This window comes from Bradyrhizobium genosp. A, from assembly GCF_049949275.1.
Taxonomy (GTDB): Bacteria; Pseudomonadota; Alphaproteobacteria; order Rhizobiales; family Xanthobacteraceae; genus Bradyrhizobium.
This window is the reverse complement of the sequence record NZ_CP188196.1, coordinates 1,021,754-1,079,424: the sequence shown is the minus strand read 5'-3', so window position 1 is coordinate 1,079,424 and position 57,671 is coordinate 1,021,754. Positions and strand designations below refer to the sequence as shown.

45 protein-coding genes (1 of these 45 cut by a window edge) are annotated in these 57,671 nt (G+C 61.6%); 21 read left to right on the top strand and 24 right to left on the bottom strand.

All coding sequences use genetic code 11. The annotated features are described in order from the left end of the window. A protein-coding gene (locus ACP2YP_RS04880; protein WP_426422658.1) for a YkgJ family cysteine cluster protein crosses the window boundary here: on the top strand, positions 1-122 show its end. The gene continues 193 nt to the left of window position 1, outside the view; only the last 122 of its 315 coding nucleotides appear in the window; its start codon lies beyond the left edge, outside the window; the stop codon is at positions 120-122. Here ACP2YP_RS04880 and ACP2YP_RS04875 read toward each other — a convergent pair. Continuing rightward, complete coding sequence (locus tag ACP2YP_RS04875) at positions 119-517, bottom strand: hypothetical protein (protein WP_426422657.1); 399 nt, start codon at positions 515-517, stop codon at positions 119-121. The two genes, ACP2YP_RS04880 and ACP2YP_RS04875, sit on opposite strands and share 4 nt — an antisense overlap. Positions 518-674: 157 nt before the next feature. After that, positions 675-1,022 carry a DUF3307 domain-containing protein gene (locus ACP2YP_RS04870; protein WP_426426468.1) on the bottom strand — a complete coding sequence of 116 codons (348 nt, stop codon included), beginning with the start codon at positions 1,020-1,022 and terminating at the stop codon, positions 675-677. Positions 1,023-1,426: 404 nt separating this feature from the next. On the opposite strand from ACP2YP_RS04870, the gene ACP2YP_RS04865 reads away from it, so the two are divergent. Both ACP2YP_RS04865 and ACP2YP_RS04860 read left to right on the top strand, forming a co-directional pair. Next, a complete protein-coding gene (locus ACP2YP_RS04865) occupies positions 1,427-2,875 on the top strand; it encodes a TAXI family TRAP transporter solute-binding subunit (RefSeq protein WP_426422655.1) in 1,449 nt (482 codons plus the stop codon). Between the two features lie 121 nt (positions 2,876-2,996). Next, positions 2,997-3,215, top strand: coding sequence for a hypothetical protein (locus ACP2YP_RS04860; protein ID WP_426422653.1), 219 nt, complete (start codon positions 2,997-2,999; stop codon positions 3,213-3,215). Here ACP2YP_RS04860 and ACP2YP_RS04855 read toward each other — a convergent pair whose 3' ends face one another. After that, positions 3,216-3,359, bottom strand: coding sequence for a hypothetical protein (locus tag ACP2YP_RS04855; RefSeq protein WP_426422651.1), 144 nt, complete (start codon positions 3,357-3,359; stop codon positions 3,216-3,218). It abuts the gene before it with no gap. On the opposite strand from ACP2YP_RS04855, the gene ACP2YP_RS04850 reads away from it, so the two are divergent. After that, complete coding sequence (locus ACP2YP_RS04850) at positions 3,352-4,461, top strand: cyclic nucleotide-gated ion channel (RefSeq protein WP_426422650.1); 1,110 nt, start codon at positions 3,352-3,354, stop codon at positions 4,459-4,461. The genes ACP2YP_RS04855 and ACP2YP_RS04850 overlap by 8 nt on opposite strands. 12 nt (positions 4,462-4,473) lie before the next feature. Further along, a complete protein-coding gene (locus ACP2YP_RS04845) occupies positions 4,474-5,259 on the top strand; it encodes an enoyl-CoA hydratase/isomerase family protein (protein ID WP_426422648.1) in 786 nt (261 codons plus the stop codon). A 3-nt stretch (positions 5,260-5,262) separates the two neighbouring features. Here the strand turns inward: ACP2YP_RS04845 and ACP2YP_RS04840 are convergent, their stop codons facing one another. Further along, a complete protein-coding gene (locus ACP2YP_RS04840) occupies positions 5,263-5,697 on the bottom strand; it encodes a DUF6157 family protein (protein WP_426422647.1) in 435 nt (144 codons plus the stop codon). 16 nt (positions 5,698-5,713) lie between these two features. Beyond that, complete coding sequence (locus tag ACP2YP_RS04835) at positions 5,714-6,358, bottom strand: glutathione S-transferase family protein (RefSeq protein ID WP_426422646.1); 645 nt, start codon at positions 6,356-6,358, stop codon at positions 5,714-5,716. A gap of 87 nt (positions 6,359-6,445) precedes the next feature. Between ACP2YP_RS04835 and ACP2YP_RS04830 the strand changes: the two genes are divergently transcribed. Beyond that, entirely contained in the window at positions 6,446-7,426 is a 981-nt protein-coding gene (locus tag ACP2YP_RS04830) for a helix-turn-helix transcriptional regulator (protein WP_426422644.1), read from the top strand. 137 nt (positions 7,427-7,563) lie between these two features. Further along, positions 7,564-7,800, top strand: coding sequence for a hypothetical protein (locus ACP2YP_RS04825; protein ID WP_426422643.1), 237 nt, complete (start codon positions 7,564-7,566; stop codon positions 7,798-7,800). A 55-nt stretch (positions 7,801-7,855) separates the two neighbouring features. Here the strand turns inward: ACP2YP_RS04825 and ACP2YP_RS04820 are convergent, their stop codons facing one another. From ACP2YP_RS04820 to ACP2YP_RS04810, 3 genes are all read right to left on the bottom strand, one after another. Continuing rightward, the gene (locus ACP2YP_RS04820; RefSeq protein ID WP_426422641.1) at positions 7,856-8,803 is read right to left on the bottom strand and encodes a fatty acid desaturase; all 948 of its coding nucleotides are present in this window, start codon (positions 8,801-8,803) and stop codon (positions 7,856-7,858) included. 15 nt (positions 8,804-8,818) lie between these two features. After that, positions 8,819-9,838 carry an alpha/beta fold hydrolase gene (locus ACP2YP_RS04815; RefSeq protein WP_426422639.1) on the bottom strand — a complete coding sequence of 340 codons (1,020 nt, stop codon included), beginning with the start codon at positions 9,836-9,838 and terminating at the stop codon, positions 8,819-8,821. A gap of 151 nt (positions 9,839-9,989) precedes the next feature. Then, positions 9,990-10,793: an MBL fold metallo-hydrolase gene (locus ACP2YP_RS04810; RefSeq protein WP_426422638.1), complete on the bottom strand. Its 804-nt coding sequence runs from the start codon at positions 10,791-10,793 to the stop codon at positions 9,990-9,992. Positions 10,794-10,976: 183 nt separating this feature from the next. Between ACP2YP_RS04810 and ACP2YP_RS04805 the strand changes: the two genes are divergently transcribed. Further along, positions 10,977-11,318 (top strand): hypothetical protein, encoded by a 342-nt coding sequence (locus ACP2YP_RS04805; protein ID WP_426422637.1) that lies wholly within the window; start codon positions 10,977-10,979, stop codon positions 11,316-11,318. Between the two features lie 56 nt (positions 11,319-11,374). Here ACP2YP_RS04805 and ACP2YP_RS04800 read toward each other — a convergent pair whose 3' ends face one another. Together ACP2YP_RS04800 and ACP2YP_RS04795 are read right to left on the bottom strand one after the other, a co-directional pair. Then, entirely contained in the window at positions 11,375-12,988 is a 1,614-nt protein-coding gene (locus ACP2YP_RS04800; protein WP_426422635.1) for an acyl-CoA synthetase, read from the bottom strand. Between the two features lie 62 nt (positions 12,989-13,050). Further along, positions 13,051-13,818 carry a FadR/GntR family transcriptional regulator gene (locus tag ACP2YP_RS04795; RefSeq protein WP_426422634.1) on the bottom strand — a complete coding sequence of 256 codons (768 nt, stop codon included), beginning with the start codon at positions 13,816-13,818 and terminating at the stop codon, positions 13,051-13,053. 165 nt (positions 13,819-13,983) lie between these two features. Here ACP2YP_RS04795 and ACP2YP_RS04790 point away from each other — a divergent pair, with 165 nt between their 5' ends. From ACP2YP_RS04790 to ACP2YP_RS04760, 7 genes are all read left to right on the top strand, one after another. Continuing rightward, a complete protein-coding gene (locus tag ACP2YP_RS04790) occupies positions 13,984-15,189 on the top strand; it encodes an ABC transporter substrate-binding protein (protein ID WP_426422633.1) in 1,206 nt (401 codons plus the stop codon). A 206-nt stretch (positions 15,190-15,395) separates the two neighbouring features. Next, complete coding sequence (locus ACP2YP_RS04785; protein WP_426422632.1) at positions 15,396-15,626, top strand: hypothetical protein; 231 nt, start codon at positions 15,396-15,398, stop codon at positions 15,624-15,626. 175 nt (positions 15,627-15,801) lie between these two features. After that, the gene (locus tag ACP2YP_RS04780; protein ID WP_426422631.1) at positions 15,802-16,773 is read left to right on the top strand and encodes an ABC transporter permease; all 972 of its coding nucleotides are present in this window, start codon (positions 15,802-15,804) and stop codon (positions 16,771-16,773) included. A 40-nt stretch (positions 16,774-16,813) separates the two neighbouring features. Then, the gene (locus ACP2YP_RS04775; RefSeq protein ID WP_426422630.1) at positions 16,814-17,830 is read left to right on the top strand and encodes a sugar ABC transporter substrate-binding protein; all 1,017 of its coding nucleotides are present in this window, start codon (positions 16,814-16,816) and stop codon (positions 17,828-17,830) included. A 79-nt stretch (positions 17,831-17,909) separates the two neighbouring features. After that, positions 17,910-20,033, top strand: a complete 2,124-nt coding sequence (locus ACP2YP_RS04770) for an ABC transporter permease (protein WP_426422629.1) — start codon at positions 17,910-17,912, stop codon at positions 20,031-20,033. Then, complete coding sequence (locus ACP2YP_RS04765) at positions 20,030-21,127, top strand: hypothetical protein (RefSeq protein ID WP_426422628.1); 1,098 nt, start codon at positions 20,030-20,032, stop codon at positions 21,125-21,127. Before ACP2YP_RS04770 ends, ACP2YP_RS04765 begins: the two co-directional genes overlap by 4 nt. Next, complete coding sequence (locus ACP2YP_RS04760) at positions 21,124-22,620, top strand: sugar ABC transporter ATP-binding protein (RefSeq protein ID WP_426422626.1); 1,497 nt, start codon at positions 21,124-21,126, stop codon at positions 22,618-22,620. Before ACP2YP_RS04765 ends, ACP2YP_RS04760 begins: the two co-directional genes overlap by 4 nt. A gap of 6 nt (positions 22,621-22,626) precedes the next feature. On the opposite strand, the gene ACP2YP_RS04755 is transcribed toward ACP2YP_RS04760, so the two are convergent. The 3 genes from ACP2YP_RS04755 to ACP2YP_RS04745 form a co-directional block, all read right to left on the bottom strand. Beyond that, the gene (locus ACP2YP_RS04755) at positions 22,627-23,115 is read right to left on the bottom strand and encodes a DUF2059 domain-containing protein (protein ID WP_426422625.1); all 489 of its coding nucleotides are present in this window, start codon (positions 23,113-23,115) and stop codon (positions 22,627-22,629) included. A gap of 12 nt (positions 23,116-23,127) precedes the next feature. Then, the gene (locus ACP2YP_RS04750; protein ID WP_426422624.1) at positions 23,128-24,330 is read right to left on the bottom strand and encodes an OpgC domain-containing protein; all 1,203 of its coding nucleotides are present in this window, start codon (positions 24,328-24,330) and stop codon (positions 23,128-23,130) included. Positions 24,331-24,601: 271 nt separating this feature from the next. After that, positions 24,602-27,658 carry an ATP-binding protein gene (locus tag ACP2YP_RS04745; protein WP_426422623.1) on the bottom strand — a complete coding sequence of 1,019 codons (3,057 nt, stop codon included), beginning with the start codon at positions 27,656-27,658 and terminating at the stop codon, positions 24,602-24,604. Between the two features lie 239 nt (positions 27,659-27,897). Here ACP2YP_RS04745 and ACP2YP_RS04740 point away from each other — a divergent pair, with 239 nt between their 5' ends. Next, entirely contained in the window at positions 27,898-28,440 is a 543-nt protein-coding gene (locus ACP2YP_RS04740; RefSeq protein WP_426422622.1) for a hypothetical protein, read from the top strand. Between the two features lie 225 nt (positions 28,441-28,665). Beyond that, a complete protein-coding gene (locus ACP2YP_RS04735; protein WP_426422621.1) occupies positions 28,666-28,809 on the top strand; it encodes a hypothetical protein in 144 nt (47 codons plus the stop codon). Between the two features lie 33 nt (positions 28,810-28,842). Here the strand turns inward: ACP2YP_RS04735 and ACP2YP_RS04730 are convergent, their stop codons facing one another. Continuing rightward, a complete protein-coding gene (locus ACP2YP_RS04730; RefSeq protein WP_426422620.1) occupies positions 28,843-29,802 on the bottom strand; it encodes a GlxA family transcriptional regulator in 960 nt (319 codons plus the stop codon). Positions 29,803-30,021: 219 nt separating this feature from the next. On the opposite strand from ACP2YP_RS04730, the gene ACP2YP_RS04725 reads away from it, so the two are divergent. From ACP2YP_RS04725 to ACP2YP_RS04710, 4 genes are all read left to right on the top strand, one after another. Beyond that, entirely contained in the window at positions 30,022-30,327 is a 306-nt protein-coding gene (locus ACP2YP_RS04725; RefSeq protein ID WP_426422619.1) for a putative quinol monooxygenase, read from the top strand. Positions 30,328-30,421: 94 nt separating this feature from the next. Next, positions 30,422-31,258, top strand: a complete 837-nt coding sequence (locus ACP2YP_RS04720; protein WP_426422618.1) for an alpha/beta fold hydrolase — start codon at positions 30,422-30,424, stop codon at positions 31,256-31,258. A 320-nt stretch (positions 31,259-31,578) separates the two neighbouring features. Beyond that, on the top strand, positions 31,579-32,223 hold the full coding sequence (locus ACP2YP_RS04715) for an adenylate/guanylate cyclase domain-containing protein (protein WP_426422617.1): 645 nt from the start codon (positions 31,579-31,581) through the stop codon (positions 32,221-32,223). A gap of 1,090 nt (positions 32,224-33,313) precedes the next feature. Further along, positions 33,314-34,846: a caspase family protein gene (locus tag ACP2YP_RS04710; protein WP_426422616.1), complete on the top strand. Its 1,533-nt coding sequence runs from the start codon at positions 33,314-33,316 to the stop codon at positions 34,844-34,846. Positions 34,847-34,920: 74 nt separating this feature from the next. Here the strand turns inward: ACP2YP_RS04710 and ACP2YP_RS04705 are convergent, their stop codons facing one another. The 10 genes from ACP2YP_RS04705 to ACP2YP_RS04660 all read right to left on the bottom strand — a co-directional run bounded on the left by ACP2YP_RS04705 (position 34,921) and on the right by ACP2YP_RS04660 (position 57,629). Continuing rightward, entirely contained in the window at positions 34,921-35,718 is a 798-nt protein-coding gene (locus ACP2YP_RS04705) for an FkbM family methyltransferase (RefSeq protein ID WP_426422615.1), read from the bottom strand. A gap of 33 nt (positions 35,719-35,751) precedes the next feature. After that, the gene (locus ACP2YP_RS04700) at positions 35,752-37,050 is read right to left on the bottom strand and encodes an autotransporter strand-loop-strand O-heptosyltransferase (RefSeq protein WP_426422613.1); all 1,299 of its coding nucleotides are present in this window, start codon (positions 37,048-37,050) and stop codon (positions 35,752-35,754) included. 69 nt (positions 37,051-37,119) lie between these two features. After that, entirely contained in the window at positions 37,120-48,690 is an 11,571-nt protein-coding gene (locus ACP2YP_RS04695; RefSeq protein WP_426422611.1) for an AIDA repeat-containing protein, read from the bottom strand. After that, positions 48,687-50,144, bottom strand: coding sequence for a hypothetical protein (locus ACP2YP_RS04690; RefSeq protein ID WP_426422610.1), 1,458 nt, complete (start codon positions 50,142-50,144; stop codon positions 48,687-48,689). The genes ACP2YP_RS04695 and ACP2YP_RS04690 overlap by 4 nt, the downstream gene beginning before the upstream one ends. A gap of 844 nt (positions 50,145-50,988) precedes the next feature. Further along, positions 50,989-52,437, bottom strand: a complete 1,449-nt coding sequence (locus ACP2YP_RS04685; protein WP_426422609.1) for an HlyD family type I secretion periplasmic adaptor subunit — start codon at positions 52,435-52,437, stop codon at positions 50,989-50,991. After that, positions 52,421-54,556, bottom strand: coding sequence for a type I secretion system permease/ATPase (locus ACP2YP_RS04680; protein WP_426422607.1), 2,136 nt, complete (start codon positions 54,554-54,556; stop codon positions 52,421-52,423). Before ACP2YP_RS04680 ends, ACP2YP_RS04685 begins: the two co-directional genes overlap by 17 nt. A 201-nt stretch (positions 54,557-54,757) precedes the next feature. Further along, positions 54,758-55,057, bottom strand: a complete 300-nt coding sequence (locus tag ACP2YP_RS04675; protein ID WP_426422605.1) for a hypothetical protein — start codon at positions 55,055-55,057, stop codon at positions 54,758-54,760. A gap of 270 nt (positions 55,058-55,327) precedes the next feature. Continuing rightward, positions 55,328-55,843: a hypothetical protein gene (locus ACP2YP_RS04670; RefSeq protein ID WP_426422604.1), complete on the bottom strand. Its 516-nt coding sequence runs from the start codon at positions 55,841-55,843 to the stop codon at positions 55,328-55,330. A gap of 29 nt (positions 55,844-55,872) precedes the next feature. After that, positions 55,873-56,787 carry a nucleotidyl transferase AbiEii/AbiGii toxin family protein gene (locus ACP2YP_RS04665; RefSeq protein ID WP_426422603.1) on the bottom strand — a complete coding sequence of 305 codons (915 nt, stop codon included), beginning with the start codon at positions 56,785-56,787 and terminating at the stop codon, positions 55,873-55,875. After that, positions 56,787-57,629: a type IV toxin-antitoxin system AbiEi family antitoxin domain-containing protein gene (locus tag ACP2YP_RS04660; protein ID WP_426422602.1), complete on the bottom strand. Its 843-nt coding sequence runs from the start codon at positions 57,627-57,629 to the stop codon at positions 56,787-56,789. The genes ACP2YP_RS04665 and ACP2YP_RS04660 overlap by 1 nt, the downstream gene beginning before the upstream one ends. Positions 57,630-57,671 lie beyond the last annotated feature (42 nt).

Sequence of the window (57,671 nt, the reverse complement as noted above, 5' to 3'; positions counted from 1 at the left end):
AGGCGACTGCGTGCGGCATCTACGCGATGCGGCCGGAGGTGTGCCGCACCTGCATGCCGGGCGACGCCGAATGCGCGATGGCGCGGCGGAAGTACGGGCTTCCGATTATCGAAACCGCTTAAGCAGGAACGGCTTCGCCGATCTCGTCGTCGATCTCGTCGTCCAGCGGTACGAGCACCGAGAGCGGCTTGGTCGATAGCGTGATCGGCTTGCGCCCCCCCGACAGCGACGGTGACGATTTGGCCGACCCCTCGCGCGACAGCGCATAGAGCGTCGAGCCGACACGGCCGCCGTTCTCGATCAAGTCGCGTTCGCTGCAGCTGGCTGCAATCGCGACCGCCAGCGAGTGAAGATGGCTGCGGCGATAGCAAAACAGCGCCAGCCTGGCGCGCGCGTCAGGGGAAACACTCTCAACCAGCCTCGGCAGGCCACTCTCGCTGGCGCGATACATTTCGCCAAGGAGTTCGTCGCGAACCGGGCAGAAATCGCTTTCAAAAGCGTCACGGCTTGAAAACATTGCAGTTCTCCCTCGTGTGGGGAAGATGCAGCGCAATTCTCTAATGAAAGGTTAACCACCCCGGGCGGTAGTCAACCGGGGTCGTTGCGCCCTGGCCGCGAACCAGCCGGCCCAGACGGGCCGAGGACCGGAGACAGAGGACCGGAAACAGCCGGCCTCAGTTCGCCGCCATGTAGATGGAGAGGCCGAAGCCGGTCAGATGATGCAGCGCCTGGTCGACGCCGATCAGGGTCCAGAACCAGGGGTGCTCCTGGTTGACGCCGAAATTGGCCGAGACCAGTCCCTTGGCGCGGTCGATCGTGATGTGAATGACGAAGTCGATCAGCGCCACGAACCAGAATTTCGGCGCGACGATCAGGATCAGCGGCAACGCAACCGCAAGGTGAATCAGGCAATGCACCAGAAGCGGCAAAGCCCAACCGTGCTTCTGGTCCTTGCCGTGCGCCATCCAGGCGGTCTGCAGCACGAAATCGGCGATGATGTGCTTGAAGGTGAGCAGCAACATCCAGCCAATGAGCGCTTCGACCGGAACCGCCGATGACAGAGGTGGAAACGACAAAGCTGACGCCCTCGTTGACTCGAAAGGAAAAAATGGAGCGTTCAGCGCAACTTCTTCTTGGACCCGTCAGAACATCGGGGACCGCTGATTTATGACATCTCCCGCGACGGAATGCAGCCCGGGGGAACTGGAAAATCGCCAACTGTGGCTAAACGGTGATAGCATGACCCAACGACGCGGATCGGTCGGGTAGGGTTACCTTCGGCGCGGAATTTGCATTCTCGTGCTGGAGCGCTATCATCCTCCGGTAGCATTATCGTTCTTTTTTCAGACGCTTACTAAATTTTTCGAGCGTGCCGCCGGCGATGGCCGTGCCGCCCGCCATCCAGAAATAAGGCCAGAGTGCTGCCATGAGTGCTGAAGGCCCGACCTCATCGACCGAGCTCCCGCCGCCACGGCGTCCCAAGGTGATCAAGACCAATCAGCAGCAGGTCCTGCTGTATGTCGTGCTGACCCTGCTGCTGTCGCTTGCCACCGTCTGGGCCGGGCGCGCCTGGTTGCACAATTCGGAGACGCTGACCTTTGCCGTCGGCGCTCCCAACAGCGATGACGCACTGTTCGCGACCAAGCTCGCCACACTGCTGAAGAACAACGCCTCGCGTTTCCGGATCAAGATCGTCAACAACGCCGACAACGCCAAGGCGCTCGCGCAGTTCGATCGCAGGCAGGCCGATCTTGCAGTCCTGCGCACCGACGCCAAGGTGCCGCTGCGGGCGCGCACGCTCGCGATCCTGGAGCACGATCTCGTGCTGCTGCTCGGCCCCGGCAACAAGAAGATCAAATCGCTCGCCGAACTCAAGAAGAAGAAGGTCGCCATTCTCGCCGAGAATGATTCGTCGCTCGCCTTCGTCCGCAGCATCCTCGACATTCCCGCCGACAGCCCCGACGCCGCGAAAATCCAGATGGCGCCGCAGGGTGCGACGCTGGACAAGCTGTTCGCGCCAGCCAACGGCTTCAGCGCGGTGATTGCCGTCGCCCACGCCTCCAAGGCCGTGCGCGACAAGGCCTATGAGCAGGTCGCCAAGCGCGGCGGCTTCACGCTCAATGCAATCGACGAAGCCAAGGCACTGGCGCGCAAATTCCCCGGCATTTCCGACGAGACGCTGACAGCCGGCACGCTGTCCGCGTCACCCGAGATTCCCGACGACGATCTCGACACGATCGGCCTCGAATGGCTGCTGGTCGCGCAGTCCAGGATGTCGGCGACCACCGCAGGCGACATCGCGCGCATCGTCTACGAGAACAAGTCCGCGCTCGGGCTCGACAACGGCTTTGCCACCCATATCGAGCCGGCCTCCGTCGAGAAGGACGCTTACGTGATGGCGCATCAGGGCGCCGCCGATTACATCAACGACGACACCAAGTCGTTCATGGATAAGTACAGCGACATGATGTATCTGGGCGCCGCAGCGCTCAGCGTCATCGGCTCGATCTTCGCGGCGATCTACGCCAAGATCACGCGGATCGCGCCGGAGAAGGCTGGCGAGCTTTCGACCGCTGTCCTCGACGTCGGCGAGCGCATCGAGCACGCCCATTCGCTGGACCAGATTGAATGTCTCCAGGACGAGCTGGAAGGCATCTTGCGCGGCGCCGTCATAGGTCTCAGGGATGGCACGATCAGTACCGACGGACTCGATACCTTCAAGCTCGGCTACGAATTCGTCCGCGACGAGATCGGCATGCGCCGCGACTACCTCAAGCGCCACTGCGGCGAACTCGAAAAGGCAACCTCCCCTGCAGCCCTCCCCCCGCCCGACGAAAGCAACGTTGTGGTGGTCAAGACAGCTCAGAGTGCCTGACCTATCGATTCGAGGCCTGCCGCGACACTCTGCCTATTTTTCCCGCGAATCGGCGCGCCGAATTCTGGAACCGTCCTAAAGCCACAACCGTTTGTTCCCGGATACAACCGGAGAACGCACCATGCGTCTACTCCTTCTCATCATCTTGCTGGGAATGCTGGTTGCGGTTGGTTACTTCGCCTACTCCGCGATGGCGGTCGGAGGCGAACCGATCCCGACGGGAGGTTACGTGGCACTGGCGCTAGGAGCGGGGTTCTCCGTGGTCGTGGGCATCGGCCTGATGATGCTGGTGTTCCTGAGCAGCCGCCGCGGCTACGACGAGCCACCACACTTCAAGTAGTCACTCAGCCTGGTCCTGCGTCAGATGCCGTCCTGAACGCCCCGCCCCGTCGTTGACGGCCTCGGTGCGGGCAGGCACTTTGGCGCCGAAGTCCCAGCCCGGGGCCGCCAGCACCAAGATCGAGCCGCCATTCCGCATGTCCAAGCCGATGTTTCCCGCTCTGGCCCAGCTCGTGGCCGCGACCGCCGGCCGCAACATGACCAAGGCGGCCTACGTGGCCGTGACCGTCGGCGTGGTCAGCATGGTGCTGCTGACGCTCGATCCGGCCTATGAGACGGCCCATCGCTGGGTCGATTTCCTGCTGTGGGCCTGTCTCGTCTATTTCGTGTTCGAATGGCTGGTCCGGCTGCGCCACATGGCGCAGCAGGGGCGGCTCGCCCTCTACATGTCCTCCTCCGCCGGGCTGGTCGACGCCTTGGGGGCGCTGGCCGTGCCGGTCGCCCTGATCCTCGGCGCCGAGCCCAAGACGGCCTGGTTGCTGAGCGTGCTCTGGGTGCTGAAGGTGGTGCCGGGCATTCCCGGCCTGCGCCAGCTCCGCCGCGTGCTGGTGCTGGAATCGGGGCCGCTGGTCAGCGTGCTCGTGATCTTCCTGATGGTGGTCTTCCTGGCCTCCGTCGCCGAATATTTCCTGGAGCGGGACGTGCAGCCGCAGACGTTTGGCAGCGTCCCTGCCGCGCTGTGGTGGGCGGTCGTCACGCTGACCACGACAGGCTATGGCGATGTTGTGCCGGTCACGCCGCTCGGCCGCATAGTGGCGGCGCTGGTGATGATCTCCGGCCTTGGCGTGTTCGGCCTCTGGACCGGTATTCTGGCGACCGGGTTCGCGGCCGAAACGCGGCGTGACAACTTCCTCAAGACCTGGGAATCCGTCAGCAAGGTGCCGTTCTTCGCGGCGCTGGGCCCGGCGGCCATCGCCGACGTCACCCACATGCTGCGCACCATGGAGCTGCCGGCGCGCACCATGATCATCCGCAAGGGCGCGCAGGGCGACTGCATGTATTTCATCGCAGCCGGCGCGGTCGAGGTCGACCTCCCCGGCAAGAAGGTCCAGCTCGGCGAGGGCGCCTTCTTCGGCGAAATGGCGCTGCTCGGCAACAACATGCGCGGCGCCAACGTCTCGACCACGAAAGTGTCGCGGCTTCTCGTGCTCGACCTCGTCGACTTCCGCGTCCTGATGGCACGGCACCCAGACCTCGCCGAGACGATCGACGCCGAAGCGAAGCGCCGCACGCTCGAAAACAAGTAAATGGAGACAAGAATGCCGGATGCAGCCGACGCGGCAAGTCCCCCCGTGTTCGAAATCAGCGGTGCACGCGCCACCATCCGCTTGAACCGGCCAAAACATCTCAATCGGCTCCAGGCGGAAGATCTCGGCGAACTTATAAGACTGTTCGACCGGGTCGAGGCCGATCCTGATATCCGCGTGCTGGTCCTGACCGGCACGGGACGCGCCTTCTCCGCGGGCTACGATCTCAATTCGGTCGCCGAGCGGGCAGCGAGCGCCAACGAACAACAGAGCGCGGGCTCGGCCTTCGAAGTCGTCGTCAACCGGCTGGAGGATCTCGGCGTACCGACGATCTGTCGGCTCAATGGCGGCGTCTATGGCGGCTCGACCGACCTCGCGCTCGCCTGCGATTTCCGCATCGGCGTCGACACCGCGGAAATGTTCATGCCGGCGGCGCGGCTCGGGCTGCATTATTACAGGAGCGGCATCAAACGCTACGTGACGCGGCTCGGCGTCGACAACGCCAAGAAGCTGTTTCTCACTGCACAGAAGATCAGTGCGCCGGAGATGCTGCGGATCGGCTATCTCACCGCCATGGTGCCGGTGGAGACACTCGACGAGGAAGTCGACAAGCTCGCCGACATCCTCGCCGGCAATGCCCCGAACGCGATGCGCGGCATGAAACGCGCAATCAATGAATTCGCCCGCGGCGAACTGGATGAGCGAGCTGCCGACCAGCGCCACCGCGACAGCATGCGCGGCGACGAGATCAAGGAAGGCATCAAGGCGTTCGCGGAGAAGCGAGCGCCGAGGTTTTGAGGATTAGCCCCGCTTCGACCGCATCGCGCGTACATGCGTGAGCTTTGGATCGCGCGCCAGCGCCTGATAGCGCTTGCTGTCGACGGCGTAGATCGCGATGCGGCCTTCGCTGTTGGCATGCACGCCCCACCCGAAGCGTTTGCCGAGGCTTGAGGCACGCATGCAGGCCTGCCCACGCGAGAAGAACGCTGCGCGGACGGCGCCCTTCTCCGCCTTGGTCGCATTGGCATCGAGTTCGCGCCCCGATGCTGAGGTCGCGAAGATCACGTCGTCGGATGTGTATTTGTAAGGTGCCTTCACGATCATCGCGTATTGCAGGCCGGCCACCGTCAGCTGTCCTGCGCGCGGCGGCGGCTCCTTGCCGGAGCGCACCGGACAGTCTTCAGCAACCTGGATGAATGTGTCGAAACAGTTGGTTGTATGGATCAGCTTGTTCATATGAGATTCGGCCTCTTCATCCTCCTGCGGCCGCAGCATGCTGCGCGGCCATCTCGCCATCCGCCGCATTGATCCGCTGGAACGCAGGCCGCGAGGTGATGCGCTCGGAATAGCGGACGAAGACGTCCTTCTTCGGCACGATGCCGAACATAATTGTCCAACTGAACGCCACGCCCCACAAGATATCCGCAGCCGTCATGCGCTCGCCGAGCAGATACGGCCCTTTCGACAACTGCGCCTCGAGCGCACCCAGCATGGTGTCGTAATCGGCGTAGGGTGACTGCGTGATCGGCGCAGGCTCGCGCTGCATGAACTTGTCGATCAGCGCGGGCTCGAAGGAGGAGCCGTAATAGGCGGTCCAGCGCAAATAGGGACCGCGCAGCGGATCGTTGAGCGCGGGCGTCAGGCCGGCCTGCGGAAACAGATCTGCAAGATAGATGTAGATGGCGACCTGCTCGGTCACGAGCGCCTCGCCGTGCCGGATCGCCGGTACCTTGCCGAGCGGATTGATGGCGAGATAAGGAGGCCTCCGCTGCTCGCCGGCCTTCATGTTGAGGACGTGAAGGTCGTAGGGCGCGCCGAGCTCCTCCAGCAACACCCGCGTGCCGGTGGCGCGACTCTGCGGCGAATAATACAGCGTGATGCGGTTCGGATCGGTCATGGCGAATCTCCCTTGGGCCGGCTTGCGATGGGCGCATCTGTAGCCGACCATACCTGACATCCTTTGTCAGGTATGGTTTAAGGGATCATGCGCGCGAGCCGGATGTTGTCGATCCTCACCACCCTCCAGGCCAAGGGGCAGGTCACTGCGCCCGAGCTTGCAGAGGCCTGCGAGGTCTCGGTGCGCACGATCTATCGCGACATCGACGCGCTCGCGGCATCCGGCGTCCCCGTCTATGCCGACCGCGGTGCGGAGGGTGGCTACCGCCTGCTCGACGGCTATCGCGTGCGCCTCAACGGGCTGTCGCAGAGCGAAGCGGGCGCGCTGTTCCTGGTGGGATTGCCGGGTCCGGCGGCGGCGTTGGGGCTGGATGCCGCGATGATCGCCGCCCAGAACAAGCTGATGGCGGCGCTGCCCGCAAACTTGCGCGAAGACGCCGGCCGGATGCAGGAGCGTTTTCATCTGGACGCGCCGGGCTGGTTCGGCGAGGCAGAAGAGCCAAAGCATCTGCGCGCGATTGCCGGCGCGGCTCTACGCGGGACACTCATCAAAATCCGCTATCAGAGCTGGCGCGCCGAGAAGCAGCGCCGTGTCGCCCCGCTCGGCCTCGTGCTGAAGGGCGGCAGCTGGTATCTCGCAGGCCAAGTCGACGGCAGTGTGCGCACCTATCGCATCGCGCGCGTGCTTGACTGCACGACGCTCGACGACCGTTTCGATCGTCCTGCCGATTTCGATCTCGCCGCCTACTGGCAGGATGCGACGCTGCGGCTCGAGGCCGAGATGCACCCGAACGTCGCGATCGTGCGGCTGTCGCCAATCGGCGTGAAGCTGCTTGATGCGCTGAGCCAGCCTTACGTCAGGGCGCGCACGCAGATCGAAGAGACGACTGATGCCGACGGCTGGCGCATCGCAAGGGTGCCGACCGGCAAGACCTCATGGCATGCCGCAGCCGAATTGCTGCGGCTCGGGTCCGAGGCCGAGGTGTTGGAGCCCGCCGATCTCCGCGAGAAGATGGCCGAGATGACGCAGGCGATGGCCGCGCGCTATCGCGTGGCGCGGAAAGCCTGACGGCGGCGCATCTCGCAGCAACCGACAAAATAATCCTGGAACACAATTCTCGCCTCATCGCGTGAACGCATTCACGCGTCGCCTCGACCGAGATGCAGGGACACAACAACGGCTTCGCGCCACACTGGAGAATGAAAATGTTTCGTAAGCTTGCTCTTGGTCTGATCGCCGCCGGTTCGCTCGGCGCTGCCGCCCTCGCGCCCACCGCCGCGTCGGCCCACGGCTTCCACCACTGGGGTCCCGGCTGGGGCTTTGGTTATGGCGGTCTCTACGTCAACACCGGCGTGAGCAGCTGCTACCAGGAGCGCGTCGTCCAGACCCGCCACGGCATGCGCGTGCGCGTCGTGAATGTCTGCGCCTACGGCATCTACTGATATCGTGCCGGCACGACAAAGCTCCGGTCGCGCTGCGGCCGGAGTTTTGCGTTGGCTAAACACTGTTCCGCTGCCGGCGAAACCAGGCCCAGGTTTCGCGCGTCGTTCTGATATAGCCGCGGCCGCGATAGACGATTTCACCATCGACGATGCCGTTCAGCTTCGGCAGTGCATGAAACGGGATCGAGGGATAGGCGTGGTGCTCGACGTGGTAGGGCATGTTCCACGCAATCCATTTGACGATGGTGCCGGTATAGGTGGTGCGGGTGTTCTGGAACGCGCTGCGGGTACGGTCGCAACCGGTGTGCTCGGCATAGAGATAGGGTCGCAGAAAGAATTGCCCGATGATCAGCGGCACGATCCAGACCCACAGAAGCAGCGCGGACGAGAACCACAGCGACAATGCGAGCAGCAACGCGTAGAACGCAACGTAGGCCCGCGCTTCGGCCACGATAGTGCCGCGCTTGCTCTCGGGGATCCAGGGCACGACCACTTTGCCGGTGATGGCATGGCCGAGCATCAGCCGGAGGCGGCCGGCAACCTGGAGCAATCCGCTATAGGCGATCGCGAGTTGCGTATCGGATGTGGGCTTCACGCCGACGATCAGCTCCGGATCCTTGTCTGGATCCTGGGTGTAGCGGTGATGATCCCAGTGAAACAGGCAGTAATATTCGTATGGCAAGCCGATGACAAAGGCCGAGAGATAGCCGACCGCGAGGTTGAGGTCACGGCTCCTGAACGCGGTCTTGTGTGCGGTCTCGTGCACCGCCATGAACAGGAAGGCGACGAGATAGCCCTGCGCCATCATCAGCGGCAGCGCCCAGAGCATGCCATAGCGCGACGACATCATCCAGATCAGCGCGCCAACCAGCACGATCAGGCCGTAATGACCGAAGCTTTGCGCGGCGCCCCTGAGGTTCGAGCGCACCGACAATTCGCGCAGCATGGCCGGGCTCAACGGCTTCAGGCGATGGCTGGGCTCTGAAACAATCGCGTCAGTCATGATCGGAGGCCTGCATTACTTGCTGAGAAGCGCTGCGACCTCGGCCTTGAGGAAGGCCTGATCGCGCGCATTGTTGACGGGGTTGCCGGCGCGATGGCCGTGCAGCGACGGGATCGGATGCAGCACCGCCGATTTTGCATTGACCAGCCTGCCGAGCTCATCCTCGTTGTCGCGGACGTCGAAATAGCGATCGGTCGCGCCCGGCATCAGCAGCATGTGCGCCTTGATCGCCGCGAGCGCCCGATCGACATCGCCGTCGAATGCCGCGCAGCGGCTGATATCGCCGCGCTGCCAGATGGCGACTTGCGCCAGTAGATCATTGGCGTCGCGCCGCGCAAACGCCGCATCCCAGGCGCGGACGAGATAGTCCTCCAGCGAGATGAAACCCGCTTCCCGCCAGAGTTCATCGCGATAGAACCCGTGCGACATCGCCCAGCCGGCATAGACGCGTCCCATGGCGCGATAGCCGGCAACCGGCTTCTCGACGAAGCGGTCGTCGCGGAAGGCGGGATCGCCGGTGAGCGCGGCCTTCACGGCTTCTAGAAACACATGATTGTAGGGCGCGCAGCGTGCGCTACCGCAGACGATTGCCGTACGCTCAACCATGTCAGGGTGCAGCGCCGCCCAGTGATAGGCCTGCATGCCGCCCATCGACCAGCCATAGACCAGCGCGAGTCTTGTGATGCCGAAGCGCTCGGTCAGCAGCCGATGCTGGGCCGCAATCGCGTCGTGATAGGTGAGTTGCGGGAACGGCCCGTGGCTAGAGTTCGATGGCGACGACGACAGGCCGTTGCCGAACAAGTTCGGAATGATGATGAAATAGCGGGTGGGATCGAGCACGCCGTCGGGCCCGATCAACCACTCGGTGTCGAAATGCTGCGCGCTGAACGAGGTCGGATAGAGGATGACATTGTCTTTGGTCGAATTCAGTGTGCCATAGGTCTTGTAGGCGAGCTTCAGCGATGGAAAGACGGCACCGGATTGAAGCGTGACATCGCCGGTCTCAAAAATATCGTAGTCGCGCTGCCCGGTCATGGGTCCAACTCCCGCTCACGAGGCCACAGAACGCGCCCGCCGCAACAACGATGCATCGATCGTGCCGGACCAGCAAACGCCTCGTTGCGTCGCCGCTTAATAACTGTACCAATAGTACATATATTTGATGAAGGCAATGGGATTCCGACCGTCAGGCGATCGCCGCGATGTATCGCTCCACCGACGCAGCGAAGGCGGCCTTGGCGCCTGAGGCGATGTTGCGGCTCCACCACGCACCATAGATGCGATCGAAGGCGAGCGGCTCGACGGCCGCCGCGATCCGCCGCACCGCGGCGGCGTTGAGCGGCATGTAGTTCGGATAGGAGTACATGAAGCTGAGGAAGCGGCGGTCCATCGTCACCTGCGCGATATCGCCTGTCAACAACGCGCCCTTGCCCTCGGCGCCGCGCGCATCGTGCAACATGGTGGCGCCTGCGAAATGGCCGCCGGTGCGCAACAGCAGCAGATCCTCTGAGATGCGGTGGTGATCGCCAGTCCAATGCACGATAGCGGGATGCGGACGAGTCACCCATTGGCGGTCATCAGCGTGAAGATAGACCGGCACACCGCCAAACGCTTCGCTCCAGTCGGCGAGCGCGCCATAGTAATGCGGGTGCGAGATTGCGATCGCGGTCAAGCCGCCGAGCGATCTGACATGCGCGATCGCTTCCGATGTTGCCAGCGGAATGCAGTCCCACATCACGTATCCCCCGCCATCGGGGACCAGCAGCGCGCGTTGGCCGATGGCAAAGCTCGGTTCGAGCGCGATGCCGATGAGGCCGAGATCGTTGCGCCAGACAAGGCGGTGCCGCTCGGCGAGCGTCTCCCGGGCCAGGAAGTTCTGCCCTTTCCAGTTCACATACTGCCGCTCGTCTTCGCAGATCGGGCAGGGTGCGAGCGGCTTTTCGCTGTCCGGGAATTGGGCGCCGCAGGTTTCGCAGGTCCAGAGAGGCATGGCCGTGATCCAGAAATGAGACCGTCGCAGAGATGAAATGACATCGCGGTCCCGCGATCGCAAGTCCGGAGGAACCAACGCGGTTAGCACATGTTACTTTTTGGTCCGCCCCGGCACAAATGGCCGGCCATTTCCTCCTGCGCGAGACCACCGTCGGTCGGCAGCATCACGTTCAGCGTCTCGATGACATCGCGCCCCTCCTCACCTCGTCTGTGGCCCCTCTACGCCGTCAACTTCTTCATGGCCGACATGCAGTCGGGCATCGGGCCGTTCGTCGGCGTCTTCCTGCAGACAGTCGCTGTCCCCGGCATGGTCGCGCGCTCGCTCGACGGTACTGGCCGCATCAATCTCGGCCAGGGCGCCGTCATCACCGTGCAGGGCGTCGGTGCAAGTCTCAGTCCCGCGATCGGCGGTTGGATCGCGCAATGGATCGGCTACGGTCCGACGTTTTTGCTGCTCGGCAGCTTCGGCCTCGCCTCAACGGCGCTGTGGCTGGCGTTTGGCGTGCACGTGAAGAAGTATTGAGGCGCGTCCCCTCTCCCCATTCTTACTAGGAGAAGTGAAGAAGCATCGCCCGGCGCTCACGCCCCAAAGTTCTTCTGGATCACCTTGCCGAGCGTTTCTCCGCCAACGAAGCGCTGGCGCAGCTCGCGCTTGAGCAGCTTGCCGCTGGGATTCTTCGGCAGGCTGTCGACGAAGATGACGCGCTTAGGCACCTTGAAATGCGCCATCTGGCCGGCGCAATGCTGGATGACGGCATCTTCATCCAGCTTCTCACCGGTCTTGACCACGACGATCGCAGTCACAGCTTCGATCCAGCGCGGATCGGGCAGGCCGACGACGGCAACCTCCGAAACCGCAGGGATACGATAGACCATCTCCTCGACCTCGCGGCTCGCGACATTCTCGCCACCGGTCTTGATCATGTCCTTGACCCGATCGACCACGGTGATGTGGCCTTCTTCATCGACGGTGGCGAGATCGCCGGAGTGAAACCAGCCGCCGGTGAATGCGGCCGCCGTCTTCACGGGATCGTTGTAATAGCCGGACAGCAGATGCGGCGAGCGGTGCACGATCTCGCCGACCTCACCGACCTTGACGTCCTCCATCGACACGTTGACGACGCGGGTCTCGACATTGAGCACGGGCTTGCCGGCCGAGCCGGCCTTGCGCAGCTGGTCCTCAGGCCGCAGCACCGTCGCAAGCGGCGCGATCTCGGTCTGGCCGTAGAAATTCCAGAATTTTACGGCCGGCAGGCGGCGCTGGAGCTCGAGCAGCACTTCCACCGGCATGATCGAGGCGCCGTAATAGCCCTTCTGGAGCGTCGAAAGGTCGGTTTTGTCGAAAGACGGCGAGCGCAGCATCGCGATCCAGACGGTCGGCGGCGCGAAGAACGAGGTAACCTTGTGCGCCTGGATCAGCGCCAGAATGTTATCGGCGGTCGGCTTGCCCGTGATGACGCCGGACGCGCCGAGATAGATTTGCGGCCCGAGAAACACGTCGAGCTGCGCGCAATGATAGAGCGGCAGCGCGTGCAAGAACTTGTCGTCCACACTCATGCCGCCGTCGATGATGCAGCTGACATATTGCCACATCACCGCCTCATGGGTCAGCATTGCGCCCTTGGGCAGGGATTCCGTGCCGCTGGTATAGACGATCTGCGCGAGATCGCGGCTGTCGACGGACGCCTCGAGGTACGAGCCGTCGGCATGAAGCAGATCGTCGAAGGTGGTGAGGCCAGCAGGCGCCGCGGCGGGATCCTCGCCCGGCAGCCAGATCATCCTCTCGACCGCGCAACCCTTCGCGCTCGCGGCGCGTGCGGGCTCAACGAAATCGGGGCCGGTCGCGAGCAGCTTTGCCCCAGAGCTTTTCAGGATGAAATTGATCTCATCCGGATTGAGCATGAAGTTGATCGGCACCAGCACGGTGCCGATCCGCGCCACGGCAAAGCGCAGGGCGGCGAAGGCATGGGAATTGCGCGAGAGCACGGCGAGACGGTCGCCCTTCTTCACGCCAAGCCCGAGCAGGCCGCGGCCGAGCTGGTTGCAGATCGGATCCATGTCGGCGAAGGTCCAGCTCACGCTGCCGCAGCTCACCGCGAGCTTGGTCGGCTCACGACCCGCCGATCGGCGCAGGAGATCGCCGATGGAATGCTCGCGCGCTTTCGAGATGGTGGCTCCGATGTCGCCGGTCATGTGTCCCTCCGTGTGATGTCTTTAAGTTTATTGTTTGAAATCCTGCGTCTTGTCTGTTTGCGCTATCTGTGCCGGGCCGCCTGCGCGTGCTCCATGTACATGTGCTCGACCGACCGATCGAGTGAAGCGATCTTCTCGAAACCGCGCCGCCAGTCCTGCAAATGCCGCCGCGTCCACAGCACCCCGGCCTCGCGGTCGCGGCGACGGATCGCCTCAATGAGATAGCGATGCGCGGCGACGAGGCGCGGGCCGCCTTCGGCCACACCCGTCACGATCATCTCGGTGGTCGGATAGAACAACTGCGCTGCCGGCTCGCGCGCGAGCTGGAGCACGCGGTTCTGCGAGGCCTTTGCGACCAGCACGTGGAACTCGGCGTCGCATTCGGCAAGCGCCGCGGGATCGCCAACCACAGCGTCGCTGCGCACGAGGTTATCAGTGAGCTCCGCGAGGTTCTCCTCCGACGCGCGCTCGACCGCGCCTTCGATGCTGGCCACTTCCAGCGTCATCGAGGCCTCGTAGAGCTCGCGGAACGTGACCTCATGCAGTACCAGCGCGCGGCTGAGGCGGCTCGCGAGCCTGCTGTAGCGCGGCAGGCAGGCATGCAGGCGGCGCGAGGAGTCGCGGCTGATCAGCCCACCCTCCTCCAGCACGCGGATGCCTTCGCGAATGGTTGAACGGTTGACGCCGAACTGCCGCACGAGGTCGTGCTCGGTGCCGATGGGATCGCCCGGCTTGATGCGGCCATTGACGATTTCGCGCTCGATGGCGTCGGCGACCTTCTGATAGGCCGGCGCGACATCGATCGGACGGAACAGCGGCGAGACAGGCAAGAACGGCTCCCAATGGCGATTGTCCGACAAACTATAGGAGCGACCCAAGTGCGCGTCAAACTGCGTCATATGTCGCATGTGCAGCGCAAAATTGACTCCTGCGGAGCCTCACTCTAACTTTGTCGGACAAAGGGACGGAACAGTCCCGCAAGAGGAAACGCGTCCATGAAACCTTTCGCAGCACTCGTGTCTGCGGCCAGCTTGCTGTCGGCTGCCCTGATCACCCCCGCCTCCGCCCAGCAGACCCCGCTCAAGATCGGCGTGCTCTCGGACTTCTCCTCGGTCTATTCCGACATCGGCGGCCAGGGGAATGTCGAGGCCACCAAGATGGCGATCGAGGATTTCGGCGGGCAGATGTTCGGCAAGCCGATCGACATGGTCGCGGCCGATGTGCTCAACAAGCCCGACGTCGCCTCCACCATCGCGCGCAAATGGTGGGAGACGGAGAACGTCGACATGATCATCGATTTGCCGACCTCGGCCACTGCGCTTGCGGTGATGGAGCTGTCGAAGCAGTACGAGAAGATCATGATCGTGACGGATGCGGCGAGCTCCGACATAACAGGCAAATCCTGCTCGCCCTACACCGCGCACTGGACCTACGACACCTATTCCAACGCCCACACCGTCGGCAGCGCCATCGTCAAGAACGGCGGCGACAGCTGGTTCTTCCTCACCGCGGACTACGTGTTCGGCCACTCCATCGAGCGCGACACCGGCGACGTCGTAAGGGCCGCCGGCGGCAAGGTGCTCGGCAGCGTCAAGCATCCGCTCAACACCGCGGACTTTTCGTCCTTCCTGCTCCAGGCCCAGGCCTCCAAGGCCAAGATCATCGGCCTTGCCAACGGCGGCGGCGACACCATCAACGCGATCAAGCAGGCCGGCGAGTTCGGCATCGTCGCCGGCGGCCAGAACCTGGCTGCGATCGTGATGTTCATCTCCGACGTGCACAGCCTGGGACTGAAGCTCGCGCAGGGGCTGATCATCACCGAGGCTTATTATTGGGACCTCAACGACAAGACCCGCGCCTTCGGCAAGCGCTTCATGGAGCGCGTCAAGCGGATGCCGACGATGAACCAGGCCGCGACCTACAGCGCCACTCTGCATTACCTCAAAGCCGTGCACGCCGCCGGCACCAAGGATACTAAGACGGTGATAGCGAAGATGCGCGAGCTTCCGGTGAAGGATGCTTTCACCGACAACGGCGTACTCCGAGAAGACGGCCGCATGGTGCACAGCATGTTCCTGTTCCAGGTCAAGAAGCCCGAGGAATCCAAGGGCCCGTGGGACTATTACAAGCTGCTCGCCGAGGTGCCGGCCGACCAGGCTTTCCGTCCGCTGAAGGATGGCGGCTGTCCGCTGGTGAAGTAACGCTTTGTGATGGACCTCCGTTCGCGAGGCAGGTCCGCCACATTGCATTCCACGGAAAAAGCGAGCGAGCGCTCTCTCAGAAAATTCCGGTTCGCCCCTTTTCCGACTGCCACTCTCTGCGCTAGGAATAACGACAAGGGCGCAAAGCCCACGCCTGGATCAACAACAACGCCAAAAGGGTCCGGGATGAAATATGGGGAGGCAGCGTGAACCTCGCGCGCCGACGACCTTGGACGAATGCGTTCTCGACAGAAGCGCCGTGCACGCGCATTCTGGAACGTCATCGTGCGTCCATCCGCGTACAGAAGCCGCGGCTTGCCGTCGCAAATCTGACACGCATCATCGACGCCACTCTCGCGCTCTCCGACAAGCAGGGCTTTCACGCCACCACGCCGCGCCAGCTCGCGGAGGCCTCCGGCCTGAGGACTGGCACGTGAAACGCGCTAAGTATCGCAAACGCGGCACGTCGATCGACGGATACATCGATGGCCTCGGCCACTTCGTCAGCGCCGCATTGTCGAGCGGCAGCCCTATCGGCGGATGCACGTCCGCAAGGCTACGCTCGAGGCCAAAGCCGATGGCGCCCCCATAGCCCGCAGCAAGGATCAGGCGATGAAGCGTTTCCGATTGAGCCAGCAGGAGATCGTCTTCGCCGTCTTCGCGCTGCTATTCCTCATGTTCTCGATCTTCCTGAACGGCTTCCTGACGGCAGAGAACATGCTGACGCTGCTCCAGAACGTGGCAGTGCTCGGCATCCTCGGCCTCGCGATGGCGATCGTCGTGATCGGCCGCGGCATCGACATCTCGCTGATCGCGGCCCTCGCCGTGCCGCCGGGTCTCGTGCTTCAGATGGTGCAGAACGGCCATTCGCTGCCGTTCTCGCTGCTCATCGCAGTGCTGCTCACGATCGCCTTCGGCCTCGTCAATGGCTGGCTGATCGCCTATGCCGAGATGCCCTCGCTGTTTGCGACACTCGCAACAGGCCTGTTATTGGCCGGGCTCGGGCAAGCCGCGCTGTTCCAGCTCGACGTCGTGCAATGGAGCCCGGGCATGAACGGCTTCGAGCGGCTCGGACAGGGCACCATCCTCGGCATTCCGACATCGATCGTAATGTTCGCGATCGCCTGCATCGTGGTCGCCATCCTGCTGCGCCAGACCCGCTGGGGCGCCTATATCTACGCGATCGGTGACAATCCTTACGCCGCGCGTGTCACCGGCATTCCCTCCCGCCCGATCATCGTCCTGCAATACGTGGTTGCGGCCCTGATCGGCTGCTTCGCCGGCCTCGTGATGGCCGCTTCCGTCAATTCGATGCCAACCCGCGTCTTCAACTCGACCTTGATCTACGATGTGATCCTGGTGGTCGTGCTGGGCGGCATCGGGCTATCCGGCGGGCGCGGCGGCGTGCTGAACGTGATCATCGGCACGCTGCTGATCGGCACCATGCTCAACGGCATGACCATCTTGGACATCTCCTACGCCGGGCAAAATCTGATCAAAGGCGTGGTCCTGCTGCTCGCCGTCATCACGGACTCCTTCCTGAATCCGCGCAACGAAGAAACGGCCCAGCAAGGCGACATCTGAACGACCGACAAGAACGACAACCATAACCAAGGAGGAAGCAATGAAGACCTTTGGCAGCCCGACAAGGGCAACGCTCGCCGCACTGGCTCTCGCGGCACTGACCGGACCGGCTCTGGCCCAGCAGGGCCTGGACGAGCCGTTCCAGAAGCCGTTCAAGGAAGCGCTCGCCGGCAAGACCGTGGCCTATGTGCCGGTGGCGATGAACTTCGACCTCACCGAGGGTTGGTATGCCGGGCTCAAGAAGGAGCTCGAGCCGTTCGGCGTCAAGTTCGTGATCCGCGACGCCAACTGGAACACCAATGCCGGCGCGCAAGCCGTCACCTCTTTGATCTCCGAGAAGCCGGCGGTGATGGTGGTGCATAATCCGGACGTGCAGACCTACGCCAAGCTGCTGCAACGCGCCGAGAATGAAGGCATCTACGTCATCCAGATCAACATGGGGTCGGCCTATCGCAGCTCCGCCTTCGTCGGCGCCAACTGGGTCGAGATCGGCGAACGGCAGACCGAAGGCGTGGTCAAGGCCTGCGAGGGCAAGTCGAACAAGATCGCGATCATCCAGGGCGCGCTGTCGGCCGCCGCGAGCGCCTATACTCTGAAGGGTGTCGAGAACGTTCTCGCCAAGCATCCCGAGATCAAGGTGGTGTCGAGCCAGGCCGCCGATTGGGATGCCGCCAAGGCCAAGGCGATCACCCAAACCGTGCTGAAGCAGAATCCCGATCTCTGCGGCATCGTCGGCTTCTGGGACGGCATGGACATCGGCACCGCAGCAGCCGTCAAGGAAGCCGGCCTCACTGGCAAGGTGTTCCTCGCGACATCGGGCGGCGGCGAACGCAAGGGCGCGTGCGAGCTGGTGAAGTCCGGCGCGTTCGACCTCAATATGAGCTACGACGTGCCGACGCAGGCGGCGCAGATGGCCGGCACGATCAAATGGCTGCTGTCGTCGGGTGCCAAGCCCGGTTCGATCAAGGGATCGGAATACACCACGCTGATCCCGATTACCAAGGAGAACGCCGACAGCCCGATGTCCTGCTGGAATCTCAGCGACCTCAAGAAATGATCCGGCGCTGACACCCGAGATTCCCGGGACATCAAGGTCCCGGGGATCCCGCTCCCGATCGTTTCCATGCCTAGCTGGAATGCCGATGCGCGACACAATCACAAGACTGCGTTACCGCTACTGGCCTGATCATCTCCTCGGTGAAATCCTGTCCAAGCGATGGACCGAGACAGCCATCCCGGTCATCCTTCTTCTGATCGTTGGTTTCGCGTTCAGCCGATCGATCGACAATTTCCTGTCGCCGGCAAGCCTCGCCGACACCGCGCGCCAGGCCGGAGAGATCGGCTTCATCGCGCTCGGGCTTGCACTGGTCGTCATCGTCGGCGGCATCGATCTGTCCGTCGGTTCGATCTTCGCACTGACGGATTTCTGCGCGCTCTATCTGCTTGACGTCGCGGGCTGGCCGGTTCCGGCCGTCGTGGTCGCCACGCTGCTCTGCGGCGCCCTGCTCGGTGCCGTCAACGGCGTCCTGGTCGGATACCTGCGGCTGCGCGCCTTCATCACCACGCTGATCACGCTGATCATCTACCGCTCGGCCTACGATCTCCTGATCCAGCGCTACTCCAACGCCATCGCCTCAGCCTTCCCCGACATTCCGTCCTGGGATTTCATCGGCGCCGGTTCTATCTTCGGCATTCCGACCGTGGCACTGGTCTACATCGTCATCGCCATCTTCGGCCATATCTTCCTGACCCGGCTGCGGCCGGGCTGGCATATCACCGCGATCGGTGGCTCGCGCCGCTCGGCGTACAATTCAGGCATTCCCGTTCGCCGCACGATCGCGCTCTGCTACGTCGCGAGTGGCGCGCTGACCAGCATTGGCGCGCTGTTCTTCGCCTCTCGGCTCGGCACCGTCGGCGGCGACATCGGCGTCGGCCTGGAGGTGATCGTGCTGACGGCGACCGTCCTCGGCGGCATTACGCTCGGCGGCGGCAAGGGCTCGGTCGCCAAATCGGCGGTCGGGGTGCTGATCGTGCTCCTGATCACCAACGGTCTCACAACCATGAACGCGCGCGGCGGCGTCAACCGCATGGCGCTCGCCGGCATCCTGCTCGTTGCCGCCATGGTCGACATCCGCTGGCAGAAGAACCGGACCCGCATCATCAGCAAGGTCTATGTCGCGCCGACCTACCATGAGCTGCCACCGCCGCCACCGACCGAAATCGGACAGGGCGGCCCGTTCGAGCAGAACGACAGGCTGCGAAACGTCGAGGCGATCGGCCTCGGCCGCATCGAGGCACCGGAAGACGTCATCCTGGATCGCCACGACAACCTCTATGCCGGCTCACGCCACGGCGACATCATGCGCTTCCTCGCGCCCGACTACCAAAAAATGGAAGTATTCGCCCATATCGGCGGCCAGCCGCTCGGCATGGCCTTCGACCGCGAGGACAATCTCTATGTCTGCATCGGCGGCATGGGGCTCTATCGCATCAAGCCTGACGGCACCGTGGAAAAGGCGACCGACGAGACCAACCGCAGCATGCGCTCGGTCAACGACGACAGCCGGCTGCGGCTCGCCGACGACCTCGACATCACCGACGACGGCCTGATCTTCTTCTCGGAAGCGACGGTGCGCTACGAGATGGACGAGTGGCCGATCGACGGGTTGGAAGCACGCGGCAACGGCCGCATCATCTCCTACGACACCAAGACCGGCACGACACGCACCGAGCTGCGCGGCCTCAAATTCCCGAACGGCATCTGCGTCGCCAGCGACGGCCAGTCGATCCTGTTCGCCGAAACCTTTGGCTGCTCGATCAAGCGCTATTGGTTCGCAGGCCCCAAGAAGAGCGCCGTCGAGGTCGTCATGGACAATCTGCCGGGCTATCCCGACAACATCAACCTCGCCTCCGACGGCAATTACTGGCTGGCGCTGGTCGGCATGCGCAGCCCCTCGCTCGACCTCGCCTGGAAGATGCCAGGCTTCCGGCGTCGCATGGCCAAGCGCGTGCCGGTCGACGAATGGCTGTTCCCCAACATCAACACCGGCTGCGTGGTCAAGTTCAACGAGCAGGGCAAGATCGTCGAATCGTTCTGGGATCTGCACGGCGAGAACCATCCGATGATCACCTCGATGCGCGAGCATCGCGGCTATCTCTATCTGGGCGGCATCCTCAATAACCGGATCGGCCGTTACAAGCTCGACAATGCCGATCCGAATTTCGTCCAGTATGACAAGCGGTGGGGGAAGCTGTCGTGATCGCCGCCGTCAGAGAGTTCGCCAACCGCTTTCTCGGGCGCGGCGACGCCACCATCACCGTACCGTCATTCGACGGCGCATTGAAGCCCAACCAGAAGCTGGAATCGGCCGAGACACTGCTGACATGCGAAGCGCCCGAAGACCTTGCCACCGACGGCAGCAATCTCTTCATCGCAGACGGCCAGCGGCTGATGTGCCTGAGCGGCGGCACGGCATCGGAGGTTCGCCGTTTCGAGCAGCCGATATCGGCGCTCTGTGCCCTTCCCGGCGGCGGCCTGGCCGTCGCACTCAGGGGACACGAGGTGCGTGTGTATGCAAGCCCCTCGGCCGAGCAGCCGAGCGTGGCATTCGCCGATGCGGCGTTCAACGCCATCAACGCGCTGGCTCTGGCGGACGACAACACACTCATTGCAACGGACGGCTCGACGACATGCGGCGTCGACGATTGGGCACGCGACCTGCTGGAGCTCAATCGGACCGGGCGCGTGTTCAAGCTCGATCCCGGCAACAAAGCCGTGACACGGTTGGCCCAGGGTCTCGGCTACGCCTTCGGCGCCTGCGCCCACGGCAACGCCATGCTGATCAGCGAGAGCTGGCGTCATCGCCTCGTTCTCGTCTCGCCCGGCGCATCGCCAAAGGTCGTGCTCGCTCACCTCCCCGTCTATCCGTCGCGGCTGTCGAAAGCGTCCGGCGGCGGCTATTGGCTCACCGCCTTCATCGCACGGACCCAGCTCGTCGAATTCGTGTTGCGCGAGCCCGGCTATCGGCGCCGCATGATGGCCGAGATCGACCCAGCCTATTGGGTCGCGCCGCGCCTGCGTTCCGGGCGCTCGTTCAAGGAGCCGATGCAGGGCGCGCACATCAAGACCATGGGCGTCATCAAGCCGTGGGCGCCGCCACGCTCCTACGGCCTCGTCATCCGTCTCGATGCGGACGGCCAGCCGCTGTATTCGCTGCATAGCCGGGTCGACGGTGTCAATCACGGCGTCGTCGCGGCCGTCGAGATGGGCGACGATCTCGTTCTGATCGCCAAGGGACCGGGCCGTGTCCTGCGTTTGCCCCTTGCCGGCCTTGCCGAGGAGTTTCGCCCATGAGCGACATCGCACTCTCGCTGCGCAAAGCCACAAAACTCTACGCCGGCGTGCCTGCCATCGACGGGGTCGACTTCGACCTCCGCCGCGGTGAGATCCACGCACTGGTCGGCGAGAACGGTGCCGGCAAATCGACCCTCACCAAGGTGATGGCCGGCGTGGTGACGCTGACCTCGGGGACCATGACGGTCGACGGCGCCGATGTCGCGCCGAAGACGCCGCTGGAGGCGCGCAATCTCGGCATCGCCATGGTGTTCCAGGAGAACAGCCTGGTGCCGACCATGACGGTCGCGCAGAATCTGTTTCTCGGGCAGGAGAAGTTCTATAACCGCCTGCGCGGCATCTACATCGCCGCGCAGCAGTTCCTGCAATCGCTCAATTTCGACGTCACGCCGACTGCCACTGTCGGCGGCCTTGGCGCGGCCAAGAAGCAGATGGTGGAGATCGCGCGCGCGGTCCTGCACCGCGCCAAGGTGATCATCTTCGACGAGCCGACGGCATCGCTGACGCCGGAAGAGAAGAAATACTTCTTCGACCTCGTCCGGGATCTCAAAAAGCGCGGCGTCTCGATCGTCTTCATCTCGCATGCCCTTGAGGAAGCGCTGCTGCTCGCCGACCGCATCACGGTGCTGCGCGACGGTAAGCATGTCGTCACCGACGATGTCGCCAAGTTCGACCGTGCCGCGATCGTGCAGGCCATGGTCGGGCGCGACCTCTCCAACACGCTCTATGGCGCGCGGAAGAGCAGCGTGCGGCCGGCGGGTGCGCGCGTGCTCACGGTGCAGAATTTGAAGATGGCGCCGATGGTGAAGAACAATTCGCTATCGGTATTCGCAGGCCAGATCACCGGCGTGTTCGGCCTCGTCGGCGCGGGCCGCACCGAGACGTTCAAGATCGTCGCGGGCGTGCTCAAGCGCGACTTTTTCCACGGCGGCGAGATCCTGCTGCACGACCAGCCTGTGCGCTACCGGGTGCCGGCGCCGGCGGTCAAGGCCGGCATTGCCTATGTCACCGAGGACCGCAAGGTCGAGGGCTTCTTCGAGACATCCTCAATCGCGCGCAACATCTATCTAGGCCTGCTGTCGAAGTTTCCGCGAGGCCGCATGATGCTGTCGCGGCGGGAAACAGACGCAGTCGGCAAGCGCTGGATCGAGAGGCTCAGGGTTCGTGCCATCGGCGACGACGGCAAGGTGGTCGAGCTGTCCGGCGGCAATCAGCAGAAGGTCGTGATCGCAAAATCGCTGGTGCAGGAGCCCGACCTGATCATCTTCGACGAACCGACCCGCGGCGTCGACGTCGGCGCCATCGTCGAGATCCACGAGCTGATCAACCGGCTCGCCGACGAGGGCAAGGCCGTCGTGGTGATCTCGTCCTATTTGCCCGAGATCATGGCGCTCTCCGACCGCATCCTGGTCTCGCGCCAGGGCAAGGTCGTGGAAGAGTTTTCGGCGCTGGAGGCGACGGAGGAGAAGATCATGTACGCGGCGATTCACTAAGGGCGTTTACAGCTTGTGCCCCTTCTGGCGCAGCGCCTCGATCAGGCGTTGCTTCAATTGGTCGGCGGCCTTCTGGCTGGCGTCCTGGGCGATCTGCGCGGTCGCCTGCGCCAGCGCATCCGACTGCGCGAGAAGCTTCTGTCCGGCCGGCTGGGCGTAGAACGCCTCGATCTGGCGCAGCTCGTCCAGGGTGAAGCTTGTGGCGTAGACGGCGGCGATCTGGTCAATCATGGCGGTGAAGAACGGCGCGTAGATCTCTGCGCCCGGCGCGGTCATCGCGTCATAGTCGCGCTCGATCTCCGGCCTGTCCTGCGCCACCACCGGCCGCAGCTTGAGCAGCAGCTGCGGCAGCAGCGCGCGATATTGATCGGCGATCTTGAGCGTGACCACGAGCTTGCGCGCCGTCCCCATCGCCTCCGGCGACGGCGTCTCGGCGGACGCACCGCAGACGAGGAGCAGGAGAATGCCGGCGATCACCAACAGACGTCTGGACATGGACCTCTCCACTCAGCGGCTCGCATTGGCGGCCGGCGCGCTCTCGACGGCAGGTTCGGGTTCATCGACGTCGGTCACTTTCACGAACAGGTTCGGCACCCGCTCGGCACGATCGAGCAGCCAGGCGGCGCCGATCATGATGACGATGCCGAGGAGCGAGACCGCGAGCTGCTCCCAGACGCCCTTGGTGTATTGCGTCAGGATCCAGTGCGCGGAGAACGACAGGAAGACGCCGAGGCAGAAGATCGGCAGCGAATGCTGGCCGCAGAGGATGACGGGACGCAGCCACGGCGTATGCAGCGCCTTCCACTTGCGCGAGACGAAATAGGTCACCCAGATCGCCAGCGCCAGGAAATGCGTGAAGCGCAGCATGTCGAGGTCGGTCTTGTCGATCGGGTAGATCGCCTTGATCATCCATTTCGGGATCAAGGCCTCGAGCGCCTGGACGTGCCAGGTCATCACGATCAGGAGCGCGAAGACAATCCAGGCCGCGGCCAGCGTCATTGCGGCCTTCGACCACACCCATTGGCCGATCTTCTCGATCTGGCCGATGCCGCACCAGGCGGCGAACACGAACATCAGCTGCCAGCAGAACGGATTGAAATACCAGGTCGTGCCGGGCGGATAGGACGCGACGTTCCAGTCGAACCAGCGCGACAGCACATAGAGCACCACGGATCCCGCGAGCGTCAGGTTCGGCCGGCGCACCAGGCACCAGACGATGAAGGGCGAGGCGAACACCAGCGTGATGTAGAGCGGCAGCACGTCGAGATTGACCGGCTTGTATTTCAACACGATCGCCTGCCCGATCAGCTCGTCCGGATGCGCGAGGAAATTGAAGACGTTGAACTCGTGCTCGTACATCGGATTGTCGAAGCGGCGCGCGGTACGGGCGATCTGCGCCGTGAACAGCAGGAACAGCATGATGTGGGCGACATACATTTCCGCCGCCCGCCGCCACAGCCGCTTCAGCGCGGCGAGAAACCAGCCGCCGGCGACGATCGGCCCGTAGATCCAGCCGACCAGATAGCCGGAGATGAAGACGAAGAATTCGGCGGCATCGCTAAAACCGTAATTGCGCAGCGTCAGCCAGGCCACGACGTCGTGCGGAATGTGATCGAGGAAGATCATCCACAGGCCGATGCCGCGGAAGAGGTCGAGCCGCAAATCGCGCTCGACCGGCGCCAACAGTGCTGCCTGGTCCCGTATGATCATGGCCCCCGCCTCGTCCGGTGGGCGTCGCGCCGTCGCGGCGCCGATGAATTCGGATGCTAAAAAAGATCGATCAAATCGTCACCTAACCCTGCGGCTAGAACGCCGACGGTAGCCGACCTTGGCGCCCGCGCAAGGGACTTGTCATCACAACGTATGGGGCTCCGTCCAAAAGAGACAAAAACAACCCCATACACAGTAGCCAAGTCCTTGCATCGCCTGAAAAATTCATTTGACCCGTCGGGCAAAGCCCCAGGACGTCGCGCGCCCCGGGTCAGGTCGGCTGATCACCCCCGGCGAGCATGCTGTTCCGCATCGCCTCGGCCTTCTGTTGCAGCGGCTTCGCGCCGCTCTCGGAGGCGATCGCGATCGCGGCGCGCAGCGCGGACAGGATGATGGTCCGGTTCGCCTCGCTCGAAGGCGGCGTCACCACGGCCTCGCCGAACAGGGCCTCGGCCTCGAGGCCGGAAAAACCCTGCTGGCGCGCGGTGTTGCGCGCCTCGCGCAGCATGTTCTGGGCGGCCTGGGCATCGCCCAGCTGATTGGTCGCCAGCGCGAGGTAGATCGAAGAGCGCAGCACCGCCGAGGTGTAGCCGACGGCGCGCGCCTCTTCGCGTGCCTCGGCCAGCATGCCGCGCGCCCGGTCGAACAGCCCCTGCTCGAGATAGGCGATGCCGAGATGGCAGGCGAGCACCGGCACGAACAGCCGGATGCCGTGTTTCTGCGCCAGCACAAAACCGTCTTCGAGAATGGACGCGGCCGCGGCCGGATCGCCCCGGCCAAGCATCAGCGAGCCGCCGCTATAGGCGGCGGCAACGCGGTCATAGGGACGGCTGGTCTCGTCCGCAATCGCAGCGGCCTCTCGCTGCAGCTGCTCGGCGGCGTCGAGCTCACCCATGACGGTGTGGGTGAAGCTTTTCATCATGCAGCAAAGGAGGAGTGTGTATTTCGGGGGCGTGCCGAACGGCGCACTCGTCTCCGGCCCCATGAGATGGCTACGGGCTCGAGCGAATGTCTGCTCGGCGTCGCGATATCGCCCGGCAAGGAAATACGCCTGGCCGAGATTGTATTGGGCAAGGTTACGCCATCCCGGATTGCCCGACTCCTCGGCAAGACCGACGACTTCCTCGCCAAGAATGACGGCCTCGGTCGGCGTCCCATAGAAGTTCTGCCCACCCGCCATGACCGTCATGGCAGCAATCTTTCTGCCGACATCATCGATCTGGCTGGCCCGTTGGTCGGCCTCCTTTCCGAGATCGATCCACTCGGCGACGCGACCGGACCAGATGAATGCCATGCGCGCCTCCATCCGGAGATCGATGGCGTTGGTCTCCCGCGGGCGCGTCAACGGAGTCTTGTCGAGCGAATTCATCGCGGTCCGGAAGTAGTCGACCGCCTCGGCATAGGCCGAGCGCACGAGGCATTTCTGTGCGGCGCTTCTCCCATAGTTGAATGCCTTCGCCCAGTCCTTGGCGCGGATGGCATGGTAACAGAGGGCGTCGGGATCATCTCGCCATGTTTCGTCGCTCTCGAAAGCCGCGAGCACGCGCGCATGTACGCTTTCGCGCACCTTTTCGACCATCGACTCATAGGTCACCTGACGGACCATCTCGTGCCTGAACTCGAGCGAGTTCTCGAGATCGCTGTCGATCCTGACGAGCAGCTCGGCCCGGTCGAGCGACACGAGACAGTCCTGAAAGACGCCTTCAGGCAACTGCGAAACTTTCCGTACCACGGCTTCGCTCGATCGCGGCCCCAATGCGGCCGCGACTTGCAACACCATGCGCTGCTGCCTCGACACGCGGTCGAGGCGCGCCGCGATCACGCCCTGAATGCTGGTGGGAATACCGAGCTCGTCGATCGGCCGTACCAGAGCAAGGTCGCCCCACTCGCCGCGCAACGTGCCGCTGTCCTTCAAGCCGCGGCAGACCTCCTCGATGAACAGCGGTACGTTGGCCGTGTGGGAGATGATCCGGCTCTTCAGATCGGCGTTGGTCTCGGACGATCCGAGCATGTCGGACAGCATTTCCAGCCCCGAAACATCGTCGAGCGGCCGCATCGCGACGATTTCGGCGTGGCAACGCGCAATCCAGACCGGCATGCCGTTCGGACGGGAGGTCAGCAGCACGAGAAGATCGGGCACCGCCATCGCGGCAATGGCGGCCACGACGACGTCGCTGGCCCGGTCGATCCAGTGCAGGTCCTCCAAAAGGAGCACCGTCGGCTGACGACTGGCCAGGCTCCGGATGACGGCGCAGCTCGCATCGGAGATCACACGCCCGCGGGCATGAGGCTCGAGCTCGTCCCATTGCGGGTTCGCAATCGGCACATCGAGCACCGCGTCGAGGGCGCTCTGCTGGATCGCGGGCAGGTCCTTCAGGGGATCGCCGGGATTGCCGGGGTCCCTCGCGACTGCGTCGATGGTCGACAGCAGGATTCGCTTGAGCGTGCTGAACGGCGCTCCTTGCAGATTCGGGCTGCACTCGGCGTCGATCAGCCGCCAGCCCTCGGCCCGGAGCTTCTGGGCGAACTCATGCGCCAGCCGCGATTTGCCGATGCCGGCATCGCCGAGCAGCAGGACGGTCTGCCGGCTGGCCCTGGCCTGCCCGGCCGCGCGATCCAGCAGGGTTCGCTCGGTGGTGCGATCGACAAATCGGGAGACGCTGCGGGCTCGCCGTACCCGCCAGCTCGACAGGTCGCTGGCGCCGACGATCCGGTAGACGGGCACGGGCTGGCTGAAGCCGCGCAGCGATTTGCCGCCGAGGTGCTCGAACCGGACATGCCCGTCGGCTAGCTTTTGACAGGCTTCCGAGACGTAAATCTGATTCGCTTCGGCCACCTGCTCCAGCCGCGCGGCCAGATGCTGGGCGGCGCCGCCGATCTCGTAGACCTTGGAGAATTCGCTGGCGACCATGTAGGCGACGACATGGCCGGAGTGGAGGCCGACCCGGACCTGAAGCCCGGGATCGCCGAGGCTCGCGACGCGCCGGACCAGTTCGATAGCGGCATGACACGCCAGCGGCGCATGATTGTCGTCCGCGATCGGGGCGCCGAATACAGCGGAGAGCCCGTCGCCCAGCTCCTTGCTGACGATACCGCCGAACTGACGTACGGAGGCCCTCATGGCGGCCAGCGCCGGCTCGAGGCGCGAAACGGCCTCCTCTGGATCCAATTCAGCAACAAGACCCGTGGAGTCGATGACGTCAGCACGGAGAATCGTCACAAAGCGACGCTCGCTGTCAGGGTCGACCCGTTGACGCACTGCAGCCCCGCATTTGGAGCACCAGCTATCGTCCGGATTGATCGCCGACTGACACGCGAAGCAATGCATTCCTGCGCCTCAAAGGTACGGCCCGTCTATCGATCAGAATCCGCGAACGACTTTTGATGAGAATACCGATTGAGAACCACTTAGCAATCGGGCCCGCTCCGCGTCGTTGGCTGGGCACAGCGTGGGTGGCGATCTGGACGAAACACAGTCCTGAGTGGTAGCGTCAATACATCCCAGCCAAGGGGGCATATATTTCGGCAGCGCCAAGTTGGCCAAACCGACTGGCGTCGCGGAGCTGTATGTATTTTCGCAAAGCCAAAGATATATTGAGGGAAAAGGCGATGGGCTCGAGACCTTATAGAGGCAAGCCATTCAGAGATTTGATGAACAGCAACTACTACCCTCTGGCCAACATGAAGAAGAGCGTGGCCAAGCTGAAGGCATCGAAGGACATCGATCTGCCGACCTTGGAATACGGCCAGTACCATCTCATTCTTACGCCTGCCTCGAGGTGGCCGCAGGGAAGCGCCGAGCACTGGCACAAGGAGAAGGGCCGGGCTCGTGTCGACCTCAGCGCCCAGCTGAACACGGTCCCCCTGTCCAACGATGAGCCCGGCGTGATCCCGCTGACGCGATGCGACCTGCTCGATGCCAGCGTCCGGAAGTGCTTCAATTCCGAGCCACCGATCCCGATGAAGACAAACATCATTGCCCACGCGCCGAGCGATGCCTATGCAGACCGGCACGAGATCCGGCTGGAATGGGAGTACAAGAGGGGCTCGGACAAGCCGACGCTGCTCAATCTGACGATGGTCTGCCCGTATAAGCCGGAGAAGGGCTGAGCAAGATCGCAACTGCATCATCTGAGCGGCGCGGGCCGGCACTTTGCCAGCCCGCGTTTTTTTTTGCGGCGTATGGTGGACGCACAGCAAACCCGCACTGCGGCGGTGTGTCTCCGCACCTTCGCCCGTCATGGGCCTGTCGTACGAAGATGGCCCGCTGCCTTCGATTGCGTGTGCGAGTCGCATCGTCGAAGCGGCCGCGAAACTGATGTGGAGGGGCGGTCAATGCCGGTTGGATTGCTGGAAGTCGAAGGCACGATCGAGGTCAACCAGTTCTGGCCGGAGGGACGATCGGACGCCGACACCACGAAGGTCGTGGTGAACGTCGCCTCTGACGCGATCCGCTTCATTGCGTCCCGAGCGCAGTGAACATCTCCCAGAGCCTACCGTTTAAAAAGTCTCCTACAGACTGCGGCGGATTTCGCGCACGCCGCGGCCAAGCTTCCGGCGCAGCAGCATGCGTAGAGTCGCACCTTCAGCATAGCCGACTTCGGCGGCGATCTGGTCGACGCTTTCTTGGCTGGTCTCGAGCAGGTGCACGGCGCGCTCTATCCGCAGGTCCTGGAAGTATTCCAGCGGCGATTTGCCCAGCACGCTCTGCATCCGGCGCGACAGCGTGCGCTTGCTGGTGGCGAGCGCCGCCGCCGCCTGGTCGAGCGAGAAGCCCTCGGCCAGACGTTCCCGCGCCCAGCGCTCGAACTTTTGTACCAACGAATCGGTGTGGGCGAGGTGGGTGGGGATCGTGTACAGCGCCTGCGAGGTGCGCATGTCCGCCACCAGGTACTTCGCAGTGAGGCTCGCCAGTTCGGGGCTGGCGCGCCGGATCAGCGTCAGCGCCAAGTCCAAATGGCCAAGCGCAGCGCCGGCGGTGACCATTGCGTTGGACTGCACGATGAGCCGCGTTTCGTCCAGCCGCACACGCGGATAGCGTTTCCGGAACAGCGGCGCCAGCCACCACGTGGTGGTGGCCTCCTCACCGTCGAGCAGTTCCGCTTCCGCCAGCACGAAGGTGCCAACGCAGGCGGCAGCGGTCAGCGCGCCGCGCCCCGACCATTTACGCAGCACCGCACCGGCTTCGCGCACGTCGCTGCCGGCCAGCGCCTGTACCAGCGGCTCCGGCGTTATTCGGTTGATGGCAGGCGTCACGACCACGTCCGGTGTCTGAGCGCGAGCCGCTACAGCCACCGGCATGCTCAAGCCCTGCGCAGTGGTGACGGTCTTGCGCAGGCCCACCGCTTTCGTCTGGAAGCGCAGTGAAGAACCCGTCATCTCCGCCAGCGCGTTGGCAGTGCCGAACGCGTCGAGAACCGCGGCCAGCCCGGTGTCGAACACTCCGTCGAGAGCAAGGACGTGGATGCGCATGGCAATTATGATATCGAACTAGGCAATTCTGCCAAGACGGAAAGCGTTGCCGCAGCCGGATTTGCGCATTCCGATCTCCAAGCCCCTGGTCGGCCGCACGCATGGAGAATATGGCAGAATCGGTATCAAAATTGGCAACCTTGCCACTGCCGGCGCGAACGCTCGGCCCCTAAGTACCTGCGCACAACGCGGCGCCCCTGCCGCTAGCGGAGACCAAAGATGATCAAATGTGGATTGTTCGTCCGGCTTGAAGCCAAGCCGGGCAAGGAGCAGGCAGTAGCGGACTTTCTTGCTGCCGGCCTCGAACTGACAAATCGAGAAGCGACCACGCCGATCTGGTTCGCCCTCAAGCTCTCGCCGACGACGTTCGGCGTTTTCGACGCCTTTGCGAGCGAAGAAGATCGCAAGGCGCACCTCGCCGGCAACATGGCCAAAGCGCTGATGTCGAGGGTCGACGAGTTGCTGGCAACCCCGCCGTCGGTCGAGCCCGTCGATATCCTGGGCATGAAGAATCGGGCGGCCTGACGCCTTTGCGCCCCAGTGTGCGGGGCGCGAATTCGACCTGCAGCGCCCTGGTTAGCCGTCACCAGCCGATAGTCGTCCGCACCAGGACGGCTACGTGAACGACGGGCGAATCGAAAAACCCCTGGAGAGTCACATGTTCAAACTACAAAAGACTTCTGCAATCGCCCTGATGATCGCAATGAGCGGCGTCACGGCTCACGCCCAACCTGCCGCTGATCCGGCGCGGCCTGCGAAAGATGTCGTCATTGTTCATGGCGCACTGGTTGATGCCGCAGGCTGGCAGTCCGTCCACGACATCCTGGTCAAGGACGGATTCCACGTGACGCTCGTGCAGGAGCCGAACACCGGCCTCGCGGAGGACGTCGCGGCCACCAAGCGCGCCATCGATCAGCAGACGGGCCCTGTTGTGCTCGTCGGCCATAGCTATGGCGGTTCCGTGATCACGGAGGCGGGCATCGACCCGAAGGTCGGTGCGCTTGTCTATGTGGCCGCACTCCAGCCCGATGTGGGGGAAGCGAGCGGTCAGCTTCTGTCGAAGTTCGCCGCGCCCCACAACGCCATGCAGGCCGCCAGCAATCGGGGCACCGAGGACAAGTTTCTCTTCCTGCCGCCAGCGCAATTCCGCGAAAACTATGCACAGGATGTTCCTGCGCCGGAAGCTCAATTCCTGGCAGACTCGCAGCAGCAGCTCGCTCAGAAAGCTTTGGGCGCGGCTGTCTCTGCGGCTGCATGGCACACCAAGCCTACCTACGCCATCCTGACCACCCAGGATCACATGGTGAGCCCTGAGCTTCAGCGCTGGATGTATCAGCGTTCGGGCGCCAAGGTTACCGAAGAGAGCGCAAGTCACGCGGTCTTTGTCTCTCAGCCGGCCGCTGTCGCCCGAGTGATTGAGGCTGCCGCAAAAGATATCAAGGCTGCCGCAAAGTAGACGATCAACCGCCAACCGTTCTGCTGGTCATCTGACTCGTCCATCAGCGCACATACTTCGCTATTCACCAATACGCGAGGTATGTGCGCCTGGCGGGCAGCGCCCCGAACCGCCGGAGAAACTCGTGCCAGCGAGAATTACGCTCCAGCATGACATGAGGTGGCGTCGTGGCCCAAACACAGACTGAGGAACTATGGCGTGCCCTCGCAATGGGCGAGTTGCCCAAAGCCCGTCGGGGTCGATTTGCGCTAAAATTTCTTCCGAGCAACCCGCGGTGCAAGATGTGCAACGCTCCCTTCCGTGGCGTAGGCGCGCCCTTGATGCGACTGATCGGCAAGCGGCCGGCCAGGCAGAACCCGCGATTTTGCTCCTTTTGCGAGGAGGTGACGCGGGGGCACCCCGGCGGCGCGGAGGTCGAGATGAGTCTCATCATTGCCGATGTTCGCGGCTCGAGCCGGTTGGCCGAGAACAGCAGCCCGACGGATTTCGCTCGCTTGATGAACCGGTTCTATGAGGCGACGACGCGCGTGCTGATCGACACGGACGCGTTGATCGACAAGCTGGTGGGCGATCAGGTTGTCGCCCAATATCTCCCCGGCTTCGCCGGCCCCGCCCACGCGAAGCGGGCAATTATGGCCGCTCGGCGCCTGCTGGCTGAGACGGGGCATGGCCGGCCAGGTGGCCCTTGGCTGCCGATCGGCATCGGCGTCCACACCGGCACGGCCTATTGGGGCAATGTTGGTTCGCGCGAAACATTCACCGATGTCACTGCGCTAGGCGACGCTGTGAACGTAACCTCGCGCCTCTCCTCGCTCGCGCAGGGCGGCGAGATCTTGGCGAGCGCGGCCGCTTGTGATGTCTCCCGGCTGGACCTCTCTGGACTGGAGCGGCGCAAGCTCGATCTCAAGGGGCATAGCGAACCGATCGAGACCATTGTCTGGCACGCGGAAGCGGCCCCTGTCTGAGGGAAACTTCGTTCAAGTCTGGGATCCTCAGAAACAAGGGCCCACTCGGATGAAGAAACCCTCTGATGAGGGGACGCTGTACGCCCATTGCCCATCCGGATATCAGCAAGACGTTCTCTTAGAGCCGCCGACATCTGATCGACCGCAGTTGGTTGCGGGGTGATTTGAATCTACGAAACCAAGTCATTGACCTTTGTTGGGGCCGACATTTTGGTCCCAAAAGCAGAAACCCAGCAATCAATCGAGATTGCTGGGTTTCTGTTATCGATCTTGGTTGCGGGGATAGGATTTGAACCTATGACCTTCAGGTTATGAGTCGGATCCTATATTTGTAGAAACATTTGATTTTATTACTTAAAACGAGTTTGCAGGTTTTTTTGTGCTAGATTTTGTGCTAAAATCATGGAAACCCCTTTAAAATAGGCATTTTTCGCACGTCGCGAAACTGGCGTTTGTGCTTATAGTGCCGTTTTGGGCTAGAGAATCTAAGCTCCTCCGGGCGTGCCCCGCCCTAGAGAATGATCGACACATTGTGATCGATCCCAATGGAACAGCCGCGTTCACTATGCGCGGCTTGCTGGGTGTTTGGCCGGATCGCAGCATGATCTGAAGAATCGAGGAATATTCGCCAGACGATCCGTACCTCGGGCCGGCTGCAAGGTGGCGTCAACGTCACTTTGGTGGCGCGAAAGACGGTCGGTCGGACCTTCCGAACCATTACACCTGCGATCCGGCGCCGCCCGCGCGAACACCAGGTATGGTATGCGACAGAAGTCTCTCGACCACCTTGCGCGGCCAACACGGCAGCTGCGCTTTCCGTCCTCGGCAAGCCGCGCACCGAGGACGCTGCGGCGGTGATTGGTTCAACCGCAAGTCGGGCCGACATGCCACCAGCGACAGATGAACGCTTGAAAGCGCAGATGAGCCGGAGTCCCGCGCACAGTGCAGCTTGATGAAACGGCTTGGAGCTCGCCGCGGGTACTTCATATACATTGCCCGCCGCAACAGAGCACTTATATGTATGCTATTCTTCAGTCTTCACATGGATATTTGAGTTCAAGCAGCCTGCTGCCGAGGCGAAGGACATCTCATGAAGCGGTTGTCGGCGGGCGTGCTTGTTGTGAGCTGTCTGCTCCTGCTCATCGAACCGGCGCTCGGCGGCAAGCGTGTTGCGCTCGTCATCGGAAACTCTGCCTACCAACATGCCGCCAGTCTTGAGGCTCCTGCCAGCGACGCCAAGTTGATGGCGGATACTTTGCGCGGGCTCGGGTTCACATTGGTGAGCGGCTCAGCGTTGGTCGACGTAGACAAAGCAGGATTGGACGCCGCCATTCAGGACTTTGGCAACCAGATTTCGGGTGCCGAGGCCGCGCTCTTCTTCTATGCAGGCCACGCCATACAGCTGCGGGGTACCAACTATCTGATCCCTACCAACGCGAACCCAAGGAAGGATGCGGATGCGGACTTCCAGCTGGCCGACGTCGCGTCGGTCATGCATCAAATGGAGGGGGCGGGAATACGACTCAGGCTCATCATTTTGGACGCCTGCCGCAACAATCCCTTCGCAGGCAGAGGGCTGCATTCCAATGAAGGTGGACTTGCACCAATGGCGGCGCCGACGGGCACGCTGATTTCCTACCCTGCACAACCTGGTCGCATCGCCAGCGACGACAGTTCGTACACAAAGGCTCTGGTCCAGGCCGTTCAGCACCCGGGATTTGCCATCTTCGACGTTTTTAACGAGGTGGGGCTTGCAGTAGAACACTCCACAAATGCTGCTCAATTGCCATGGGTTTCATTTTGGGCAATCGACGGCACTTTCTCCTTTATGCCTGAGACCACGTCTGCCGATCAAACGTACCTTGGTGTTTCTCGCCAAGCCGCAGAAGCCTGGGGTTTGGCCAAAGATACAACCAGCAAGGCCGCGATCACGGCCATTGTTCAACGCTATCCAGGCACTTTCTACGCTGATCTTGCGCGCGAACGTCTCAAAGAGCTCGGGGCGCCCGCTGCGGAAAGGCCCGCACAGGCATCTGCACCGGTTTGGCCTCCCGCAACGAGCATGAAGACAGCTTCGGTCGCCGGCCTTCCGCGCGCAGTGCTGTATGAAGAGGTGCCCGGTACAAACGAGCAAAAGTTCGCAGGCACGGTGATCTGGCACACCGAACCGGGTGAGACATCGGACGGAAAGAGCGAACCTGTCGTACACGCCGACATCGAGATCCCAGATCGTAGAACGAAGATGACGCTGTCACTTCGTCGCAATGCCGATCCCGCATTGCACGCCAGCCACACCATCGATCTCACCGTCAGCACTCCAACCAATCCCATAGGGTGGCAGGTAAGCAGCATCCCGGGAATTCTCATGAAAGCTAACGAGCAGGCACGCGGAATTCCGCTCGCGGGCCTGGCAGTGAAGGTTACGGATGACGCATTTCTGATAGGTCTCTCGAATGTCGACGCCGATCGTGTGCGCAACGTCAAGATCTTGAAGGAGCAAGAATGGCTTAGCGTGCCGTTGGTCTACAGCAATCAGCGTCGCGCGATCCTTGCTATCGAGAAGGGGCAAGCCGGAGATCAAGCTTTCGAAGCGGCCTTCTCGTCCTGGGAAAAGATGCAGTAAGAAAACTGCCTTAGCGCACCGAAAATCGGAACCGGCGCGCTTTACGACCTCACTTCCGTGGTAGCGGCGGCAATTTAAGATTGGACGTGTTCTATGGATCGATCGTCGCGATGAATTGCAACGAGATCCATACGCAGCTCGAATACCCGGTAATCATGGGACTCTAGAAATGCCCTCAAACCATGCTTGTCCGACTTGATGAACTCCGCAACGACAATTGGCTTCGAGCGGTACAGGATGTCAGCCGCGCCCGCGAGCACCTCTTTCTCCATGCCTTCGACGTCGATCTTGATGAGATCGACGCGCTTCAGCCCAAGCGAATCTAACGTTCGGCAGAGCAATTTTTCCGTCGCTTCTTCTGAATAATCGACGGCCTGGCCAACAAATTCCGTCATCTCTTTTCGGGTGAGTTCAACACTGCCGAAACTTGCCGGGCGTGTATGGTCCAATACCGGCACTTTGATTGACCCGTTCTTATCTCCGACCGCTGCCAGAATCGCACGCGCATTGAAGCAGTTATTCAGGGCGATGTTTCCGGCTAAAGCATAGAATACGCGCTCCTGGGCCTCAATGGCGATAACTTCGCCCCAGCCGGTCATTGCCCGCGCCCATTCGATCGTGTGTACCCCGATATTCGCTCCACAGTCGACCGCCACCACTCCGTCACCGAAATAGCGGCGACGCAGCTCAAGCATGGAAAGCGCGAGGTCTACCTCCTTGGATGAAAACGATGACGTTTCGAGGAGCTCGAAACCAACACCAAAACTGCCACCATCGGGAACCGTACGATAGTCGAACCGGTTGACGATCATGGGGCCATGATCCGATGCCGCCAGAACGAAGGCGATCTTGCGCTGGATCCAGTTCTTCACACGCTGATCTCGTCGAGCGCCAAGCCAGACATCTCAGGAGCGGCCATCGCGCCGAAACGCCGGAATGCGGGTGATAGCAGCCTTTACTTGCTCCGCCGTGATCAGCCGGGTGCATTCGAACTGCCGGGAGGTGTCCTTATGACGCGGACACCACAGGAAATCCTTGTGATCGAAGCGCACCCGGACATCGTTCCAGCAGGAATTACAGGCGTGATAGTTGATCACTCTATAAGGCGTGTCGAATTCATTGGTCGGGTGCGTGAAACCCGAGATCATCACCACCGGCACGCCCGTTGCCCAGGCGAGCCACGATAGGCCGCTCGACAGCCCGACGAAAAAATCAGCATGGGCCAGCCATCGCGCGCGATCCGCCAGAGGTCGATCACCGGTCTGATCTTCGGCACCATAGGGAATGTGATTCCAGAGGAGCCCGTGCCCGTGCGTCGGCTTTTGATCGATGCAAATGACACGATAGCCGGCCTCTTTCAGGAAGGCGACGATCTCCCGCCAACCGTGCGGGTTGTTCCAGTACTTGCACTGGGTCGTGCTCTGCGCGGCGATGCAAACATAGCGATCGTCGATCGGCCGGCTCGCATCCGCCAATTCGAGACGCGGAGGCACCTCCGTTGGATCGACGCCCAGGATATAGCCCGCGGTGCGATGCAGGCCAACATGGCGAAAATCGCAAGGCTGCTGCACGCCATCCTTGTCGTCGAAGAACAGCCCCATCGAATAGGTCGCATAATAGCGGCTTGGCTCGACCTCTTCATGGGGAATAAAATTGATGTCGGGGTAGGCTGGTGCGAGCAGAGGAATGAGCTTTTCCCCGATCGCGCAGGTCAGCTTGCAGCCATGCTTGTCCTTGAACTTGACGGCATAGGGAAACCAGCCGAGCGAGTCACCGAGCGTCCCGACCGGAAACTGAACCATGACATCGCGGTTCTCGGCCGAATAGTCGTGGCTTAGAACTTCTCTGCCCTCGGTCCAGATCTCGATGCGCGCGCGCACGAAGTAGCGTTTGGTGCTGTTGATCCGTCCGGCTTTCAGGTCCGTTTCGAACAAGATATTTCCCGTGTCGAGATCGCTCAGGCGTACCCGCCAGAGATGTTCGGCTTCAGGAAGAAGGACACGACAGCCATCGTTGAAGTCATACTGAATTCCCATCGGCCCCTGCTGGGTCGGTGTTTCCGCAGGGGCCGGATAGGGGCGATTTGATGGTGCGCTCGCTGGTTGCGACGATGAAGTCTCCTCCGGCGGCGTCTGAGGTTCGGCTGCCGTGGTTGGAAATTCCTCGTCCGCCTTAACCTGTTTGAGATCGAGTACCAGGTTCACGTCAGGCCTCACATATTTCGTCGACGATCCGCGCCGAGGAAATCTCCTTCGGCGACGTTTCTATGCTTCTCAGCCATGCCATGCAGCAGCGAGCTGCCTTTGGGCGGTGGTGTCAGACTGAGAGGGTTGCGACGATGCCATAGGGTCCAGTCCAGCGCCTATGCTGTCATACCCCGCCATCGCACTGACCAGTCTCGACAGATCAGCTTCGAGTTGGACGCCGGAGTCGCTCGCGGGCTTCGCGGGTTGATGCGATGTGGCGGATTCGAACCATTCCGATAGGAAGGATCGTCCGCCAGAGCCGGGAACGACGATGTCCGACTGAGCCGAGCGCAGAAATTTCTCGATCGGTGTCAGCGCCTCAGCCCCAATGCTCGACGAATCCTGCGTGACCATCGCGGCGTTGTGGATCGGCGGATCGCCGACCAACGTGCCGCCATGGCCATCGGTTGCGGACGTAAACTGTGCCGTCACGTATTGGCCAAGCAGCGCGACATGCGCGGTGTGAACACCATCACTGACCGTCAAGGTACCGCTCGTGTTGCTTGCGGCCTCCGCATAGGACAACGTCGTACTCGAATTGTAGGCAATATCCACAAGGTCGATATGCTCCGGTTGCCCAAACCCGGAAATGCTGCGGGTGAACGTCTGCGATGAATCGAGCGTCAGGGTTCCGCCAGCGCTGACCGTGAAGCCCACGGAGGTTCCGATCGAGCCCCCGCTGGCGACTTCCAGGGTCCCGGCGCCAATGGTCGCGCCGCTCGCAACGCCACCCGAACTGACGTAGAGGAGACCGCCGCCGCTGACGTAAGTTGAGGAAGCGATACCTCCAGCGGAGATTGTTTCCGTACCTCCGCTACTGACGATCGTGCCGCTCGCATAGCCACCTGAAACGACGATCTGATTGCCGCCACTCGAAAGAGTGACTCCGAGAGCAGTGCCGCCCGAGCTGATCGACTGTCTTCCAGCGATCACGCTGCTCGACGCCGTACCGCCGGAGCTGACGATCTCCGAGCCGCCAGCATAGACCGTAGCGGCCCTCTCGATACCGCCGGCGGACACCGTTGCAACGCCGCCGCTGCTCACGATCGTGCCGCTGGCAACACCGCCGGACGACACCACCTCGCTACCACCGCTCGATATCGTCGTGTTCTTCGCGGTACCGGATATCATGATCCGCTCAATTCCACCGCTCAAGACTGTCGCAGCATTCGCGATGCCGCCGGATAAAACCATTTCGAGGCCGCCGCTCGACACGATGGTGGCGTTGGCCGTTCCGGAGACCTGGTTGGTGCCACCCTTTAGTTGCGTTGCGCTCGCTGTTCCGCCGGCCAGCTCGTATTCAAGACCGCCAGCATAAACCGTCGTGCCGCTGGCCACACCGGTATTATAGACCGCTTCGGTGCCGCCGCTGCTGATGATCGCGTTGATGGACGTCCCGCCCAATTCAACATACTCTCCATTGTGGGGGCCGCCCAAGACGACGGTTCCGCTGGCGACACCGTTCACCACCTGGTTGCCAAGGAGCTGCGTCCCGCTCGCCACGCCACCGGACGATACGGTCAGGGTTCCGCCCAAGAGCACCAAGCCGCTGACCATGGAGCCGCCGGACAGAACATAGCCCTGTCCTCCGCTGCTAACCGTCGCTCCACTCGCGACACCGCCGGACGAGACTGTCTCGGTGCCACTGCTGCCGACGGTCGTGCTGGTGGCTCTGCCGCCGGAGCTGACGACCTCCAAGCCGCCAGCATAGACGGTGGTCCCGCTGTCGGCGCCGCCGGCAGAAACCGTCGCAACGCCGCCGCTGCTTACAACTGCGCCGCTCGCGACGCCACCGGACAGGACCGTCGCATGGCCGCCGCTACTGACGGTCGCATTGATCGTCGTGCCGCCGGACGACACCAACAACGTCCCACTCGCGACGACCAGAATGCCCTGGTCGGATTGCCCAGACAGGACGCTAAGCGTGCCGCCACTGGACACCACGACAGAGCCTCCGGCAGCGACGATGGCGCCGCTCGCAACGCCGTTGATCAGCAATTGGCCGCCGGCAGCGACCGTCGTCCCGCTGGCGACACCGCCCGACGAAATGACCATCGCGCCGGCATTGGCGACGGAAACGCCGCGCACCGTCTGGCCGGAGAGCACATTCAGGTTGCCCCAGGCTCCAACGGACACAGTGCCTCCAGTTATCTGGTTGACGCCAAAGACCGCGCCATCGACGACCAGTGTGCCACCACTGCTCACGGTGGCGTTGGTCAACGTCCCGCCGTAGAGCACATCGAGTGCGGTACCGCTGTTGATGGTCGCACCGTTGAGGGTTTCTCCAGACCCGACTTCAAGCGTGCAATTTGCATTGGTCGAATACCCACTAGCCGTTCCGCCGACGAGCTCCAGATAGCTTCCGGGTGTAAAGCCCGCGGAATTGGCATTACCGCCGCCGAACACCTCGAGCGTTCCGCCGCTGGAGACGATCGCCCCGTTGGCAGTGCCGCCCGAGAGCACTTCCAGCGTGGTGCCGCTGGCGATGGTGTAGCCGGTCAACGTATCGCCGGCTCCAACCGCCACTATTCCCCCACTGCTGACGGTTGTTCCAGTCGCACTGCCGCCTGCGAATAGCTCCAGCATGCCGCCACTCGAAACAACGGTTCCGACCGCACTTCCTCCAGATAGGACAGCGAGAATACCATCCGCGGCAACCGTGACATTGCTGACGGTCCGCCCGGAGCTGACATCAATTTCACCGAATGCCGACACCACCGCGGTGGCGCCACTTAGGATGCTGACCGCCTGTACATCAGAGTTGTAGACCGCCAGGTTGCCTCCGCTGCTAATCGTGATGTTGGAGGCGGCTCCGGCGGAGTCGACCAGCAGCGTGCCTCCGTTGCTGACCGTCACGCCGCTCACCGTTGAACCGCGAATATCCAGCAGACCGCCGCTCGACACGACGGCACCTCCGTTCGCTATCGTTGCGCCGATAACGGCGCCATCGACGATCAACTGACCACCGCTGTCGACCGTCGTGTTGCTGACGGTGGCCCCCGATGAGACGACCAGATGTCCGACGCTGGTAACCGACACGTTCCAGTCGATCTGGCCCGACGTCACGGTGAACGTGCCGCCGCCGACGGTCGCGGCCCCGCCACTGACAATCGAAGCACCCGCAACAGTGCCATACGTCGTCAGCTGGCCGCCGCTGCTAACAAAGGTATTGCCGGCCGTTGCACCGCTTGAAACGACCAGCGTCCCGCCCGTCAGGACGGTGGCACCGTTGACGGTTTGGCCCGACGAGAGATTGAGGACGCCACCGCTGGCGACGAAAACGATCCCGTTTGACGAAGTCGCGCCATTCACCGTCCCCCAGACATCGAGTTCGCCGCCGCTGTTGACCGTAACATTGCTGACCACGGCGCCAGCGAACGCACCTTCCACAACACCGCTGCTGACGATATAGCCGCTTTGAGTAGCCCCGGCTTCGACGAGGAGTTGGGCGCCAGCTCTGATTGTCGTACTGGTCGCGGCGCCCCCAAACAGTTCCAGCACTCCGCCGCTTGAAACGGTCGTGCCGGAGATTGATCCGCCCGATGCCACCCCCACCGTTTGCCCGGCAGAAACGGTTGTGTTGTTCAACGAGGCGCCCGAGTTGACAAAGTAGATGGCGCCGGAGGTCAACGTGAGATTGCTGGTGGTTGCGCCGCCAAAAACTTCGATCGCGCCACCGCTCGACACGACTGTCCCGTTGGCTGTACCGCCGGAGTAGAGGGTAAGAAGACCGCCGTTTTGGACGGTGCCTCCACCGAGGCTTTGTCCAGCCGACACAATCAGGTCGCCGCCATTACCGACGGTCACGTTGGTTCCCATTCCCGCAGTCGCTCCGGGAACAGTGCCATAGACGGTAAGGCTGCCGCCGCTATTCACGCTGACGTTGCTTGCGACGCCACCGTTCGCGACAGTGATTGCATTTCCGCTCGTGACCGTCGCGCCGGTAACTGTTCCACCGGATCCGACGTCCAAGGCAACTCCGTTGCTGGCCGTGTAATTGCTCAGCGTGTAGCCATTCCAGACCTGGAGAATGCTGCCCGACTGGTATGTCGCTCCGTTTGCAATCGCGCCAGAGCCGAGGAGCAGCATTCCGCCGCTTGAGACAGTCGTTCCGCTGACGGTTCCTCCAGAATCGACCTGGACAATTGCCCCATTGGAGATAGCGAAGTTGCTCTCGGTAAAGCCGCCTCCAATCTCGAAGTATCCGCCGGATTGAACCGTAACCCCTGTCACGCTGGCGCCGCCAAAGACTGCCAGATCGCCGCCGCTCAACACTGTGGTGTTGCTGGCGCTTCCACCTGACGCGACCTGGAGAAGACCGCCATTGGCAATTTCACTCCCACTCACCAAGCCAAAGGCGACCGCTGTTCCAGCTCCGATCACGTCAATGACGTCGTTGCTTCCGCTGACTTCAACGTAGCTACCGCTTTCTACATAGATCACGTCATTGTTGCCGATGACCTGGTCCGGATCGGTGTAGGTGCCGACATTCGGGCCGATGGTGATCGTCGCGTTTGACGCTTGCGTGATCGGTGAGGCGCTGGTGTAGGAAAAGCCGCTTAGCGTGCTACCGGATCCGACGAAGATCTGATCACCGGTGCCCGACGTCAGGGTCAGCGATGTCGGACCGACCTGGGCGATCTGGTTGTTGTTTCCCGATACTGTCGCGACACCGCCATCCTCTACGGTAATCGCCGCATTGGACGCATTAATCGTCGCTGTCGGACCAGGAATATCGACTGCATTGTTATAGCCGTTCAGCGTTAGGACGCTCCCGTTCGTGGCCACCACCACGTTACTGTTGCCGTTGATCGTCATAGCCGTGCCGCCGGTCCCGGCAGCGAGATTGCCATCCTCCAGCCACTGACCGGAGTAGGCGTAAGTCCCCGACGTCGTGAGTGCAACGATCTTGCTCGCCGGGCTGATCCATTGTGGCGCGGTTGTGACGAGATCCTGGTTGCCGTCTATGATCGTCCGGTTGTTCTGCGCGCCCTGGTCCATCGCATATTGGGCAACCGCGACCGCCATATTTGCCAACTCGAAGGGCGTGGGCGCCTGATCGTGGACGAACTGTCCGAACGTTCCCATCTCGAGCGCCGTCGGAAGCCGGCCGAACGCATTCTGGAACGCGGCGGTGACGTCGAAACCATACCAAAAGAACGTGCCCGATGTAGGTCCCGGCACACCGTAGTTGGTCTGATAGCCAAACGTCTGCAAAATGCCAGAAGCAAGTGAAAGGCGATCCAATCGGCCGGCATCAATGAATTCGATGATGTGCTCGGTCTCCATGTCATCCATTGAGCGCCCGAGCAACGTTCGATAAATTTCGTTGGCGATTGCAATGTCCTGCTTCTCGGTCGCCACATCGATCGTGATCGTATGCGCCTGGCTGAACCCGTCGTTCACGGTCCATGTGTCGATGCCGTTTGCATCAATGATATGCGAAGCGGCACCGTTGCGAAGTCCTGATCCGCTCGTCGCTGCCGGACTATTGGGAGCCACGGTGCGCGACCACTCGTAACTGCCGTTGGCATTCGGCAGGATAACCGTCGTGTCGGTCGTACCTTGCGAATTCGTCAGCGTCGTGACCAATCCGTTTGCGCTAACCGAGTACGTATTGACGCCAAGGATGGTATTCGCCGTCGCGGTCGTGTCACCATAATAGGTCGAGACTTCGGTCTTGGAGCCATCGGGCGCGACGCTTGTCGTAACGACCTGGTTGAAGATACCGTTGCCGTTGTTGTCGACCTTGGTCACGGTCGTAAGACCATTGGCACTGGTCGTCTTGATCGATTCTGAACGAAGATTGGCAAAGCTGTTGCCGTACGCGGTTGTCATCACCTCGGTCTTGGTGCCGTCCGCATTCAGGGTGGTAATGTCCGACGCGATGATGTCGGTCGACAGCAGCGAGGACGGCAAGCTGCCGCCATTGAGGATGGCGGTAGCCGCCGTATCCAGGTTTGCCAGCGTCTCCAACCCCGTCGTGTCGTAAACGAAGCTCTTGACCAGGCCATTGCCGGAGACGTCGGCGACGATCTGGCCCACGGTCAACCAACCTGTCGGATCGTAAGTGATCGTCGTCACCGTCTTGCTGGCGTCGGCATTGGTGACGGTGCTGATCGTCTGCGTGAAGGCGATCGCGCCGAAAGATCCGGAACCAGTGCGGGTTTCCGTGGTGGTATTGTCGGCGTTCTTGACGAACGTATCCGTCACGACGTTCCACTGCGTGCCGTCATAGTCGCGATAGGACGTTTCAGAGATTGTCCGCCCGTCGAAGCTCGTCGAGACGATGTCCTGTCGCTCGATGAACGACGGGGTCGCCGAGTTGTAGTAGGTGGTCGTGTCGGTCTTCGAGCCGTCGAGCGCGGTGACCTTGGTCTCCTGGATCAGTGCCGAGCTCTGTCCGGCGAGGGTCATCGTCGACGTGGTCGAAAGACCGTTGGCCGAGGTGACGATCGTCTGGGTATCGCCGACGCCTGGATAGCCACTCGGCGTGACCGCGATCGTCTCGGTCGAGTTGCCATAATCGTCGATCGCGACGCTGTCGCTGGTCGTCGCCGTGGCGTTTTGCGTGAGCAGCTGGGACAGCGCTCCGGTCAGCACCATCGTGGTCAGCTTGGTCTGTGCGTTTCCGGAAACCTGGGTCTTCACGGATGTCTTGAGCGTCGTCGCGTTGACGACATCCGTGTCTTCCCAATCGATCAGGCGGCCGCCGTCACCATTCGTGTCGTAGGTCGTCGTCTCGCTCTGGGTGTCGACGGTCGTCCCGGCGCCATTCTTGTAGACCGTCTGAACCGACAATCCGTTCCCGCTGGTCGTCTTGACGATGGTGCCAAGCAGCGCATGGTTGGCGTCGTAGCTCGTCAGCGTATCGACGATCGACCCGTTGGCTTGGGTCTGCGTCGTTTCGGTCTGGTCGACCGTCGAGATCGTCCCGGTTTCATTGAAATAGCGGTTGGCCGAAATCGTCTGCTTGTCGGCGCTGACGGTGGTGGCGGTTTGGGTCGTCATGCCGCCGTTAGCGTTGAAGGTCGAGACGGTTTCCGTACGACTGCCGTCCGTCCGGTTGAGGACTGTGTTTTCGGTTGTCACCAGGTTGAAGATCGGCAAGCTGCCGTTCAACGCGCCATTGGCGTCGACCTTCGTCGTGATCGACAGCCCATTTCCCGAAGTAATGGTGACGGTCTCGTCGAGCAGCCCCGATCGGTTCGAACTGCTGATCGTTTCGGTTCGGCTGCCGTCGGCATTGAGCACGATCGCATCCGTCGTCGAGAAGTCCGCCGTCGTGTCGCCGTTGACTGCGGTGGCCACCGTCTTGGTCAGGCCAGTCGCATTTGTCGTCGCGATGGTTCGAAGCAGGAGTGCTCCGCCCGACGTCGTGAAATAATCGGTTGTATCGGTGGTGCTACCGTCGGTCCCCGGCAAGATGGTCTCGCTCTGGTACGTGGGCACCGAACCGTTGGATTGCCGGGTGATGGTCGTCTCCAAGCCGGCGCTGGTGACGATGATCCCACTGTGGACCGTCGTGACGTCCCGGACTGTTCCGGCCGTCGTACCGGTATAATCGGTGACCACCTCGGTCCGGCTGCCGTCGGCGTTGACCGTGGTCATATCGGTCGTCGACCGGTCGGTAACCCCATCACCATCGAGGTCATAGGATACGGTGCTGCCGAGCCCGCCCGCGCTTGTCACCGTCTGCGTCGAATCGATCTTGGTCGCATTATAGCTGTAGTCGACGACGTTCTGCGTCGAGCTACCATCGGAATTGAGTGTCGTCGCCGCAGACGTCTTCGTTGCGTAATGAGCGGTCGCATAGGGATTGACAGTCGTCGTGGTCGTCAACCCGTTGGCGGTCGCCGACGTCGTCGACGTCGACAGCAGCGTACCATTCTGGGACGTGGTATTGGTCGTCGCGCTTCGGCTGCCGTCGCTGTTGATTGTGGTCGTCGCCGTCGACGTCTGGTCGAAAGCGAGACCGCTCGATGAATAGACCGCTGCAGTCTGCCCCTGGATATCCGTTTTGACGGTCTTGACGAGCCCATCGGCGGTGGTGGTCGTGAGAGTCGCGCCGAGGACGTCGCCCTGTTGGTCGAAATTGACGACCTGATCCTGCAGCGTACCGTTGTTCTGCAACGTCACGGTCTCTACCTGCTTGACGAGACCGCTCGATCCGAGGGTTGTCGTCGTCGTGACAAGCTGGCGGTTCGCCGAGGTGTTGGTCTGCACGGTCTTGAGGGTGTGACCGGCCCCATCAGTGACGGTCAGGGTCTCGCCCAGGGCGCCGCCGGCGCTGATCGTCGTCAAGTCGGTTGAGACCTGATCCCAGGTCCCCGCGCTCGCCAGCGACGCTCCCACGAAGGCGCTGGAAACGATGGTTTCAAGGCCACCTGACGTCACCACCGTCTGGGACTGATCGATCTTGTAACCCGTCGACGATCCGTAGTGGGTCACGGTTTCCGTCGACGTTCCCGCCGAGGTCGTGGTGTTATCGGTGGTAATATGATCGAACACCGGCGCAGCAACAGTGCCGCTGCCGGTCGAATCGATCTGAATGGTCTTGGCCAGACCGCCGCTCGTCGTCGTGGTCACGACCTCGCCCTTGAGCGAGCCGTTGCCATTGAGGAGTTCGGCGGTATCCGTCGTCGTACCGGAGTTGACGGTCACGGTCTCATATTGCGTGATCTTGCCGTCGCCGTTGCCGTAGATCGTCGTGGTCCGCGTCGCGCTGCCGAGCGTGGTAGAATTGATACTCTTCGACTGCAGCGTTCCGTTCGCGCTGTTATCCACGATGGTCGTCGTCTGCGTCCCGCCGGCATTGGAGATGGTCGTGGTTCTGTTATCGACCACGATGAATGCGCCGTTGTCGAGCTGCGACGTCACCGCCGACGTGACGAGACCACCGCTGCTCTGTGGCGTCTGGGACGTGACGGTCTGGTCGAGAAGGGTGTTGTTGGCGCTCCGGTCGGTCGAGGTGGTGACCGAGCCGCCGGAATTCGTCACAGTTTGATCGACCGAGGTCCGATTGAGGGTCACGCCATCGGTCAGATCGCTGCTGGTCGTCCGGGTTACGGTATTCGACGTCGTCGAGGTCACGGTCTGGATCAGGCTCGTCACCGTCGAGCCCGCGGAGGTCGTCACGGTCTCGGTCCGCGTTCCGCCCGAGGCAACCACCGTGGCGTCGACCACCGTCGTCTCCATGGTGCTGCTGCCGTCGACGAGATCGACCGTCGTCCGGGTCAACCCGCCGCTGACGACGGTCGACGAGGTGACGTGGCTGACCGATCCGTCGGAATTGACGTTGGAGATGACGTAACTCGCAGGTCCCAACGCGCTGGTTGTCGAATCAACCTCTTTCTGGGTGGTCCAGCCGCCGCCGAGCTGGTCGCGCAGGATGGTGACGACGGTGCCGCCCGAGGCCACGACGGTCGTGGTGGTGGTCGCATTCAGCTTCTCGGAGTTCGACGTCCCGGCGCTGGTCAATTCGCCGGTCGAGGTGATAGCGCCGGCTGAGTAATTGACCAGGGTCTCCGACGTCGTGCCATTGGTCGACGAGGAGATATTGTCGGTCTGCAAGGTCAGGACGACTCCGCCATTGTTGACCGTCGCCAGCTCCTTGGCCGTCGTCGTGGTCGTCACGCCGCTGCTGACCGTCGAGGTGACGAGCGAATTCAGGATGCGCTGATGATCGACGCTGCCATCGGCGTTCGACGCAGTGTTGGCTATAGTCACCGACCCGTCGGCGTTGGTCGTGGTCGAGTTCGTAACCACGTAGCCATTGGCATCCGTGGCCAGAGTGACCGTGGCGGCCGTGCCGGTCGTTCCGCTCGTTGTCGTGTAGGTTGTCTGACCGTCGATCGAGGACCCATCCGGCTGCGCGACGTGCGTTGCGTCCTGATTGAGGTTGATCGAGGCAACGCCGAGAGTGGCCAGCGACTTCGCCGTCCGGGTACCGTCGGCGTTGGTGACCATCACATAGAATTTGCTGAAGTTCGCGTCGCCCGAATCGAGCACGCCATCATGGTTCGTATCAAACACGTCGAGCAGCGCCTGCATGTCCGACTTGGCGCTCGGATCCCAATCAGTGAAGATGACTTGGTTCGCCTGGGTCAGTTGCCCAGTGCCGGTCGAATCGTAGAACAGGACGCCGCTGCCCACGCCAGCCCACGCCGTCTGGTTCTGCACGCCGCTCCCGGTCGCATCGAAGAAGACGTTCGACGACGACAACTGAGTGATGTTGATGCCCTTGCCGGAGAGGTCGAGCATGACGGGTCCAAAACCGAAGTCTCCGCCCCCGCCATAATCGGAATAGCCGCCGGTATCGGCGCTCGCCGTATCGTAGCTGTAAGACGTGTCCGGCTGCGAGTAGGCGTAACTGGAAGTATCCGGCGGCGTATAGGTGTAGCCGGTGGTATCCGGTGGCGTATAGGTCGAGCTGCCGTACCCGTCGCTCGCTGCAGACGCGGTATCCACCGCCGGTGCGGACGGCTGAACGTCGGCGAAATTAGTCGACCCCGAACCGAGATCGCCGCGGACATCGCCGCTACCCCAATTAGGCGACGATTGAGGATCGGTAACGGGCGAAGACGCTTGCCCCGACATATAAGTGTCAGCGACATCGCTAACCGAGCTGCCAGGCTGGCTGCCGAGGGACGTCGAATTGTCGGAAGGGAGATAGCTAGGTTGGGACCAACTGGAGGAGTTCTGGAGGTCTGTGAAATCCTGCCCAACAGTACCATAAGCTTGATTGGCTGAGCTGACGACCGACTGATTCAGCGTAACCATGTCGTTCAGACCGCTATTCAGCTGGTCAGTCGCCATCAGATCGGAGAATTCTTGGCCTTGCTGAAGGTAAGAGACCCCGGATGTTGTCGGCGCCCCCGTCGACAGTCCATTTGCGGCATCGGGCGACAGAACATTTGGTGAGCCGGAGTTGCCAGATTGAAGCCAACTCATCGCTCCCAGGGATTGCTCTGCGGCCTGCGTTTGGTTGACGAAAGGAACGCTGTTGTCTGTTGACGAGTTACCAAATCCCGATGGGATGGTCACGCTAACTCGCCCGTTGTCTGACGTAGCAGCCCACCCGTTCGACAGTTGAAAGGAAGGGCCGCTTCTCTCCCATGCAACTCCGGAATTCGTTACCCCGACGTCGCCTTTCTCGAAAGGCCATCCCTGCGAAAAGTCGACCTTCCCGCCGGTATTTATTTGCTCAAAGTGATCATGAACTGGAATCGAACTACCGTTCGCCGATGCGCCAGTATTGCCCATATACCCAATAACGTCCCCGGCATTAACCGGCATTGTCGGATTTTGGGATGATAGCGTGTAGTTGTCGGCGAAGCCCGACTGGTGCGCATTCAAGAAATATGAATAGGTCCCATCGCCATTGTCTCTCTCGATGACGGAAGCATTTCCGTAGGTGCTCGAACGATACTGATAGACCATCGTTCCATCGACAGACGCAACGATCGGATCTCCGGCCACGCCGGGCGTCTGAGCTCCGAAGTCCGTTCCCAAATGTTGGTAGCTACCTCGATCCGCGCCAAATGGACTAGTGATTCGAAAGTTGCCTGCTACTGGAGGGAGAATCACGTCGCTCATTGTTGCTCTCCATTATTGAGCCAGCTCGGTCCGGCTTCGCCATTGCGGTATTCTCGACCGACAATGAGCGGATTTGTCCTGCTTCGAATGTTCAAAAAATTGCCGTCGGGACTTACTGATAGGCCATCTGCCCCATCCTGAGCCAGGCGAACGCAAATCGTATTAGCCGGCTCTAGCGGCCAAGAGCCGACGCGAAGAAATCGCGCACAGACGTTGGGGCGACTTGCTGCCGCCCTCTCGACGTCTGCTTGATCGTCTTGTTGGGATGCGAAATCCGCGGTCTCTGTAACTACGGCGAAGTCGCCGTGAAGGCTTAGCACCGGCACGATGAAGGAGGCTTGCTTCTGCCCAACTATTTCCGCCTGATCGAATGTTAACCGGCCCGCAGCGAAAGTGCACCGTGAGAGATAGAGGTCTAGTTTGAGACGACCATTGATTCGGCTCTCAGGCAACGAAGGATCTGGCTCAAGCAGGACGTAGCAATGCCTCGCGTCAAGAGCGAGTGCCGATACTCTGAGGCTCGAAGGTATCGCAGGTCCACCAACGACCGGCCACCGCTGAACTAAAGGCTCATGCAGAGGCCTGATGGTGAAGACAAGGTCGAGTCGCGCGCGATCGGTATTGACCTTTGTGTACAGGTAGTAGCCAACAGATGCGCCGGTCTCGCTCGACTTGCATCCCGGCCGACTCGTGGAGCAAACATAGCTACCCATGCTCCAGATCTCGGGGGCGGAAAATCCATAGAGCGGAAACAGCCCAGGCGGCCGTTTGCGCGAATCCGCATTGGCAAAGGTGATCTGCACTCCTTCGCGCACGACACTGTAGTCTTGACCAGTTGCGATCAGGGACGACTGCTTTGAAGGCACTATGCTATCAAGGTCTATGGCTTGACTTGATGCCTGCGAATACACGCTACCATCAGGGGCGGTTCGCAACGGCGCGCTGAATGCAACGCTGTCCCTGCGCAATTGCAACACGGGTGTAACCGATTGGGCGCCCACCCTCGGGCGAACATCGATGAATTGCGAGAATGGAACCTGCGCCGGCAATCGCGCATCGCTCGCCCTGGCACTATACAAACCGCCGCTCAAAAAGATATATTCGCCGTTCTTCACGCACTCGGCCCCGAACGCTGCAAATTCGGACACGACCAGTGGACGAATCTGCTGTGTCTCGATCATGAACATGTTCACAGTCGTGTCGCGTGAGTATTCAGGAGGAAACGCTGAGGACGCGTTGCGCGCTGGCCCATGCGTTAGGAAAGTAAATGTCTTGTCGTTGCACCAACTGACGTCGGAAGCGTTTTCACCAAACCGGTTCAAATAAAGAATTTCGTGCGCGCTCATCGCATTGATCGACGATACCGGCACGGATACTGCGACCAAAAGCATCGCTAAAAAAAACAATGTTGCGGGGATACCACGACCTCCTGCCAGCCTCGCAAAACGTGCCATTGATTGTTACTCCTGGATCTTTTTAGTCCCAAGCATTCCGTTCTCCATTACCCATTTGGGCAGGTCGCTACACCAAATTATTGGGCGGACGGCCCTCGAGGTCGACCTAAGTCATTTCCACTATCTGGCGATCGTTGAGAGCACCAGGCGGCGGCTTGGTGCGCCTAACCTAGGGTCGTAACTACTCGGTGTGAGGTGAAAAAACGGCAAGGCGTATCAGCATTCCGGTCAGGTCCGCCTGACTACGTGCGTGGGTCTTCGAGAACACCGCTTTCAAATGGGCGCGTGCCGTACCAACTTTAACCCCTCGGTCGGCTGCAATCTCGGATAGCGTTCTACCGGAGATGACCCCTATTGCTATGTCGGCCTCAGCCCGCGTGAGTGCGAACGCTTCCGAAAGGGTCTCTCGCGGCAGTGCGGCCCATCGGTTTGGATCGACCACAAGGAGAAGCAAGCCGGCCGAGCGCGCCGACCGAAGATCGTGTTGATCCAGGCGCAACAGGTGCGTCATAAGCGGAAGCCCGACAGGCCGCGGTAATACGACCGATACTGACGGACGCGTTTCGCGCCCTCCCAGTGCGGCGCCAATTACATGCTGTAGTCGATCGTTGGCGTCGCGATCGGCGGCGCACAAGTGCTCGCCAACAAGCAAGAGTCCGTTACCGATACAGCCTTGTGCAACGCTGTTAAGCGACAAAACCCGCCTCTCTGAGCCTAACAGAATTCCCCCACATCTCAATGCGTCAAGGACGTTGAGAAGATGCGTCGAATTCGAAGCTTGCGAGCATGCGAGCATGGCTGATCTATAACTTAAGCAATCTAAGATGACGTTCGCCACTCACAATCATCTCTCCCGCAAGCTCTCGTGCCTGTAGCGCATCAGCGGCGACAGCAGATATTCGATGATCCTTCGGCGGCCCGTCTTGATCTCGACCGTGACCGCCATGCCGGGCTCGACGTCGACCATCCGATCGTCGACGAGCATCTGCGTCTGGCTGAGCGCGATATGCGCCACGTATAGAAGCTCCTGGCCGGCGGGCTCGCTGGTGGCCGCGAGGTCGCTCGACTTTTGCGTGCTGTTCCCCTGCGAGGCCGGCCGATCGCGCGCAACGGCATCGCGTGAAACGCTGGTCACGCTGCCGGGCAGCAGTCCGTATTTCGTGAAATTGAACGTATCGACCTTAATTTCGGCTTCGTTGCCATCGCGGACGAAACCGATATCCTTGTTGGCGACCATGGCTTCGATTTCGAGTCTCGATTCGGCCGGCACGATGACCATCAAGGTTTGCGCGGGCGTGACCACGCCGCCGACGGTGTGAATGGCCAGTTGCTGTATCGTTCCATCGATCGGCGCCCGCAATACCTGGTCGTGCAGGCGGCGCTCGGCCTTTACGAGATCTTCGGTGAGTTGCGCCACCTTCTGTTCGGCGTCCGCGAGATCCGACGACAATCCGCGGGCGTAGTCGGCCTGCGCCTGATCGAGCTGGGCTACCAGCGATCGCTCGGCCGCCCCGGCCTCGACCGCATGGCGCTGTTGCACCACCAATTCATGGCGCTGCTCGGTCAATCGCATTTGCGCCTCGAGATGGGCGATGCGATTACCGTATTGAATCTTCATGGCCTTTTCGCGAATGTCGGCGGTCTCGATCAGCAGGGGCAACTCGGCTTCGATCTTATCGATGGTCGCTGAAATACCGTCGACCTCGGCGCGTTTCTGCGCAATCTGCTCATTTAGCCCGTTGACCTTGGCGATCTGCTGCTCGGCCTGGGCCACCGTCGTCGCGCGCGCGCGGGCTACCTCATGAGAGGGAATGCCGGTTGGCGTGGCGAAGCCAGCCGGCCGCAAATCGCCGGACAAGCCTGCGGTCAAGGCGGTGAGCCGCGCAACATCGAGGCGGGCATGCTGCAGCTCGGGCAGAATGCGATCGCGTTCTGCAGCGCTGGTGGTCTGATCGATCGTGACGAGTATGTCGCCCTGCTTCACCCGGTCGCCATCGTTGACGTTGATGACGGCGACGACGCCCGTTTCGAGGGGCTGCACCTGCTTGACCCGGCCGGTTGGCACCACCTTGCCTTGCGCGGTGGCGATCACATCGATCCTGCCCAGGCAGGCCCAGGCAACTGCAATCACTAGAAACGCCGTCATTGACGCCGCAACGGCACGCCCTAGAGGCGAAGGTGGCGTTTCCACGATTTCCAGCGCAGCGGGCAAAAACTCGAGCTCGTTCCGCCCCCGGAAACGGGGGCGCAGCTCGATCACCTTCGCGGCCGCCCTCTCAGCTGACGACTTCATGGAGCCCTGCCTGCAGCCGATGAAGATTGGCGTAGCGGCCATTGACACGGATCAGCTCGTCGTGATCGCCGTCCTCGACCAGGCGACCATGGTCCAACGCAATGATGCGGTCGGCCCGCCGGACCGTCGACAGTCGGTGGGCGATCACCAGGACGGTGCGGCCCTGCGCGATCTTGCGCATATTGTCTTGAATGATGCGCTCGCTCTCGTAGTCAAGGGCGGATGTGGCCTCGTCGAGAATGAGGATCCGCGGATTGGTGACCAACGCCCGGGCAATGGCGATCCGCTGCCGCTGTCCGCCCGACAGGTTGGCGCCGCGCTCGACGATGATGGTGTCATAGCCTTGGGGAAGCTGTAGAATGAATTCGTGAGCGCCCGCGAGCTTCGCCGCGTTCACGACGTCGGTCATCGAGAGCGACGGATCGGAAAACGCGATATTATCCCGGATCGAGCGGTTGAACAGCATATTCTCTTGCAAGACGACGCCAATCTGGCGCCGCAGCCAAGCGACATCGACCACCGCAAGATCGACGCCATCGATGAGGATACGGCCGCTCTCCGGAACATAGAGGCGCTGGACCAATTTAGTGAGTGTCGATTTTCCCGATCCGGAGGCGCCGACGATGCCGAGCACCTGTCCGGCCGGCACGTGCAAGCTGACATCCTTCAAGACCACCGGCCCGTCAACCTGATAGCGGAAGCCGACATGGTCAAAGACGACATCGCCACGAATGGCGGGCAAGGCCGTTCGCCCAGGCTGATAGGTCGGCTCGGGGATTGTGTTGAGAATGTCGCCCAGCCGCGCGACCGAAAGCCGGGCTTGATGGAAGTCCTGCCACATCTGAGCAAGCCGCAGGACCGGCTGCGCAACCCGCCCCGCCAACATATTGAAGGCAACGAGCTCTCCAACGGTCAGGTCGCCGTCGATCACCAGCCGGGCGCCAAAATAGAGCGTCGCTGCGCTGACGATCTTGCTAACGACCTGGACGCTTTGGCTGGCCCAGTTGCCCAGCGAAAGCACCTGAAAGCTTGAATGGACATAGGCGGCCAATTGCTCTTCCCATCGCCGCTGCATCTGCGGTTCTACCGCCATAGCTTTCAGGGTCTGAATTCCGGTGACGCTTTCGACCAGGAACGCTTGATTCTCCGCGCCGCGATTGAACTTCTCGTCGAGCCGGGCTCGAAACAGCGGCGTCACGCCTGCCGAGATCCCGGCATAAACAGGGATCGACGCAACTACGATCCAGGTGAGCGTCGGTGAATAGTAGAACATCACGGCCACGAAGACCGCGGTGAAGAGAAGATCGATCACTAGCGTGAGCGCCGAGCTGGTCAGAAAGTTGCGAATATTCTCGAGCTCCCGCACCCTCGCGACCGAGTCGCCGACGCGCCTTGCTTCGAAATAGGAGATTGGAAGAGCGAGGAGGTGCCGATAAAGCCTCGCGCCGAGCTCGACATCGATCCTGTTGGTCGTATGAGAAAAGATATATGTACGCAAAGCGCTCATTAGGCTTTCGAAGACGGATACGACGACCAGACCGAAAACGAGCACATCGAGCGTCGTTAGCCCCCGGTGGACCAGCACTTTGTCGATGACCACCTGAAAGAACAGGGGAGAAATTAACGCGAAGACCTGCAGCGCGAACGAGGCGGCGAAGACTTCCATGAGTAGCCCGCGATATTTATGGATCGCGGCGACAAACCAGCTGATATCGAACCTTCTCGCGAGGGAGTGCAATGACGCCCGTCGTGTAGCCAGAATGAGCTTGCCGCTCCAGGTCGCCTCAAACTCCGAACGTGAAACCGACCGCGGACCGCCTGCGGCTGGATCATGCAACAGGAGCTTGTCGTCCAAGGCCTTGGCGATGATGACGAAACTTTCGCCATCCAGCACGGCTATGCAAGGCAACGCGGTCGCCGAAAGCCGGGGCCATTGCGCACGGGCAAGCCTTGCCTTGAGGCCATACTCACGAAGTGATCGGATGATGTCGGCGGTTACGACTGTTCTACCGCCCAATTGATGTCGGACCTGATCTAAATCGATCGGAAAGTCCTGGAAGCGAAGCAGCAGTGTCAGGCAAGCTAGGCCGGAATCGATACTCGCTCCATCTCCCGACATACTTCCGCCTTAACACCGAATATTCGCATTCATCCGAGATGGTGACTGCCTTGATCAGAAGACCGCAACCAATCACAACTCGATAGCAATATTAAGACACGATTGATTGTTCCAATTGCGGCAACTTGAAATTGTTGCGCACCGACAACACGAGATCGTGAAATTTCTTTGGTCGCTGTGGTTTGATGAAAATAGCGCCCGCTAATATCGGATTTCTCCGGGCCGCTCTTTTGAACCGTGATACTGAGCAATGCTATCGCCCATGAGGCGTAGTGCGGATGCAAGCAAGCGCTCCGGTATGTGCTGACTTCTCGTCGGCAGGCGGACGTGGGTTTCATTCTCTGGGGCGAGGCGCGTATATTTGTGGCCGGACGATCCTTCCCAGTCAAAGCTGCTCATGTAGTCGAAATTCAGCCGCAGCGAGTCGCGCAGCCGACTGTTAGGATATTCCCTCGGGGGAATACCATCGTCATCTGGCTCGGGATTGAATAGGAACTGCAACGCCTCCTTGAGTTATTCAAGGCTTAGCTCAAGGGCGGCGTCCTTTCCGTATCACGGGCTTCTTCGCTTGAGATTAGTACGCGAAAAATGCGTGTGCCCATTGTGGTTCCGGTTCCCCGTAAATAGAGCCGTGTCAGGGGCTTCCCTTCCTTTGTCCAACGACGTCGAATGATTGGGGTTAGGCTTTCTCAGGCCGCCGCTTCGCGGCGCTCGCGTTGATACTGTTTGGCGAGTAGCGAGCTCCAAGAGTTTTATGTATAGCAGAGGTCCTCAACGTGGCCCTTGATGAATGAAGGGATGGATTGCGATATCAAGTGTACTCATTGCCACGAGACCTGAGACGAATCCTAGAAGGAAGCCGAGAGGCACATTCAATTTGGTGATCAGGTCAGGGTCTTCCATGGTCAGCGGTTCAGGCGATGTTAGCTGAAGTCGATCAAGCAGCCGTTGGAGGTCTTGAGGCTCCAGGTTGTGGGCAAGACGGTTGCGAAACGTATTGAGCGCTTCCAAAGCGTCAAAGCATAACTCCACATGCTTCACCGGCTCACCATCATCCGTCCGCCTTACGCAGAGCGCGCGAGCCAGCATGATATTCTGGACAAAGCGCAAGTTGAGCCGGTCGTACTGCGCCGGATTGGGAAAGAGCTGGCGCAGCTGATTGTAAAGCTCCTCTTCCAGCAAGAGATGGCATTTCAGGATCAAGAGTGTGAGGTCGGACACGCCGTCAAACAGTTCATCGGCGCGTTCGAGAATATCGAACCCAAGTGGCGGGGCTTTCTTTGCCATAACGTCTCCTCCGCGTCGTTATCGCGGTACTATGGGACTTCGCCTGCTCTCTTCGCTGCTTCCGCTCTGAGCGTTCCGATTTCGATGCGACGAGCGCGTTTGCTGTCCTGCGTTAGCGTTCGTTCGAGTTCTGTCGTTTGACTGAGAAACTGACAACCCTCCGCGACACGCTGGATCATGTCTTTGAGGTCCGGCCGCTGATCCTTGCGCAGAAGAGTCGTCAACTCGCTGAGATCGTAATTCTCGCCTTTTTTGATCTGCTGAGCGAACTGTTCGTAGTCGAGGTTGCCCTGATCGCTTTCCCAAAGTTTGATCACGGCGAGCGAGCGCGTTAGCTCACGATTAAGCGGCTTCCGCACCACTTCAGATAGATCGTGAAGGTCGCGTATCTTCGACCGCTGGCTGGCCGCCCTGATCTTCTCTGCAACGACTTCCTCGTATACCAGGCACGGGATGTCGGCGGGCTGGAACGGCAGCAACGCGAAGTAGTCCTGCGCGATTTGCGGCGTGGCGCGAACGGGCAAAACCGGCTTCTCGCGCAGACTGACCTCGAGCTTGATCTTGGTGCCCTTCTCGTTGTCGGCATGGGCGCAGACCGGGTTGGCGGCAAGACTCTTGTCCGTGAAATACCAGTCCTTATCCCTGTCGAAGCGAAAGGTGAGCCCATGGTACGGCTTCCCAAGAGCGTCGAGCATCTTCATCATCAAGTCTTCATCGCTGATGTCGGTTCGCCGCGTGAAGTCGAGATCGGTTGATAGGCGTCCGCGCGGACCGAAGACCATCTTGCGCAGCATCGTCCCACCTTTGAAGGCGATGTGCTCTGTTATGCCCTGCTCATGGAAAAGCTGAAGGAGGAAGGTGAGAATGACGTCGGTTTCGACCTTGTCGATGTCCCGCGCCCCGGATTGGTGGGCGATTCTTCGGATTTGCGCGATCGTGAGCATCAGGCGCCGGCTTTTCTGATGCGCGGCACCTCGGCCAGGAGATCTTTCTCACTTGCATGGACAATCAAGCCCCAGGCCGCGACATAGCCGATATCGCCATCCCGGCGCAGGCGGGCGCCGAACGTCGAGCGCGTCGATTTCGGGATGGCGGCCCGTAGCTGCTCTCGCAACTTGTCGGGGAGCGGCCCCTTGACGAGATCCGTGAGGAAGCCAAGTCGCTTTAGTAGAGCCGTGGACTTCATCCGCATGGCGTCAGCGACGAGTTTGTCCGCATCCACTTCCGTCATGGCGGCATGGACGATGCGGGCTAACTCGGTTGGCCCGCCGGAAAGCTCGGGGCGGTCGATGCAGTCGACAACGGTCTTTTCAGGATCGGATATGAGCGTGGTGCGGCCATAAACGTTGTATTGCTTTGCCCCAAAGAACTTCCGTGGCGCGACGGTGATAAAGCGGATTTCGGTGTCTTCGATAGTCCGTACAGGAGCCTGCTGCTTGACGGCAACGAAAACCGTGACCGGCTTCTGTGTGGTGAAGCCGTGAAAGGCGGCCGCAGACCACCATCCGACATAGGACTCCTCGACAACGGCGGATGCCACCGCGAGAGGATTGTTCTCTCCGAGGTTTTCGGCCCCTCGCTCGGGCGGCAAGAACAGATAACGTCCGCCGGTCAAACGGGCGAACCATCCTTTGCGGATGAGATTGCGGATGACCTTGCGTGCCCTCTGCTCGGATTTAAGCAAACTGATGACGTCGCTCGCTTCGACGACTTCGCGGCCCTGTTCGCGGAAGGATAGGACGACCTTGGCCTCCGCCGGCCCCAAGGTGCGAATGGTCGTTTCCATATCATTCTAGTCCTTATAGGGCTAAAATTATATATAAAATAA

Excerpts from the sequence above, each read along its gene's own strand:
- ACP2YP_RS04875 (WP_426422657.1), bottom strand. The coding sequence starts at position 517 with ATGTTTTCAAGCCGTGACGCTTTTGAAAGCGATTTCTGCCCGGTTCGC.
- ACP2YP_RS04870 (WP_426426468.1), bottom strand. The coding sequence starts at position 1,022 with ATGTTGCTGCTCACCTTCAAGCACATCATCGCCGATTTCGTGCTGCAG.
- ACP2YP_RS04865 (WP_426422655.1), top strand. The coding sequence starts at position 1,427 with ATGAGTGCTGAAGGCCCGACCTCATCGACCGAGCTCCCGCCGCCACGG.
- ACP2YP_RS04860 (WP_426422653.1), top strand. The coding sequence starts at position 2,997 with ATGCGTCTACTCCTTCTCATCATCTTGCTGGGAATGCTGGTTGCGGTT.
- ACP2YP_RS04850 (WP_426422650.1), top strand. The coding sequence starts at position 3,352 with ATGTCCAAGCCGATGTTTCCCGCTCTGGCCCAGCTCGTGGCCGCGACC.
- ACP2YP_RS04845 (WP_426422648.1), top strand. The coding sequence starts at position 4,474 with ATGCCGGATGCAGCCGACGCGGCAAGTCCCCCCGTGTTCGAAATCAGC.
- ACP2YP_RS04840 (WP_426422647.1), bottom strand. The coding sequence starts at position 5,697 with ATGAACAAGCTGATCCATACAACCAACTGTTTCGACACATTCATCCAG.
- ACP2YP_RS04835 (WP_426422646.1), bottom strand. The coding sequence starts at position 6,358 with ATGACCGATCCGAACCGCATCACGCTGTATTATTCGCCGCAGAGTCGC.
- ACP2YP_RS04830 (WP_426422644.1), top strand. The coding sequence starts at position 6,446 with ATGCGCGCGAGCCGGATGTTGTCGATCCTCACCACCCTCCAGGCCAAG.
- ACP2YP_RS04825 (WP_426422643.1), top strand. The coding sequence starts at position 7,564 with ATGTTTCGTAAGCTTGCTCTTGGTCTGATCGCCGCCGGTTCGCTCGGC.
- ACP2YP_RS04820 (WP_426422641.1), bottom strand. The coding sequence starts at position 8,803 with ATGACTGACGCGATTGTTTCAGAGCCCAGCCATCGCCTGAAGCCGTTG.
- ACP2YP_RS04815 (WP_426422639.1), bottom strand. The coding sequence starts at position 9,838 with ATGACCGGGCAGCGCGACTACGATATTTTTGAGACCGGCGATGTCACG.
- ACP2YP_RS04810 (WP_426422638.1), bottom strand. The coding sequence starts at position 10,793 with ATGCCTCTCTGGACCTGCGAAACCTGCGGCGCCCAATTCCCGGACAGC.
- ACP2YP_RS04805 (WP_426422637.1), top strand. The coding sequence starts at position 10,977 with ATGACATCGCGCCCCTCCTCACCTCGTCTGTGGCCCCTCTACGCCGTC.
- ACP2YP_RS04800 (WP_426422635.1), bottom strand. The coding sequence starts at position 12,988 with ATGACCGGCGACATCGGAGCCACCATCTCGAAAGCGCGCGAGCATTCC.
- ACP2YP_RS04790 (WP_426422633.1), top strand. The coding sequence starts at position 13,984 with ATGAAACCTTTCGCAGCACTCGTGTCTGCGGCCAGCTTGCTGTCGGCT.
- ACP2YP_RS04780 (WP_426422631.1), top strand. The coding sequence starts at position 15,802 with ATGAAGCGTTTCCGATTGAGCCAGCAGGAGATCGTCTTCGCCGTCTTC.
- ACP2YP_RS04775 (WP_426422630.1), top strand. The coding sequence starts at position 16,814 with ATGAAGACCTTTGGCAGCCCGACAAGGGCAACGCTCGCCGCACTGGCT.
- ACP2YP_RS04770 (WP_426422629.1), top strand. The coding sequence starts at position 17,910 with ATGCCGATGCGCGACACAATCACAAGACTGCGTTACCGCTACTGGCCT.
- ACP2YP_RS04760 (WP_426422626.1), top strand. The coding sequence starts at position 21,124 with ATGAGCGACATCGCACTCTCGCTGCGCAAAGCCACAAAACTCTACGCC.
- ACP2YP_RS04755 (WP_426422625.1), bottom strand. The coding sequence starts at position 23,115 with ATGTCCAGACGTCTGTTGGTGATCGCCGGCATTCTCCTGCTCCTCGTC.
- ACP2YP_RS04750 (WP_426422624.1), bottom strand. The coding sequence starts at position 24,330 with ATGATCATACGGGACCAGGCAGCACTGTTGGCGCCGGTCGAGCGCGAT.
- ACP2YP_RS04745 (WP_426422623.1), bottom strand. The coding sequence starts at position 27,658 with ATGCATTGCTTCGCGTGTCAGTCGGCGATCAATCCGGACGATAGCTGG.
- ACP2YP_RS04740 (WP_426422622.1), top strand. The coding sequence starts at position 27,898 with ATGTATTTTCGCAAAGCCAAAGATATATTGAGGGAAAAGGCGATGGGC.
- ACP2YP_RS04735 (WP_426422621.1), top strand. The coding sequence starts at position 28,666 with ATGCCGGTTGGATTGCTGGAAGTCGAAGGCACGATCGAGGTCAACCAG.
- ACP2YP_RS04730 (WP_426422620.1), bottom strand. The coding sequence starts at position 29,802 with ATGCGCATCCACGTCCTTGCTCTCGACGGAGTGTTCGACACCGGGCTG.
- ACP2YP_RS04725 (WP_426422619.1), top strand. The coding sequence starts at position 30,022 with ATGATCAAATGTGGATTGTTCGTCCGGCTTGAAGCCAAGCCGGGCAAG.
- ACP2YP_RS04715 (WP_426422617.1), top strand. The coding sequence starts at position 31,579 with ATGCGACTGATCGGCAAGCGGCCGGCCAGGCAGAACCCGCGATTTTGC.
- ACP2YP_RS04710 (WP_426422616.1), top strand. The coding sequence starts at position 33,314 with ATGAAGCGGTTGTCGGCGGGCGTGCTTGTTGTGAGCTGTCTGCTCCTG.
- ACP2YP_RS04695 (WP_426422611.1), bottom strand. The coding sequence starts at position 48,690 with ATGAGCGACGTGATTCTCCCTCCAGTAGCAGGCAACTTTCGAATCACT.
- ACP2YP_RS04690 (WP_426422610.1), bottom strand. The coding sequence starts at position 50,144 with ATGGCACGTTTTGCGAGGCTGGCAGGAGGTCGTGGTATCCCCGCAACA.
- ACP2YP_RS04685 (WP_426422609.1), bottom strand. The coding sequence starts at position 52,437 with ATGAAGTCGTCAGCTGAGAGGGCGGCCGCGAAGGTGATCGAGCTGCGC.
- ACP2YP_RS04680 (WP_426422607.1), bottom strand. The coding sequence starts at position 54,556 with ATGTCGGGAGATGGAGCGAGTATCGATTCCGGCCTAGCTTGCCTGACA.
- ACP2YP_RS04670 (WP_426422604.1), bottom strand. The coding sequence starts at position 55,843 with ATGGCAAAGAAAGCCCCGCCACTTGGGTTCGATATTCTCGAACGCGCC.
- ACP2YP_RS04665 (WP_426422603.1), bottom strand. The coding sequence starts at position 56,787 with ATGCTCACGATCGCGCAAATCCGAAGAATCGCCCACCAATCCGGGGCG.
- ACP2YP_RS04660 (WP_426422602.1), bottom strand. The coding sequence starts at position 57,629 with ATGGAAACGACCATTCGCACCTTGGGGCCGGCGGAGGCCAAGGTCGTC.